At 31.9% G+C, this 57,671-nt stretch carries 39 protein-coding genes and 1 pseudogene (2 of these 40 cut by a window edge); 21 read left to right on the forward strand and 19 right to left on the reverse strand.

Annotation, left to right across the window (positions count from 1 at the left end):
• The 9 genes from RG22_RS02360 to RG22_RS02400 all read right to left on the reverse strand — a co-directional run.
• Window positions 1–505: the 5' portion of a putative glycoside hydrolase gene (locus tag RG22_RS02360; RefSeq protein ID WP_034040539.1), read on the reverse strand. The gene continues 620 nt to the left of window position 1, outside the view; the window shows 505 of its 1,125 coding nt (coding positions 1–505); the start codon lies at window positions 503–505; its stop codon lies off the left edge, out of view.
• A gap of 9 nt (window positions 506–514) precedes the next feature.
• Window positions 515–1,588: a carbohydrate-binding family 9-like protein gene (locus RG22_RS02365; RefSeq protein WP_034040542.1), complete on the reverse strand. Its 1,074-nt coding sequence runs from the start codon at window positions 1,586–1,588 to the stop codon at window positions 515–517.
• A gap of 67 nt (window positions 1,589–1,655) precedes the next feature.
• Window positions 1,656–2,627, reverse strand: a complete 972-nt coding sequence (locus tag RG22_RS02370; protein ID WP_034040544.1) for a glycoside hydrolase family 130 protein — start codon at window positions 2,625–2,627, stop codon at window positions 1,656–1,658.
• A 2-nt stretch (window positions 2,628–2,629) separates the two neighbouring features.
• A complete protein-coding gene (locus RG22_RS02375) occupies window positions 2,630–4,507 on the reverse strand; it encodes a sodium:solute symporter family protein (RefSeq protein ID WP_034040546.1) in 1,878 nt (625 codons plus the stop codon).
• 29 nt (window positions 4,508–4,536) lie between these two features.
• Window positions 4,537–6,786 (reverse strand): GH92 family glycosyl hydrolase, encoded by a 2,250-nt coding sequence (locus RG22_RS02380; RefSeq protein ID WP_034040548.1) that lies wholly within the window; start codon window positions 6,784–6,786, stop codon window positions 4,537–4,539.
• A gap of 435 nt (window positions 6,787–7,221) precedes the next feature.
• Complete coding sequence (locus tag RG22_RS02385; protein ID WP_081997648.1) at window positions 7,222–8,019, reverse strand: endonuclease/exonuclease/phosphatase family protein; 798 nt, start codon at window positions 8,017–8,019, stop codon at window positions 7,222–7,224.
• 89 nt (window positions 8,020–8,108) lie between these two features.
• Complete coding sequence (locus RG22_RS02390) at window positions 8,109–9,875, reverse strand: DUF4091 domain-containing protein (protein ID WP_034040550.1); 1,767 nt, start codon at window positions 9,873–9,875, stop codon at window positions 8,109–8,111.
• Between the two features lie 10 nt (window positions 9,876–9,885).
• Window positions 9,886–11,451, reverse strand: a complete 1,566-nt coding sequence (locus RG22_RS02395) for a sulfatase (RefSeq protein ID WP_034045631.1) — start codon at window positions 11,449–11,451, stop codon at window positions 9,886–9,888.
• A gap of 101 nt (window positions 11,452–11,552) precedes the next feature.
• On the reverse strand, window positions 11,553–13,178 hold the full coding sequence (locus RG22_RS02400) for a beta-N-acetylhexosaminidase (RefSeq protein ID WP_034040553.1): 1,626 nt from the start codon (window positions 13,176–13,178) through the stop codon (window positions 11,553–11,555).
• Between the two features lie 589 nt (window positions 13,179–13,767).
• On the opposite strand from RG22_RS02400, the gene RG22_RS02405 reads away from it, so the two are divergent.
• From RG22_RS02405 to RG22_RS02415, 3 genes are all read left to right on the forward strand, one after another.
• Window positions 13,768–17,892, forward strand: a complete 4,125-nt coding sequence (locus RG22_RS02405; RefSeq protein ID WP_034040555.1) for a M14 family zinc carboxypeptidase — start codon at window positions 13,768–13,770, stop codon at window positions 17,890–17,892.
• Window positions 17,893–18,129: 237 nt separating this feature from the next.
• Complete coding sequence (locus RG22_RS02410; RefSeq protein WP_052143595.1) at window positions 18,130–23,553, forward strand: DUF8202 domain-containing protein; 5,424 nt, start codon at window positions 18,130–18,132, stop codon at window positions 23,551–23,553.
• Window positions 23,554–23,756: 203 nt separating this feature from the next.
• A complete protein-coding gene (locus RG22_RS02415; RefSeq protein ID WP_052143596.1) occupies window positions 23,757–27,632 on the forward strand; it encodes a LamG-like jellyroll fold domain-containing protein in 3,876 nt (1,291 codons plus the stop codon).
• Window positions 27,633–27,736: 104 nt separating this feature from the next.
• Here the strand turns inward: RG22_RS02415 and hisS are convergent, their stop codons facing one another.
• From hisS to rpsF, 5 genes are all read right to left on the reverse strand, one after another.
• Entirely contained in the window at window positions 27,737–29,449 is a 1,713-nt protein-coding gene (hisS, locus tag RG22_RS02420; RefSeq protein WP_034040557.1) for a histidine--tRNA ligase, read from the reverse strand.
• A 275-nt stretch (window positions 29,450–29,724) separates the two neighbouring features.
• Window positions 29,725–30,192 carry a DUF6495 family protein gene (locus RG22_RS02425; protein ID WP_034040559.1) on the reverse strand — a complete coding sequence of 156 codons (468 nt, stop codon included), beginning with the start codon at window positions 30,190–30,192 and terminating at the stop codon, window positions 29,725–29,727.
• Window positions 30,193–30,292: 100 nt separating this feature from the next.
• Complete coding sequence (rplI, locus tag RG22_RS02430; protein WP_034040561.1) at window positions 30,293–30,736, reverse strand: 50S ribosomal protein L9; 444 nt, start codon at window positions 30,734–30,736, stop codon at window positions 30,293–30,295.
• Between the two features lie 13 nt (window positions 30,737–30,749).
• Window positions 30,750–31,049 (reverse strand): 30S ribosomal protein S18, encoded by a 300-nt coding sequence (rpsR, locus tag RG22_RS02435; RefSeq protein ID WP_204244201.1) that lies wholly within the window; start codon window positions 31,047–31,049, stop codon window positions 30,750–30,752.
• The gene (rpsF, locus tag RG22_RS02440) at window positions 31,049–31,387 is read right to left on the reverse strand and encodes a 30S ribosomal protein S6 (RefSeq protein WP_034040564.1); all 339 of its coding nucleotides are present in this window, start codon (window positions 31,385–31,387) and stop codon (window positions 31,049–31,051) included. The genes rpsR and rpsF overlap by 1 nt, the downstream gene beginning before the upstream one ends.
• A gap of 210 nt (window positions 31,388–31,597) precedes the next feature.
• On the opposite strand from rpsF, the gene RG22_RS02445 reads away from it, so the two are divergent.
• Window positions 31,598–32,293, forward strand: coding sequence for a LytR/AlgR family response regulator transcription factor (locus RG22_RS02445; RefSeq protein WP_034040566.1), 696 nt, complete (start codon window positions 31,598–31,600; stop codon window positions 32,291–32,293).
• Window positions 32,294–32,296: 3 nt separating this feature from the next.
• On the opposite strand, the gene priA is transcribed toward RG22_RS02445, so the two are convergent.
• The 3 genes from priA to nadC all read right to left on the reverse strand — a co-directional run bounded on the left by priA (window position 32,297) and on the right by nadC (window position 36,623).
• A complete protein-coding gene (gene priA, locus RG22_RS02450) occupies window positions 32,297–34,747 on the reverse strand; it encodes a replication restart helicase PriA (protein WP_034040568.1) in 2,451 nt (816 codons plus the stop codon).
• 3 nt (window positions 34,748–34,750) lie between these two features.
• Window positions 34,751–35,692, reverse strand: a complete 942-nt coding sequence (locus RG22_RS02455) for a YihY/virulence factor BrkB family protein (RefSeq protein ID WP_034040570.1) — start codon at window positions 35,690–35,692, stop codon at window positions 34,751–34,753.
• 70 nt (window positions 35,693–35,762) lie between these two features.
• Window positions 35,763–36,623, reverse strand: a complete 861-nt coding sequence (gene nadC / locus RG22_RS02460; protein WP_034040572.1) for a carboxylating nicotinate-nucleotide diphosphorylase — start codon at window positions 36,621–36,623, stop codon at window positions 35,763–35,765.
• Between the two features lie 125 nt (window positions 36,624–36,748).
• Here nadC and rlmH point away from each other — a divergent pair, with 125 nt between their 5' ends.
• Window positions 36,749–37,222, forward strand: coding sequence for a 23S rRNA (pseudouridine(1915)-N(3))-methyltransferase RlmH (gene rlmH / locus RG22_RS02465; RefSeq protein ID WP_034040574.1), 474 nt, complete (start codon window positions 36,749–36,751; stop codon window positions 37,220–37,222).
• A gap of 119 nt (window positions 37,223–37,341) precedes the next feature.
• Here rlmH and hpf read toward each other — a convergent pair whose 3' ends face one another.
• Together hpf and RG22_RS02475 are read right to left on the reverse strand one after the other, a co-directional pair.
• The gene (hpf, locus tag RG22_RS02470) at window positions 37,342–37,641 is read right to left on the reverse strand and encodes a ribosome hibernation-promoting factor, HPF/YfiA family (RefSeq protein WP_034040577.1); all 300 of its coding nucleotides are present in this window, start codon (window positions 37,639–37,641) and stop codon (window positions 37,342–37,344) included.
• 93 nt (window positions 37,642–37,734) lie between these two features.
• Window positions 37,735–39,378, reverse strand: a complete 1,644-nt coding sequence (locus RG22_RS02475) for an AMP-binding protein (protein WP_034040578.1) — start codon at window positions 39,376–39,378, stop codon at window positions 37,735–37,737.
• An 87-nt stretch (window positions 39,379–39,465) separates the two neighbouring features.
• Between RG22_RS02475 and RG22_RS02480 the strand changes: the two genes are divergently transcribed.
• From RG22_RS02480 to RG22_RS02560, 16 genes and pseudogenes are all read left to right on the forward strand, one after another.
• Window positions 39,466–40,038 (forward strand): non-canonical purine NTP diphosphatase, encoded by a 573-nt coding sequence (locus RG22_RS02480; RefSeq protein WP_034040581.1) that lies wholly within the window; start codon window positions 39,466–39,468, stop codon window positions 40,036–40,038.
• Window positions 40,039–40,101: 63 nt separating this feature from the next.
• Window positions 40,102–42,315, forward strand: coding sequence for a RelA/SpoT family protein (locus tag RG22_RS02485; RefSeq protein WP_034040582.1), 2,214 nt, complete (start codon window positions 40,102–40,104; stop codon window positions 42,313–42,315).
• 189 nt (window positions 42,316–42,504) lie between these two features.
• Window positions 42,505–42,957, forward strand: coding sequence for a Fur family transcriptional regulator (locus RG22_RS02490; protein WP_034040583.1), 453 nt, complete (start codon window positions 42,505–42,507; stop codon window positions 42,955–42,957).
• 12 nt (window positions 42,958–42,969) lie between these two features.
• The gene (locus tag RG22_RS02495; RefSeq protein ID WP_034040584.1) at window positions 42,970–44,256 is read left to right on the forward strand and encodes an adenylosuccinate synthase; all 1,287 of its coding nucleotides are present in this window, start codon (window positions 42,970–42,972) and stop codon (window positions 44,254–44,256) included.
• Between the two features lie 800 nt (window positions 44,257–45,056).
• Entirely contained in the window at window positions 45,057–45,449 is a 393-nt protein-coding gene (locus RG22_RS17920; protein ID WP_162183629.1) for a helix-turn-helix domain-containing protein, read from the forward strand.
• Window positions 45,450–45,612: 163 nt separating this feature from the next.
• Window positions 45,613–46,507, forward strand: a pseudogene (locus RG22_RS02505) (IS982 family transposase).
• Between the two features lie 33 nt (window positions 46,508–46,540).
• Window positions 46,541–47,728, forward strand: a complete 1,188-nt coding sequence (locus RG22_RS02510) for a hypothetical protein (RefSeq protein WP_034040588.1) — start codon at window positions 46,541–46,543, stop codon at window positions 47,726–47,728.
• A gap of 153 nt (window positions 47,729–47,881) precedes the next feature.
• The gene (locus tag RG22_RS02515; RefSeq protein ID WP_034040589.1) at window positions 47,882–48,478 is read left to right on the forward strand and encodes a hypothetical protein; all 597 of its coding nucleotides are present in this window, start codon (window positions 47,882–47,884) and stop codon (window positions 48,476–48,478) included.
• Between the two features lie 607 nt (window positions 48,479–49,085).
• A complete protein-coding gene (locus tag RG22_RS02525) occupies window positions 49,086–50,021 on the forward strand; it encodes a M28 family peptidase (protein ID WP_034040591.1) in 936 nt (311 codons plus the stop codon).
• Window positions 50,022–50,103: 82 nt separating this feature from the next.
• A complete protein-coding gene (locus tag RG22_RS02530) occupies window positions 50,104–51,891 on the forward strand; it encodes an OstA-like protein (RefSeq protein ID WP_034040593.1) in 1,788 nt (595 codons plus the stop codon).
• Between the two features lie 4 nt (window positions 51,892–51,895).
• Window positions 51,896–53,083, forward strand: a complete 1,188-nt coding sequence (locus RG22_RS02535) for an aspartate aminotransferase family protein (RefSeq protein WP_034040595.1) — start codon at window positions 51,896–51,898, stop codon at window positions 53,081–53,083.
• A gap of 152 nt (window positions 53,084–53,235) precedes the next feature.
• Window positions 53,236–54,624 carry a tetratricopeptide repeat protein gene (locus RG22_RS02540; RefSeq protein WP_034040597.1) on the forward strand — a complete coding sequence of 463 codons (1,389 nt, stop codon included), beginning with the start codon at window positions 53,236–53,238 and terminating at the stop codon, window positions 54,622–54,624.
• A 53-nt stretch (window positions 54,625–54,677) separates the two neighbouring features.
• On the forward strand, window positions 54,678–55,598 hold the full coding sequence (locus tag RG22_RS02545) for a polyprenyl-phosphate transporter (protein ID WP_034040599.1): 921 nt from the start codon (window positions 54,678–54,680) through the stop codon (window positions 55,596–55,598).
• Entirely contained in the window at window positions 55,598–56,614 is a 1,017-nt protein-coding gene (locus tag RG22_RS02550) for a DUF368 domain-containing protein (RefSeq protein ID WP_034040601.1), read from the forward strand. Before RG22_RS02545 ends, RG22_RS02550 begins: the two co-directional genes overlap by 1 nt.
• Window positions 56,611–57,348, forward strand: a complete 738-nt coding sequence (locus tag RG22_RS02555) for a shikimate dehydrogenase family protein (RefSeq protein ID WP_034040602.1) — start codon at window positions 56,611–56,613, stop codon at window positions 57,346–57,348. Before RG22_RS02550 ends, RG22_RS02555 begins: the two co-directional genes overlap by 4 nt.
• Window positions 57,349–57,456: 108 nt before the next feature.
• Window positions 57,457–57,671: the start of a DUF349 domain-containing protein gene (locus RG22_RS02560; RefSeq protein ID WP_034040604.1), read on the forward strand. Its footprint extends 1,807 nt past the window's final position; the window shows 215 of its 2,022 coding nt (coding positions 1–215); the start codon lies at window positions 57,457–57,459; its stop codon lies beyond the right edge, outside the window.

The following is a 57,671-nucleotide window of genomic DNA, read 5'->3' on the forward strand; positions in this document are numbered from 1 at the left end:
CACTTTCTACACCTTCAACTTTTGCCAAACCTTCAACCAAACCTAAAACGTGATTACGAGATTCCTTTCTGGTTGGGCATAACCATTGATAATAATCTACATAAGGACGTGTATCGAAACATGATTTTCCATCTCTACTCACAACATACCATTCTGGGTGTTTAAGTGCCACAGTGTCTCCGGGTCTGTTCATAGCCATTATCCAAGCATGCACATTTAAACCAGCTGCTTTTGCAATTGGTGTTAATCGTGCTAATTCTTTTGGGTCTGTGCCTGTGTTTATGAGTACCTCATCGATACCTCCAGCTTTATATTTTTTAAATTCGGCTTCGTAAAACGCGTTAGGTTTTTCTTTATTTGAAGTTATCCACGTTCCAAATTTAAAGGCTTCTTTAGTAATTTCAGTTGGAGCAGTTTCTGTGCTTTCCTGTTTTCTTTCTTTTTGATTACAAGCAACAAAAATTAGTAATGCTAATAGAATTGATAGTTTTTTTAGTGTTTTCATCTTATTTTTTTATTTAGAAATGAATTTTCCGTCTTCTTTTAAAATTAATGTTTTTTGAGTAAATGGACTTATAATGATTAAATTCCAACCTGTATCGTGAAATTTTAATTCTGGAATTATTGCTTTTTCATCAACTGTAAATAGCTTTAAAAGTGTTTTATCTGCCAATTGCCATGAGTTTGTTTTTTTAAAGTGTCCCTTTTGTTTTCTATATATCTCGTACATTTTCCACTTTATTTTATCGTCTTGCGGAATAGTGAAGGTTTCATCACCACCAACTTCTTTAGAAGAAAAATAAACGTATCCCCAGTTTTCTGGCAAGTGCATATTTATAACACCAGTTGGAGACCATACCCAATTATACTCGTGTAAAAACTTACCGTCTTTACCTTTTTTACGTGAATATTTCCCATGTATAATATCGTGTTCCCAATTTACTCTTGAAAAATTAACACGATAAAATTGATTTCTTGGCACGTTATCTTGATTATAAGCTGTTCTTAAATTTTTAAAAGGAATGGCTATTTCAAGCGTCCAACTTTTGTCAACATCATTTGGATTATTTAATGTACCATCAACCGTTATTGCCGATTTTAAACCTGTATAATTCCAGTCATTTAATACCACATTACCAAGTTCCCTGTAAGGTTTATTTATAAACAAATCCCAAACCGTATTAAGGGCATTAATTTCTAATTCGTAATAATTATGAGTATCACCATCAGGATCTATAAACACTTCAAAGTCGTTATTATAAAACACAACAGCATCACGTTCTTTTATATCACCCCAAACATGCGGTTCTTTCATTTCAGCCAAAATATAATAGTAATTTTCATCCCAAAGCATTTTTACGTTGGTTTCATATTTTGGGGTTTTGACACCTTCAATATCAATAAAATTATTCGTCCATTTTGCTTTTTCCCAAACCGCTTCATTGGCTTTACCATCAATAGTTATGGCTTCCGAAATTTTATGAGCGACATAAGTTTGTGGAATAATTTCCTTTTTTGATTGTGCGCAACTTATTATAGAAACACAAAAAAAATATAGTGAAAAATATTTGTTTAAACTTTGATTCATTTTTATTCAAATGTTAAGACATCTTGACTACATTTCGACTTCACTCGATGTGACAATCAAAATTATTCTATAAACTATTATCTTTTGTAAATTGGATCACTTCACTTAATTTTCCATAAGCTAAACCAACAACAGTATCTGCTGCACCGTAATAAATGGCTAATTTATCTGATTCAGTATCATGTAATGCAGCACACGGAAATACTACATTAGGCACATCGCCTACCATTTCGTATGTAGCAGCTGGACCTAATAAATAAGATTGTGTTCTATATTTCACTTTATCGGGTTCCTTTTCGTCTAAAAGCGCTGATCCCATAGCATATCGAAACCCATTACAGGTATTTATAACACCGTGATAAATCATTAACCAACCTTCGTCTGTTAAAATAGGAATAGGACCTGCTCCAATTTTTGTACATTGCCATGCGCTATCCTCAAAATTTGTTGCTTTCATTACGCAACGGTGCTCTCCCCAATATTTCATATCGGGACTGTAACTAATATAAATATCGCCAAATGGTGTGTGTCCATTATCGCTTGGTCTGCTTAACATAGCATATTTTCCGTTTATTTTCTGCGGAAACAAAACACCATTTCTATTAAATGGTAAAAAAGCATTTTCGCACTGAAAAAACTCCTTAAAATCGAATGTGTATCCAATACCAATTGTTGGTCCATGATAGCCATTACACCAGGTTATCCAATAGCGATCTTCAATGAATACTACACGTGGGTCGTATTTATAATCCGATTCTATCATATTGGTATTTCCTGCTTGCATTTTAATGGGTTCGTGATTGATTTCCCAATCAATTCCATTTTTGCTAAAACCAGCAAAAATATTCATCTGTACTGCTTTATTATCGCATCTAAAAACACCTGCATAGCCCTCTTTAAAAGCTACAACGGCACTATTAAATATACTATTAGAAGTTGGTATAGCATATCTATCTATTATCGGATTATTGCTATGACGCCATAAAACATCTTGACAATTTTCAGGCTTATCCTGCCAAGGAAAAATTTTGTTTTGCATTCTTAATTTTTATATTTTTTTACTTTATCTAACCATGTGAATTTTAATATTAATGATGTTATAGCAAAAACTAATAATGTCCACAACGTATTTTGATAGTCTCTTACCATAAAATAAATAGGTAGTAAAATCATACTAGATTGCCAAATTACACCAATAACACAATTAATCATGTCACTCACAAAATCGTTGTTTTTTGTGAACGATTCATCTTCTTTTTTTAGCGCTTTGTATACTGGATTCCACCATCCCCAAGGCCGTACATTAGTGTAAAAGTTTTTAAGAGTTTCCATATTAGTTGCTGGTGTTAACCAAGTGCCTAAAAAGGATCCTAAAAGGGATACAAAAAATATAATTGGAAACACATAGATGGCTGGAATTTGGGCTAAATCATATAACCACGTGCCTACTTCAAAATTAGCTTTATTTTGATCTAATAAAAACTGAAGCGTAGCAATAATTAAACCCGCTAGCATACCCCAAAAATAACCCCAGCCATTAAAGCGCCACCAGATCCATTTTAAAAAGTTTGAAGCTACATAACCTCCGTATAATGCACTTGTAATCCAGAGTGTTAAAGAGTTTATAGAATCTGCAAAAAAACCCATAACAACACCAACAATTACCACAGCAAACGATGCGATATGACTTGCTTTTATATAATGCTTAGATGATGCTTCTGGTTTAAAATATTTTTTATAAATATCGTTTACAATGTATGCTGGGCCAGAATTTACAAATGCTGAAAAGGTTGACATAAAAGCTGCTAAAAGTCCTGCTAACAGTAAACCTTTAATACCTACAGGAACATGAAAATTAATAACCTTTGGTAGTATAATTTCTAAATCGTTAGACCCAATACTTTTTAATGCACTCATTTCTGGAGTTAAGAAAACCAAACCTATAACTACTATACCTCCAATTAATAAATAACGTGGAATAAAAAGTACCAAATTAGTAAATCCACTCATGTAAGCTGCTTCTTTAACAGAACGTGTTGACAAAATGCGTTGCATATCGTAACTTGGTGTTGGTCCTGCAATACTTGCAAAAATACCTTTAAATAAAGACATCCCTATAAAAGCACCAAACATTTTATAGCCTTGAGAATCTATTAAATCGTTAAATGATTTGAGTTTTCCATCCCAGAATCCTTCAAGCTCCATTCCAAATAAAATGGAGTTCCATTCTTTAGGAATAACAGCTGCTATTTGTGCATCTGTAATCGTTACAAATGCATAAATGGTAATCAAAATACCTGCCAAAACCATGATTCCGTATTGCAACACTTCGGTAGCTACAACAGAAAACATTCCTCCTTTTATGGTATAAATCGTGGTTAGAAAAATAATGATGAGCGCATAACTTTGCTCAGAAGCTAATAAAGTAGTATCTCCCATTGTGAGTGTTAAATCCCAAGGTAAAATAATGGTCATAAATTTACCAACGCCTTCAAAGAAATATGCTATAAACCCAACTGATGCTATAATAGCAAAAATGGCGACAATAAGATGTGATGCTCTACCAGGTTTGTCATCACCAAAACGCGTTAAAATCCATTCAGAACCTGTCATGATATTAGAACGACGTATCCAGGCAGCGAGAAAAATCATAATGAAAATTTGATTCCAAATAGGCCAAATCCACATAAACATAAAACTTTTAGCACCGTATAAAAACAGAATACCAACCATCCACGCTGTTCCAGAAACATCAAACATTCCAGAACCATTACTCAAACCTAAATAATACCATTTAATACTATTTCCTCCTAAAAAATATGAATCTAATCCCTTTGAGGCTTTTTTAGAAATCCAAATACCTACTCCTAAAGTTAATACGATGTAGATTACAATTATTGATACATCAATGATATCCATTTACTATTTGGTTGTTAGTTAATTAGTGTTTAGTTATTGGTTGTTCCCCAATTTTTATTGGGTTGACTTCCCATAACAAAATGTAATGTACCACCTTCTATAATTTGCTTGTGTGAAATAGAAGTCTGATTAAAATCTACTCCATTTAAAGTTGCCGATTGTATATATATGTTTTTATTTGAAACGTTTTCTGCTTCAATGATAAATGATTTTTCTTCAGAAATTTTTATGGTAGCTTTTTCAAAAATCGGACTTCCTATTTCATATTCCGCAGAAGCGGGATTCATAGGATACAAGCCAATAGAACTCAATGCATACCACGCACTCATTTGTCCGCAATCCTCATTTCCACTTAACCCATTTGGTGTAGTATTGTATTGTGTATCCATAATATGATGCGCCCAATATTGCGTGCGCCAAGGTTGGTCTGCATGATTAAACATGTAAGCAATATGATGACTTGGTTCATTACCATGTGCGTATTGCCCAATAAGTCCCGTAATGTCTGCTGAAACATTATCACCTGTAATTTCAGAGCTTTCGGTAAATAATTGCTCTAAACGGTTTGTAAAGGTTTCGTTGCCACCGTGTAAAGTGATTAAATTATCTACCGCGTGTGGTACAAACCAACTGTGTTGCCACGCGTTACCTTCGGTATAATCAGTTTGTTCTCTGTGATTGGAGTGTTTCGGATCGAAAGGTTCGTTCCAAGATTTTCCATCTTCAGATTTTCCACGCATAAAACCTGTTTCATTATCAAATAAATGCTGATAGGCTTTTGAGCGATTCAAGAAAAACTCATAATCATCGTTTTTACCTAATGCTTTCGCCATTTGCGCCACACACCAATCATCATAGGCATACTCTAAAGTAATAGTAACCGATTCGTCTATTAAATTATACGGAATATAACTGTGTTTTTTATAATGATTCAATCCGCGTTCATCTTGCATCATCGTAGTTTTCATGGCTTCAAAAGCTTTTTCTGCATCAAAATCACGAATCCCTTTTTGGTAGGCTTCAACAATTACAGGGATGGAATGATAGCCTGTCATCGTATTGGTTTCATTGGCATAAAGCGTCCAAACTGGTAGAATTTTTTTAGTTTCGTAATATGCCAACATGGTGTTTATAATATCTGAAACCTTGTCCGGTGCAGTCAAAGTTAAAAGCGGATGTTCGGCTCTAAACGTATCCCAAAGCGACAATGTTGAATATGCGGTATAATTTTCAGCAGTTATAATTTCATCGTTTTCTTTTCTGAATTGTCCATTTTTATCGCTAAAAGTTACTGGTGCCACTTGCGCGTGATACATGGCTGTGTAAAACATGGTTTTTAATGAATCAACTGAAGTTTCAACTTCGATTTTTGTTAAGGCTTCATTCCATGTATTTTCAGCTTTATTTTTAACGACATCAAAATTAAAATCGCCTGTTTCTAAATTGTCTTTAGCATTTTCAACACTTACAGAAGACAAGGCTACTTTTGTGAATAATTCAGATGAATTATTAGCATCAAAAAATAATTGCACCGATGTTTTTTCACCTTCTGAAGATTTATTTTCTATACGATTCCCATCAGTAAAAATATGATGCTTTGTTATTGGCTTTGAAAACTTAGCGACAAAAAACACTTTTTGATTGGCTGCCCAACCTTTACTAAAACGGTAACCACTAATAGTATAATCATCTTCAATATTAATTGAGCTTTTAAGAACTCTATCCCAATTTATGGCAAATCCTAAATCGATAACTACTGCTTGTTTATCTTCTTTTGCAAATGTGTATTTATGGTAAGCTGTACGTAATGCTGTGGTTAACTCAACATTCACATTATGGTCTTCTAAAAACACTTGATAATACCCTGGTGACGCTTTTTCGTTTTTATGATTGTATTTCGATTTATAAGCTAATGAATCGCGTGACAATGGTGTTGAAGATAAATCAACTTCTTTATTTATGGGCATAAAAAGCACATCTGCTAAATCGCCAATACCTGTACCACTTAACGCTAAATGACTAAAACCAACTGCTATAGAATCAGAATAGTGATAGCCTGAACACCAATCCCAACTACTAATGCCATTTACTGGAGTTACTTGCAACATACCAAAAGGAACCGTTGCTCCTGGGTAGGTGTGACCATGGCCGCCTGTACCTATAAATGGGTCGACATGAATAGTGTTTTTTGATGTGTTTTGGGCTATTTTTCTATCTTCTTTCTTACAAGAAATGAGGACTGCAAAAACAAGAATTATAAGCGCATATTTGTATAACATTTGATAAAGTGCTTTTATATTTTAAAAACTAAATAAATATCTTTATTTTTAATGGAGTGGTTAAGTATTTTAGACTAATAACAGTGTTGCATAGCTAAACAACAAAAATAGCCATTCGGTTTTAATGCTAAAAATTCTTATTTGGTTTTCATTACTAAAAATTATTTTATATAAAAAGAAAAGGCCTTCGTCTAATTTTTTTACAATATAACTAAAACGTATAACTTTTTAAATCCTTTAAATAATTGAATCTTTTGATGCAAAGAAAGTATTGGTTGTTGTTTGATTATTAGTAGATTTCAATTAAATATATTCTTAATTTTGATGTGTAGTTTATGATTATATTTTGAGTTAGTCACAATAATTTAATCAAAATTAATTATGAGTTTTTCATTTAGTTTTTAAAGGGTAAATAATGTATTTGCCCTTTATTTTTCACTCTTTTAGTAATTCCAACACACTTAAAACAGGTCTGTGATCTGAAGCAATTTCTTCATCAATAACTTTTGTTTCAATTACACGCCATCTATTTACCGGTCTAAAAAGAATATAATCTATTTTATATTCAGGATTTACTGCTGGAAAGGTCGATATGTTTTCAGAAAAAGATTGCTTCCATTCTTTAAAAAAAACTTGCATCGTTTCGCTTTCTGGTTTTGCATTTAAATCACCTGCTAAAATAGTAGGTACTTCATCTTGAGAAAAAATAGTGTTAATTTGATTTGCTTGACTTATTCTATCGGTTTCATCTTCTGTATGATCTAAATGTGTACCAACAAATCTAATAGAATCACCACTTTTAATCTGTATATTTATCTCTAGTGCTGCACGAGGTTCTTTGTTTTCTCTTGCTACTAAAGCATGGTTTTTAGTGCTTAAAAAAGAGTGTTTTGATAATATACCTTCACCGTATTCGCCACCATCAAAAGGCATTGCTTTTCCAAATACACCAACCATTTTTACACGTAAACTTAACTCGGTTACCAAATCCATTTTTAAAACTCTTTTGGTTTTAAAATCTACTTCTTGCAAAGCCACTAAATCTGGTTTTGTATCGCTAATTGTTTTAGCCAATAAATCTAAATCAAATGGTTTCTCGGCATTTACCGTTTCGCCATGATAAATATTATACGTTAGCACACGAATAATTCGTGATGAATCTATTTTAGTTTGTGCATTAATCAACGAAAACAGCATGACAAATAATAACCCGAAAATGTACTTTTTATTCATAATTAATGAAAATGTATTTATATTAATATCACAATTAAATATTCCAATATAAAGTATGTTAAATCTAAAAACTTTAAATAAACTAAAAGCTAATCAACTATTCTTTTTGTTAAAATATTTAATGAATTTTTAGAATCTTTTAATAAATCCTCTAAATTATCTGGTTTAGTTGTTATGTTAAATTGAGCCACCAGTTCGTTTAAATACTCTAACTCATCTAACAAACCTTTTGTTTTAAATGATTCTTTAAGAATTCTGATTTTTTCGGCATCTTGAATGCCTTCTCTTAATGTTTCAAAACGGATTGAACTACGATTATCGGGATACACGATGTAAGTATCTCCAGCTGGCCAAGCTCTAAAACGTGAATCTTGCAATGGTTTTTCTACCCAACTATTGTATGCCCAACGTAAAAAACCATCAAAATCGGCAGCCACAGTATACCAACCTATAAATACACCCTCTGCTGGTGGCGAAAAAGTAAAAGTATTTGGAAACCCGTCTGAACAGCATACGTAATGCGTACTTATATAATTTTTAGCTCTACGTTTTATCAAATCTTCTTCATCAACAGGATGACCAAACGCTACCGACATATCTTTTAGCTCATTAGGATACAACTTATAACTTTTATGGTTATCGGCAAACGACACTCCAAATTCTGGAGCATATTTATTAAGTAACTTTAACATGGCTTTCATTTCTTCTGGCCCACGTTCATCCATAGCAATTCTTGTTATAGAGCTCCATCCTTTTTTTGTTAAGTGTGTTTTAAATTCCTTTAAAAACGGAATCCAAAGTGCTTCATAAGCTTTTGTTCCAGGAGATGCTTTTATTTTAATTTCTTTGTTTTCAGCTTCATCAAAATAATAAAACTCATTACCCCATGGCACCATAGAATAACAACTAATTTGGTTTTTCACTCCCAAATCCATCATAAATTGCACCCAATTATCAAAAACTGTAAAATCATATTCCCAAGTGCCATCGGTTTTCTTTTTCCAATCAATCATCGCTTCAAATTGATCAAAGGTTTGTCCACCCCAAGGCCGCTTGTTTAAAGACACGGTAATTACTTTTTGACCAGCATCTGCGAGCCTTTTCATTATTGGTTTTAATAACTCCCAATGCGCTTGAGACCAAACTTCAACACTATGAAAACGTGCCACTGCATAAGGATTCTGCCATAAATCCAAATGGAATTTCCAATCCGTTGCTGGTGGTAATACTTTATCAATTACATTTAAAGTGAATTGGAACTTTTTAGAATTCTGCCCATCAATATGTACTGTAAAAATACTTTTATATGTTCCGCTTTTTGCATCGGCTGGCACATCAATAGTAATCCAAATAGGCCTAGTTTCTTGCGCTTTAATAGTATAGGAATTTATAGGTTCTAAGGCATCGGCAGCTAAAAACGAAGCAAAATTTTCAGGTTTTCTGTAACCACATCCACCAGCAAACTCATCTGTAATAACGTATTTTACAAAATTGATTTTTACTATTTTGGATGATAAAACATGACCTGAATCTGATTTAAAATCAGAAATTTCAGTAGTCACATTATTAATTGAATCGTTGCTCCAAAGTACTAATTGCGCCGATATACGCTCACCTTTCCAGGCAGTTCCTGTCCAAGTATTTTTTTGTTGAATTTTAGGGGTTACACTTTTCACAAAACGCATGTTTGTTGAAGTTACTGATGCTTGCAGTCCCTTTGAAACAGCTGACCAGTTTTCAGTTTTACTAGGCGATGGATCCTGAGGTTCTTGATACGTTTGAGCAATTAAAACCTCTTTTTTTTGACAGCTAAAGATGATTAAACAAATACTTAATAATAGTAAAATACGATTCATTATAATAATTTTAAAAATATGCTTTTAAGACATCTTCGTTATCAGGCCAAGGCACAGTTTGATTGGTGTTGGTATTTGTTGGCATTTGAGCGTTTACACTTCTTAAATAAGTACTTAACTCGGTGGCTAACACTTTAAGTTTACCACTTTCTTTTGATGCTAAATTGGATGTTTCTCCAATATCTTCAGCAATATTAAATAACTCGAAATGACTGTCTAAATGATAATAAATTAATTTCCAATCGCCTTTTCTTACGGTGCTTGTTGCTCCAATACCTGGTCCAGTTGGCCCCCAATTGTTTGGATAGTGCCAAAATAAAGCTCTGTTATTATTATCTTGTTTTTCTCCTTTTAAAATTGAAGTAAAGCTTTTTCCGTCAACAGGTTGAACAGTTTTATAATTATCAATCCCTGCAAGCTCAATAATAGTTGGAAAAAAATCTTCGATGATAACAAAATCATTAGTTGTTGAGTTTATTTTTGTAACTCCTGGCCATTTTACAAGCATTGGTTCTCTAATACCGCCTTCGTGCGCAGACCCTTTTCCACTTGATAAAGGTTTATTATGAGTATGCCTTTCACCACCACGAGCTACAGCACTTAAACCTCCATTATCAGACATAAATAAAATAATAGTATTATCAGCAATCCTTTTTTCATCGAGATAATTCATTAAATCACCTAAACTTTTATCCATACCTTCAACCATTGAAGCGTATTTGGCTTCAATAGAATTAAGCCCTTTCTCAATATATTTTTGTTCATATCTTGAATCTCCTTGAATTGGTGTATGCACCGCATAATGCGCTATATATAAATAAAATGGCTTTTTATTCTCAATGGCTTTATCCATTGCTAAAATAGATTCTTGAGTTAAAGCTTCTGATAAAAAAATATCTTTTTCGTGATACTTTTCTAAACCAGGAACATCCCAAATACTATTTTTATTAATATCTTTTTTAAAGTTTTTTGTTCCATAGTAACTTCCTGGTGCACCAGCTGCATGTCCTGCAATGTTAATATCGAATCCCAAGTTTATTGGGTTTTCCCCTGGAGTTCCTAAAGCACCAAAATGTGCTTTTCCAGTATGAATAGTTAAATAGCCATTATCTTTAAGAATTTGAGGTAACGTAGTAACATGTGTTGAACGCTCAATGGTATCTGTTGGTTGAATACCATTTAAATTCCATTCAGGCATTAATAAACCTTTAGGCGATTTACCCTCAGAAATTCCTCTTCTTAAAGTCCAATTTGTTACACGATGTCTTGCTGCATTCATTCCAGACATCAAGCTTACTCTTGTTGGTGAACACACAGCTGTAGCATAAGCTTGTGTAAATTTCATACCTTGATTTGCAAGACGTTCCATATTTGGTGTATCATAAATGTTATTCAGATCTGTTTTTTCTTTCCAAAAAGGTACTGATGTGTCTTGCCAACCCATATCATCTACCATAAACAAAATAATATTAGGTTTTTTTTCAATAGTATTCAGTTCTTTTTTATCTGATTTGCATGAAATAAAAGCAATAAAAAAGAAAAGAAATATCACTATTTTTTTTGATATTTTAATCATAAGCTTTAATGTGTTTATATTTATCATTCTTCAAAAGGTAGCATGAAGCTTCCATATAAGCGTTCTCTTGGGTATTAAGAATTAGCTATGGAAGTTTTATTTTATTCATCATCTTTAAAATAATTGATTCCCAAACTATCCCAATGCTTTTGTGTCTTTTTAAGAGCTCGTTTAAAACTCTGATAATCTTTATTTTCTAGTTGAGTCCAACCAACCTCTGCATAAGCTGCAATTCTTGGAAATGTTTGCCTCTCAACATCAGAATTAGTCGGTGTCCATTCGCTCCACATTTGGCAGCCTAAACCTAATATATTTTTATGATATTGCTTCTCTAAACCATCGGGGATAGGGTTAAAACCATAGGCTTTTTCTAAGCTAATAGACTTATAATTATAATCTAAATAGGTATTACTATGCAACGAGTTTACTATATCATAGCCCTTTTTAGCAGCATCTCTTGCTAAATCTATATCACCTTTCCAGAAATGCACTACCACATTTTTAGCCAATTCTGTTTCGGCTTCTTTATCATGCTTTTTTTCTTCAAAACCTTTATGAATGTTTTTTCCTAAAATCTCATTCCACCCCATCATTCTTCTTCCATTTTGTTCTATAAATTGAGATATTTTATTGGTAAAATCAATTTGTAAATCGGCAGGCGTTTTAATACCTTGTTCTTTCATGTATTTTTGAACAGATTTTGATTCTTCCCAAACTTTATAACCTACTTCATCACCGCCTATATGGATAACTTCTGAAGGAAACAATTCAAACATTTCATTTAATACATTTTTTATAAACTGAATTACCTCGGGTTTTGTAACATCATAATTATCATATAAACGTCCAAATTTAATAGGTACATCTATATCTATTCCTGCAGTACCTAACCAAGTGTAAGCTGCTATTGCTGCACTAGAATGTCCAGGCATTTCAAATTCTGGAACTATAGTAATATTTCTTTCTGCTGCATATGCTACTATATCTTTTATTTGTTCTTGAGTATAAAAACCTCCATGAGGTCTCCCTGAAGTTTTTCCGCTTTTCCAAGTTTCAATTTCGCTGTCTGTTCTAAATGCTCCAACTTCTGTTAACAAAGGATATTTTTTAATTTCTATGCGCCACCCAGCATCATCAATTAAATGCCAATGAAATACATTCATTTTTAACAATGCCATTTGGTCTAGCATTTGCTTTACAAACTTTTCCCCATGAAAATATCGTGACTCATCCAACATATAAGCCCGCCATTTAAAACGTGGTTTATCTTTAATATTAACTGTAGGTATTAAATATTTAGCTTCATTTAGTCCTTCTGGAATTTCTTTTGACAGTAGTTGTTTTATGGTTTGCACTCCATAGAAAAAACCTCCATATCCATTGGCACTAACTGTTATTTGTTTTGGAACAATATTTAAATTGTACTCATCATCATTTAGAGAGGTGTCTAATTTAAATAAAATATCTGCATTTTCTTTATCGGTTTTATGAAGATTTATTTTTATGAAATCTTTAATAGATGAGATAAAATAACCACTTCCCTTTTTAGCTTCTTTAGCATCACCATAAACAGTCATACCATCCTCTAATGAAAATGAAAATTCACCTAAAACTACAGAAGATGGTTGAGGAAGAATTGCTATTTCTGATTTTGAAAATGTTTTGTTTTTTTCATTACAACTATATAACAAAATGAATACAAGAGTTAAACGATAAATTGTTTGCATGTTTTAAGATTAAAATTTAATAATATTTTGGTGTGTTCGAACACAAATTTAATGTTATTTTTTAAATCTTGTAGTATTATTTTGTATATATAAATAGTCAAAGATAAAGGAGGTATACATCGCTTACCACAAACTTAAACGAAAGTTATATTATAAAGCATACACAATATGTTTTCTAGACCCATATTTTCTGCCATTAAATAACATATGGATTAATCTATCACATAATCTCAATAGTTTTTTCTCTTCTGTTGGGAATATCGTTTGCAATATATAATATATTCAACATCATTACCTTGAAGATAAAAAGTTGAGTTCCCTTATAGTTTGTAATAAAAATAATTAGTAACAATAAGAAAAGTAATCATATAATAATATAGCTTATTATTAAAACCATTTAAAAGTGAATATTTTTTATTTATTAATATTTAAGCGAAAAAGTTAGTCACTAACCTAAATCATTAGGATTCATGTTGAATCTTTAATTTTGACTCATTACATTTCATCGATTTTTTTTGCACTTCATGGAGTTTTTTTAATTATTATTATATATTAGCCGCATAAAAATTCATTAAAACTCTCAAATCTGATGAAAAAAATTACTCTTGTATGCGCCATCTTTTTATTAATAGCGCAAATTACTTTCTCTCAAAATGATAGCAAAGCTAAAGCTGAAAAGTATATATCCTCTAAAGGGGAGGTAACTTTTACTTTTAAAGTAGATAACAGTAGTGACATTGAAAAACACACAAAAGATTTTTCAATTGTTTATTATAATCCTAAAACCAAAATTGTTAAAGCATGGGCAAATGAAAAACAATTTAGAGTATTTGAATCTAAAAACATTCCTTTTGAAGTTCCAAAAAGTGAAAATGAAGTAGATGAAGCATTTATATATGATAATTCTTCAAAAACTAAAAAAGAGAGTTTAGCAGCTAAAGGTCTAGCAAATACACTTACTTTTCCTGTTTCTAGCTATCCAACTTATGCAGATTATGCACAACAAATGCAAGACTTTGAGGATGACAATCCAACTTTAGTCGAAAAAATAAGTATTGGTACAACAACTCAAGGCGATAAAGAATTATTGTTTGTAAAAATATCAGATAATGTTGGAACAGATGAGCAAGAGCCAAAACTAATGCTAACTTCATCAATGCATGGTGATGAGATTGCTGGCTACCCAATGATGCTTAGTTTAATAAATTATATACTTACTGTTTACGCAGATACAGGACATTCAGACCACGCAAGAGTAAAAAACTTAGTAGAAAATGCTGAAATTTGGATTAACCCAAGTGCTAATCCAGATGGAACATACCATAACAGTCCTAGCAATACTTCAGTAGCTAATGCTAGAAGAGGTAATGCAAACAATATAGATTTAAATAGAAACTACCCAGATAATGTTCAAGGTGCTCATACTGATGGCGAAGTTTATCAAGTTGAAACCTTAGCATTTATGGCTTTAGCAGATGCTAATCATTTTGTAATAGCTGCAAACTTTCATGGTGGCACAGAATTGGTAAACTATCCTTTTGATAATGCTTATGTAAGCCAATATACCCATCCAGATGGGGAATGGTTTGAATATACGGGTATTCAATATGCAACACATGCACAGAATGACAGTGATGCAGCTCCTTATAACGATACAACTTATATGACTGCTGATGATGACAGTAATGTCTACCCAAGTCCTGGTGTAACACATGGTGCAGAATGGTATCGTGTTTATGGTGGTCGTCAAGATTATATGAATTTTTATCATCAATGTAAAGAAATTACAATAGAATTATCTGATACTAAAATTTTGCCTGCAAGCCAATTAGATGATTATTGGTATTATAACAGAGATGCTTTATTAGACTTTTTAACACAAGGGACTTATGGATTTACAGGAGTTGTTAAAGATGCCAATACAAATAACCCCATTGATGCCACAGTAACTATTGTTGGTCATGATGCTTACGGATCGCACACAGTTACTGACATATCACATGGTGATTATTATCGACCGATTAAAGGTGGAGGTGATACAGATCCAAATACAACTGGTGATAATAATGCAACGGCGACTTATGACATTCTTTTTGAAGCCCCTTGCTATGAATCATTTACCTTGACAAATCAAAGTATTGCAAATGACCAAAAAATCGTTTTACCAGATGTTTTATTAGTTCCTGCATCTGCAAGTGGACCTTCTAATCTTGTTACTTCAGATATTTCAGATACATCGGTAACAATTAGTTGGGGAGGAATTTATAATGCAACCTTTGACTATAGATATCGAGTAGTCGGTGCACCAACATGGACAACTACTAATACAAGTAACTCTTCGGAGGGACTTACTGGCTTAACACCTTCCACACAATATGAATTTCAAGTAAGAAGCACTTGTAATAGTAGCACTTCATCTTTCAGTAACTCCATACTTTTTACAACTACAGCATTACCTACTTGTACAGGATCATCTATTTCTTCTTTTCCTTACTCTGAAGGTTTTGAAAGCGATTTAGGTTCTTGGTCTCAAGCTGTAAATGGAAGTGTTGATGATATTGACTGGACTCGTAAACAAGAAGAAGGAGATGGTGACTCAACTCCTTCAAGCAATACAGGCCCTTCATTAGCTTCAGAAAATTCTTGGTTTTTATTCACAGAAGCATCAACAAATGTTTCTCCAGTTGGAAGTCCAAATAAATCAGCTCATTTAATCAGCCCTTGTTTTGAATTAAGTGGTTATGAAAATGCCCAATTCACATTTGACACTCATATGTATGGTGCGAATATTGATGGTACAGCTTCAATATCTTTAGATATTAGTATAGATAACGGTTCAAATTATACAAATCTATTTACAAATAATATACAACAACAAACTGCCAATGCAGATCCATGGACAACTCAAACTATAAATCTTTCCGCATATGACGGACAAACTATAAAACTTAGAATTAATGCGGTTACTGGTGGTGGATTTGCTAGTGATATTGCAATTGACAATATTAATTTAACAGCAGATGTTATAACATCAACAACGTGGTATCAAGATGCCGATAGTGATACATTTGGGAATCCATCTGTAAGTCAAGTAGCTGTTTCTCAACCAGCTGGTTACGTAGCAAACAATACCGATTGTGATGATACTGATGATACACTCCACCCAAATACCGTATGGTACTTAGGCGTGGATGCTGATGGAGATTCGTTCTTTGGAAGTCAATTAACAGCAACACAATGTACAAACCCTGGTGGATACTCTTTAGTTGCACCAACGCTTGATGATTGTGATGATACTGATGATACACTCCACCCAAATACCGTATGGTACTTAGGCGTGGATGCTGATGGAGATTCGTTCTTTGGAAGTCAATTAACAGCAACACAATGTACAAACCCTGGTGGATACTCTTTAGTTGCACCAACGCTTGATGATTGTGATGATACTGATGATACACTCCACCCAAATACCGTATGGTACTTAGGCGTGGATGCTGATGGAGATTCGTTCTTTGGAAGTCAATTAACAGCAACACAATGTACAAACCCTGGTGGATACTCTTTAGTTGCACCAACGCTTGATGATTGTGATGATACTGATGATACACTCCACCCAAATACCGTATGGTACTTAGGCGTGGATGCTGATGGAGATTCGTTCTTTGGAAGTCAATTAACAGCAACACAATGTACAAACCCTGGTGGATACTCTTTAGTTGCACCAACGCTTGATGATTGTGATGATACTGATGATACACTCCACCCAAATACCGTATGGTACTTAGGCGTGGATGCTGATGGAGATTCGTTCTTTGGAAGTCAATTAACAGCAACACAATGTACAAACCCTGGTGGATACTCTTTAGTTGCACCAACGCTTGATGATTGTGATGATACTGATGATACACTCCACCCAAATACCGTATGGTACTTAGGCGTGGATGCTGATGGAGATTCGTTCTTTGGAAGTCAATTAACAGCAACACAATGTACAAACCCTGGTGGATACTCTTTAGTTGCACCAACGCTTGATGATTGTGATGATACTGATGATACACTCCACCCAAATACCGTATGGTACTTAGGCGTGGATGCTGATGGAGATTCGTTCTTTGGAAGTCAATTAACAGCAACACAATGTACAAACCCTGGTGGATACTCTTTAGTTGCACCAACGCTTGATGATTGTGATGATACTGATGATACACTCCACCCAAATACCGTATGGTACTTAGGTGTGGATGCTGATGGAGATTCGTTCTTTGGAAGTCAATTAACAGCAACACAATGTACAAACCCTGGTGGATACTCTTTAGTTGCACCAACGCTTGATGATTGTGATGATACTGATCCGTCTGTAAACCCTGGGGCTACCGAAATTCCTAGTAACGGTATTGATGATGACTGTAACGCTGCAACACCAGATGGTGCTTTAGATATTGATGATGATTTTAATCTTAACAATGTACTAATATCACCTAACCCCTTTAATAATAATCTTAGCATTAAATTACCGCTTAGTTATAATAACAGCGAATTTAAAATCAAAATATTTGATTTGAATGGAAGACTGGTATTTAACAAACGGTATTCTAGTATTAACGGAACAATAAATGTTTCTAACTTAAATAAGTTAGATCAAGCTCCATACTTATTAAAAATTATTAGTAATGAAACAGGACTGAATATTATTAGAAGATTAATTAAATATTAATCTAACCAAACCAATTTAGAAAAGGGTTGAATATTAATATTCAACCCTTTTCTTGTTATACACTATCTTAATTATCTAAACTTAAAAAATCATAATAAATATAAAAATATTAATACACTTATAATCAATTGATTAGAAACAAATAATGCATTTCAACGATTTTTTTTGCATTTCATAGAGTTTTAATGTATGTTTGACCATTAAAATAATTAGTCCCAAGCTAAAATTTAACCTCTTATGAAAAAAATTACTTTTTTAATAAGGTCTAGTATACTTATTTTAAGTGTATTACTCTCAACAAGTACGATTTCACAAACATGTGTAACAGCACCAATAACTACATATCCATATAATGAAGGCTTTGAGTCTGGAATAGGAGTTTGGACACAAGATGCTGGTGATGTCTTTGATTGGACAAATTTAAGTGGTCCAACTGGTTCTGGAGGTACTGGACCAACAACTGCTAATGGAGGGATATATTATATGTATACTGAAGCTTCTAGCCCAAGAAGCTCTGGAGATACAGCAAATCTGGAAAGCCCTTGTTTTGATTTAACAAGTGCGTCTTCTGCTCAATTTTCTTTCTGGTATCACATGCTTGGTCCAAGTATGGGAACATTACATGTTGAGTTAAGTACAGATAATGGCTCTACTTATCCAACATCATTATGGTCTTTATCTGGAGATCAAGGTAATTCATGGACACAAATAAACCTTAATTTAACTCCTTATGTTGGTAGCACAATAAAAATTAGATTCAGAGGAGTAAGAGGGAGTAGCTACCAAAGTGACATGGCTATTGATGATATTGCTTTAACTGCTGTTTTAGGCCCAACTCCAGAAATAAATATTCAAGGTGCTGGAAACAATATAGTAAACGACCCTACATTGTCTAACACCCCTTCTATAACAAACGATACCGATTTTGGAAATGTTGATATCTCTATTGGTACAAATGCAAATACTTTTACAATACAAAATACAGGTACAGGTACACTTAACTTAACTGGTGGTCCTTTAGTAGTTATTGGTGGTGCAGATGCTACAGATTTTACAGTTACAGCAAATCCATCTGCATCAGTAGCAGCTAGTGGTAGTACAACATTTACTATTACATTTAATCCAAGTGCCTCGGGCTCACGAACTGCTACAGTGAGCATAGCAAACGATGATTCGGACGAAAATCCATATACTTTTAACATACAAGGTACTGGTACAACCACATTACAAGAAATAGATATCACTGGAAATGGTAATAGCATACCCCATGATTTACTGTTAACTAATATCCCCTCAGCTACAAATGATACTGATTTTGGAAATGTTAATATAACTGGTAGTACAAATGCAAATACTTTTACTATTAATAATTTAGGAACTATATCTGACTTAATTTTAACAGGTGCACCACTAGTACAAATTGGAGGTGCAAATGCTGCAGATTTTACAGTAACTACAGTACCCTCAACTCCAATTGCTGCAAGTAGTAGTACTACTTTTATAATAACTTTTAATCCTACTACTTTAGGAGTAAAAAACGCTACAGTTTCTATTGCGAATAATGATCCAACTGATGCAGAAAATCCATACACTTTTAATATTCAAGGTACTGGTACAAATATATTAGCGCCTGGAGGTGTGGATACAAGTTTAGGTTTATGGTTAAAAGGTAATGATGGATTGAGTTATACTGATGGTCAGAGTGTGGGTCTTTGGTCTGATCAAGGTAATGGTGCAGATGCTACTGTTAATACTGCTGGTCAAGAACCTACGTACTATGATAATGCAACCCAAAATATAAACTTTAACCCCGTTGTTAATTTTGATAACTTATCTACTGTATCAGATAGTAGTTATGACTATACGCAATTACCTCAAGAATATCTAGAAGGTACTTCAGGCTTTTACAGCAACGAGGTTTTCATGGTTGTAATTCCTAATGTTACCGTAGATTCAAGTTTTGGTAGCATGGATATTTTTTGTTCAGATTCGAACCCTTCCGCAACTCAAAATGACGGTACTGGAATTGGTTTTGGTGCATATTCACAACGATTTAGTGGTGAGGTTTTTTGTTATGCACGTGCTTTATCTAGTGGAGTTAACTCTGGATTTGGTGTTGCAGAAACTGGTTCTGCTACTTATACAAATGCAGGTATAATCAATACAAGACATAATGTTGCTAATAATGGTCAAGAATTATACTACAACGCCATAGATAAAGTAGACACAACATCTGATGCTGCAGCTTGGGCTACAATTACTGATGGCAAATTTTGGATTGGACGTAGTGAAGGTTGGAGAGCTAGTCTTGACGGTAGAGTAGCCGAAATAATCACCTACTCATCTCGTAAAAGTGATGCAGACTTAACTCAAGAACGAAATAGAATACAATCTTATTTAGCTATAAAATATGGTATAACTTTAGGTGTTAATGGGACTTCTCAAGATTATGTAAATAGTGATGGAACTGTTATATGGGATCAGTCTACCAACTCTGGTTATAATTATGACATAGCTGGTATTGGTCGTGATGATAAATCTAAATTAAACCAAAAACAATCTAGTAGTATTAATAATGCTACAGACGGAACTGGACTAATTGAGGGTATACTAACCATAGGTATATCAGATCTTTATAACACAAATAATTTAAACACAAATACATTTACAAACGATAAAGAATTTTTAACTTGGGGTAATAATGGAGCTGATTTAAACTTAGCGGCATCTATAATAAGTGTAGACATGAGTGCTGGAATTGGAGGGTTAACTACTCCTGTTTCATTTACAGGTATGCAACGCATCTGGAAAGTTGTTGAAAATGGTGGTGATATTCCTTCTTGCAAAGTTAGAATTCCACAAAATGCAATAAGGAATATTACGCCTCCAGGAAGCTATTTAATGTTTATTTCTGATACACCAGTTTTTGACCCTACTGCAGATTATAGAGTATTAACTCCAGACGGAAGTGGAAACTTAGAAACAGATTACGATTTTAATGCTACAAAATACATTACTTTTGGATATGCTCCTCAAGTAATAGTTGAGCGTTCTGTTTATTTTGATGGCTTAGTTGATTATATTGATGTTGAAGACAACTTAGATTTAAACACTAATACATTTACAATTTCTGCATGGATTAAAAGAGATACTGGAGCTATAAATGCTTCGATTGTTTCAAAAAGAGATGCAGCCAACACTGAAGGCTACGATTTTAGAATTAATGGCTCTGGAGAATTGGAATTCAATCTAAATGGTGGTGCATCAGAACTAACATCATCTGTTGCTATACCAGAAAACGAGTGGCATCAAGTAGCAGTAATTTATAATAGTGGTACTGCAACTTTATACATAGATGGTGTCGCAGATACCTCTGCATCATCCTTAGCAGCCCCAGTTGCAACGTCTCGAAAATTTCTAATTGCAGCTGCAGATGGTTACGACCCAAATACAACAGATTATTTTGCAGGAAATATAGATGAAGTACGCGTGTGGGATATTGCCCTTTCAGTAGATCAGCTACGTTATATTATGAATCAAGAAATCATAGATGCTAGTGTAGTGCCAACACCAACGCTAATACAAGGAGATATAATCCCTACAACCATTACAAATAATGAAATAGCATCTATTCCTTGGTCTAGTTTAGCTGGATATTACCCAATGTCTGTGTACACTTACACAAACACAAACGATATGTCTGGTAATAATCATCAAGGAGCCTTAAGAAATTTAGATACTGTAGATTACCAAACTGCACCATTCCCTTACGAATCGCAAGCAGCTGGTTCATGGGATGCAGATGCTACTTGGTTAAATAATACGGTACAAACATTGCCAAATACATTTTCTATTATTGATGGCACAACACCAATTGATTGGAATATTGTTGAGATTAATAATGATATATATTTAGGCGCATCACCAACTGGTGTGAGATCAAGAGATTGTTCTGTACAAGGCTTAATTATAAATAGTGGCGACTTACAAGTTAATGGAGATACAGCATCAAACGATGGTATAGGTTTAACTGTTACCCATTATTTAAAACTTGATGGCACTATAGATTTAGAAGGCGAATCTCAACTTATACAAACAGATGGTAGCGATTTAAATCTTACTAGTTCTGGAACTTTAGAAAGAGATCAACAAGGAAATTCTAATACTTATTTATATAACTATTGGTGTTCACCTGTTGGTGTAAGTAATGCTACAACAAATAATAATAGTTATACACTAAATGATATATTTACCAATGTTACCTTTTTAACCTCTGGATATAATGGTAATACTTCGCCGGCAATTGCAGACTACTGGATTTGGAAATACACCAACTTAACTGCTGATGAATACGCTTTATGGCAACATGTTAGAAGCACTGGAACATTAAATACAGGAGAAGGCTTTACCATGAAAGGCCCAGGTACTGCTACACCAGACCAAAACTATATATTACGAGGCAAACCAAATAATGGAGATTTTACATTGCCACTAGGTTTAGGAAACGAATATTTAATGGGCAACCCATACCCATCAGCAATGGATGCCGACGAGTTTATTAGAGACAACATTAGTGCTGCCGATGGCGGTAAAGCAGGTAATACAGACAACGTTATTAATGGGGCATTGTATTTCTGGGATCATTTTGCCAACAACACGCATGTTTTAAAAAACTATGAGGGTGGATATGCTACATATACATTAATGGGTAGTACTATGGCTATTTCTAATGACGCCAGAATTAATGCTTCTGGAGCGTCATCCGGAAGACTCCCTAGAAGATATATTCCCGTTGGACAAGGCTTTTTTGTGTCATCAATTGCTGATGCTGGTTTAACCGGCTTAACCCAACCAATAGCTGGTGGTAGTGTTCAATTTAAAAATAGCCAACGTGCTTTTATGAAAGAAAGTGTTGCACAATCACTGTTTGTTAAAAACGGATCTAAAACTAAGTCTTCTGCCAAAAATCAAGACACAGATACACGGCAAAAAATTAGATTAATGTATGACTCACCAGACGGATATCATCGTCAATTACTAGTTGGAGTAGATGCTAATGCCTCAAATAATTTCGATTTAGGTTACGATGCCCTACTTGCTGAAACTAATGATGAGGATATGTATTGGCAGTTTAGTAGTGCTAATTTTATAATACAAGCGGTTAATAATTTTAATGAAGACCAAACACTTCCTATAGGTGTAAAAACTAACAAACAAGGTTTAGCAACTATAAAAATTGACGCCTTAGAAAATATTGAAAATACAACTGATATTTATTTACATGATAAAGAATTAGATACCTATCATGATTTAAAACAAAGTAATTACGAAGTTTATTTAGAAGCAGGCGAGTATTCAGGTCGTTTCGAAATTACTTTTACCAATGCATCAAAAGCTTTAGGAGCTGATGATTTTGAAAACACGACCCTAGAAGTCTATTTTTCTAACGAAAAAGAAAGCTTTATTGTGCACAACCCAGATTTAAAATATATAGAGTCTGTAAGTGTTTACAATATTTTAGGGCAATCTATTTATGAATTTAATAGTAAATCTTCTAAAAACTACATAGAACACAAAACAAAAAGTATAATGACAGGCGTTTATATTGTAAAAATGAAAACAGATAATAGTATACTTTCTAAAAAAATATTAATAAAATAGTTGAAGTGTAGACCCCAAATCTATTTTTTACTTAACTATGCTTTGTTAGAGCCCTGAATTAATTTAGGGCTCTTTTATTTCATAAAAAATCATTTAAACGATTTTTTATGCTTTTTATCGATGTTTTTAAAAATAATTACTTACATTTGTTTTTACAAGCTATTGACAGTTAAATATTTAGCCCCAACTAAATTAACCTGCTTATGAGAAATTTTATACTTTTTAAAGTACTGATTGTATTTGTTTTATTTTCTTATACAACACACGCCCAAGACTCTGATGGAGATGGCGTACCTGATTCAGTTGATATAGATGATGATAACGATGGTATTATTGATACTTATGAGTGCTCTGCTACTATTCAATTTAATAACGCTTCATTACTTACAGCTACTGATTTAGATGATGTAAAAGCTGGTGAAAAAGTAATTTATTCCAATGCGCTTTTATATCAAAACCAATATTATGATATCGTTTTAACTATTATAACTATTAATGGATCATTTACTGTAGATTGTAATAATGAATTACGTGTAGATGGTTTTGATTCTAGTACTGATGAGTATATAACATATTCTTTTGATTTAGTAGAAGCAGGAACAGCAACTCCAAGTAACCCAATTGGTATACCTGCAATTTTATATGGAATGGTTTTAGAATCAAGAGATATTGATACAAGAAGCGGTGACGATTTTACCGAAATAGCTGGATTCAATCCATCAACTTCAACATCATCAGTAACAGGATATTTAAATGCTACAACCAACTTAGAGCAAGCAGGGTTTATTAATGGAGGAGGTCCAACAGGTTATACTACATATAGGTTAGACCCTACAATTGCCGGATCAACTACAGATTGGGAAGACGAACCTCATGATGGAGGAACACAAGGTAATGACCCTGACTTTTATTTATATATGGAATTTGATATATTTTCTCATGTCGATTTATTGTACGGAGCAACTGGGACAGTTACTACTAGTACTCGATTAACCAATTTTGGAGTAAGTTCTAAATGTGATTTTGATAACGATAATATTTTAGATACTGTAGATATAGATAGTGACAATGATGGAATACCAGATAATGTAGAAGCACAACCAACTATAGGATACATACCTCCAAGTAATGTTAGTAGCAGTATAACTGATGCAAATGGCAATGGTCTTGATGACGTTTATGAATCTGCCATGGGAGGCACAGACTTAAACAACTTAGAAGATACAGATGGTGACAAATTAAAAGATTATTTAGATAGCGATACGGATAATGATGGAACACCTGATATTCAAGAAAATGGTCAAGCAAATATTTTGAGTGGATTAGATGTTGATAATGATGGTTTAGACGATGTTTTTGATGTAGTTTTTGCCTATTTAGATATAAACGATGAAGTAAGTGTAGGCGATATTGCAGATTTAACAAATTCATTTGAAGATGTTGATAGCGATGCTACTATTGGAGGAGATTTAGATTACAGAGATTTATTTGATATTAACCCCCCAGTTATTGCATCTATTGATTTTGATGGAATAGACGATTATTTATCTAGAGCATCTTTTATTAATGGCTTAAATGACGTAACCTTAATGGCTTGGATAAAATCTGATGCTGGCAATTCAACCAATATGGTTATTGCAGGAGAAGATACAGGATGTAAATTATGGTTAGAAAATGGAAATACGCCTAAGTTTACAATAAAATCAGCTGGAAACTCAGAGACAACTGTAAGTTGTAGTTCTATTAGCTTTGATGAATGGCATCATATTACAGGAACTTATAAAAGTTCAACAGGATTAATAAGCTTGTATTTAGATGGTGCTCTATTAAGCTCTACTAATGTTACTAATACAGGAGCAGTAATAGAAAACACTGAAGATTCTAATGAGGATTTTGAAGTAGGTAGATTATCAACAGATGTAAGTAATAAAGAATACTTTAAAGGAAACATAGATGAAGTTAGAGTATTTAACACAGCACTTATTCCTGATCAAATTCAACAAATGGTATACCAGGAAATTGAAAATAACTCTGGAAACATAAGAGGAAGTATTATTCCCAAAAATATTGGAGATATATCGGGATGCAGTACCATCCTTTGGAATAATTTAATAGCCTATTACCCAATGACAAATATAAAAAAGGGCACAACTTCTGATTATTCAGGATATGATAAAGAATTGTATTTAAACTATATAACCACAATTCAAGAGCAAACAGCACCAATGCCTTATAAAGCTTCTAACAATGGAGCTTGGTCTACCGAAGGAACTTGGCAGTATGGTAATGTATGGGATATTGAAAATATATCAAGCAATAAAGATTGGTGTATTGTAGCTATAAAAAACGATGTAAACACATCTAATAGTCATAGCACATTAGGTTTATTGATTGATTCTGGATCAACATTAACTATTAATAATGATAAAGAGCTAAACAATAGCTGGTATTTAAAATTAGATGGTAAAATCGATTTACAAGGCGAGTCTCAACTAATACAAGGCGCAGATAGCTCATTAGATGTTACAAGTGCTGGTACACTAGAACGCGATCAACAAGGCACTAAAGATTTGTATACTTATAATTATTGGTCCTCACCTGTTGGTTTAAGTAATACAACAAGCAATAATAATAGCTATACATTAAACGATATACTTAATGATGGATCAGTAGCTACTAATCCACTTCCAATTAATTTTGTAACGGGTTATAATGGAGCTCCTGGAACTCCTGGAACGACACCTGTTGGCATTGCAAGCTATTGGGTTTGGAAGTACGCCAATAGATTAACCGATGATTATGCATCATGGCAACACGTAAAAAATACGGGGACTGTATTAGCTGGCGAAGGTTACACTATGAAAGGTGTTGATAATAGTCCAACATCGTTTACCGAAGAGCAAAACTATGTATTCAACGGGAAACCTAACAATGGTGATATAAAATTAACCCTATCTGCCGGAAACGACTATTTAGTTGGTAACCCGTACGCATCAGCTATAGATGCCAACGAGTTTATACTAGACAACATTAGTGCTGGAGCAGGTAGAGCAGCAACCAATATTATTGATGGCACACTATACTTCTGGGATCATTTTGCTGGCAACACACACATTTTACGTGAGTATCAAGGTGGTTACGCAACGTACACTTTAATGGGTGGTATTAAAGCCGTATCAACAGATACTAGAATTAATGCTTCTGGTCAAATTGGAACTAAAGTTCCGCAACAATATATTCCTGTTAGTCAAGGATTCTTTGTAACTGCTGATGCAGGAGGTATTGTTACTTTTAAAAATAGCCAGCGTACTTTTAAAACTGAAGCTTCAGATCCTTCTTTATTCTTAAAAGGTTCAAGTACAAAAGGTAAATCGAGTACTGCCAAAACCAATTCGGACGATAGACAAAAAATAAGATTGATGTTTGACTCCCCTAAGGGTTACCATCGTCAATTATTAGTTGGTGAAGATACGTATGCAACTAGTGATATAGATAAAGGTTATGATGCGCCTTTAATTGAAAATAACGTTGAAGATTTATTTTGGATATTTAACAACAAAAACTTTGTTATTCAAGCCGTAAATAATTTTGATGATACCCAAATATTACCCTTAGGTATTAAAATTGATAAAGAAGGCTTAGCAACAATAAAAATTGATGAGCTTGAAAATATAGATAGTAATAAGGCTATTTATTTGCACGATAAAGAACTGAACATATATCACGATTTAAAAGAGAGTAAGTATAATGTCCATTTAGCTACTGGCGAATATCTAAACCGTTTTGAGTTAACATTCTCAAAAGCATCACAATCATTAAGTACAGATGAGACAAATAAAAACCCTATCGAGGTTTATTTTTCTAATGAAGACATGAATGTGGTGGTACATAATCCGAATTCTCAACTCATTGAATCGGTTGAAATGATTAATATTTTAGGGCAATCGCTATTCAAATTCGAAATAAATTCAAACGACGATTATTTAAGATATAAAGCATCGCAAATGAAAACTGGAACGTACATTTTAAAAATAGAAACAGAATACGGAAAGCTTTCTAAAAAAGTATTAATAAATTGAGTTAGTTTTAGTTAGTTGATAAGTATAATCTGAGTTTAAAACCCAAATCAACCATTTACTAGATTATGCTTTATTAAAGCGTCCTAAAAAATTAGGACGCTTTTTTATTTTATATGAGTAATTAATTCTTGTAATGAAAATTTAAATTGTTTACCAGAAACCATATCTTTTAAAGTATATGTATGCGAGTTAATTTCCTCTTCGCCTACTAAAACTACAAAAGGAATCGCACGTTTATTAGCATGATTCATTTGCTTTTTCATTTTAGCAGCATCAGGATATAATTCAGCATTAATATCCTTTAAACGTAATTCTTTAATGGCTTTTAAACTGAATAGAGCTTCTTTTTCGCCAAAATTAATGAATAGTACCTCAACATTTTTAGTAACCGTTTCTGGAAATAAACCCAATTCTTCAAGCACTAAATAAATACGGTCTAAACCAAAGCTAATACCAACGCCACTAACATCTTTCATCCCGAAAATTCCTGTTAAGTCGTCGTAACGACCACCACCGCCAATAGAACCCATTTGTACGTTTTTGGGAGCAGAAACTTCAAAAATAGCACCTGTATAATAATTCAATCCGCGTGCTAAAGTAACATCGAGTTGCAGTGTAGCAGTTGATAATCCTAATTCAGAAATAGCAGTATTGATGAATGCTAATTCTTCAATTCCTTTTTTTCCTTCTTCGGAAGTATTTAAAATGCTTTTTAAGCTTTCAATTTGAGATTCAAAAGACCCTGAAAGGTTAAATAATGGTTGTAATTTTTCAATTCCTGCTTCTGAAATGCCTTTACTTAGCATTTCCTCCTTCACCTTCTCCTCGCCTATTTTATCAAGTTTATCTAAAGCTACTGTAAAGTCAATTAACTTATCACTAGCTCCAATAACTTCGGCAATTCCAGAAAGTATTTTACGGTTATTGATTTTAATAGTAACACCTTCTAATTTTAAAGCTGAAAAAACAATGTCGTAAAGTTGAATAAACTCAACTTCTTGCCACAAACTTTTACTACCAACTACATCGGCATCACATTGATAAAACTCTCTAAAACGCCCTTTTTGTGGTCTATCTGCTCTCCAAACGGGTTGTATTTGGTAGCGTTTAAACGGGAATTCTATTTCGTTTTGGTGTTGTACCACATAGCGTGCAAATGGGACAGTTAGATCGTAGCGTAAGGCTTTTTCTGAAATAATGTTTGCTAAAGAACTTTGATTCATTACAATCCATTGGTAAAAAAAACTACACGTATGAGTATAGAAAAAATTAAAATCAGTACTATCCTCATTGTCATATATTCTTATTTTGGAAGTTTCTTTCTTTTTTGATAAAAAATTAAATATTTCATCTTTATTAGTTGTAAAATAAACATAAAATGAAGTGATGAATTTATCATCAAAATATTCACTTCCTTTTCCTTTTAATTCAGAATTTTTATCATAAAGTTTTTTGAAATTTTCAACTAACAAAACTGATTCTGCCATCTCAGCATCATAAAATGAGATAATATCCTTCTCTCCAATTATATATTCATTTATAAAGGATTCAAAAAGAAAATTGCTTCTAAGAGTAAAAAGTTGAATAAATTTCTCCAAATAATCCCCAGAATTCAAAATCTTAAAAATCAACCGATCCCCTTCGTCACCATATTTTCCCATTAAGGTACTTGAGTTTTCAAAACTTGGGGTTTCAATAGGTTGAAATCCAAAGGTTTCAAAAGCACCACGAATGGTATTAAAAATATAGTTTCGCTTGGCGACTTGCTCTGGATTAAAATCTCTGGTTCCTTTTGGAATACTTGGTTTTTGAGCCATATTAACTACCTGCGAAGGCAGGTATCTCTTTAAAATTATTAAATACTTTTTATGTGGATTCCGCATCAAGTGCGGAATGACAAAACAACGATTAAAACATTGCTTAAACAAAAATATATAATGAAAACGTCATTATTAGCTTTTTTATCAGAAAAATAGCCTGTACTGAGCGTAGGCTAAATATGGTAATCTCTTAAATTGAAAATGAATTACTATAATTTACTATTCGATAAACAGATTGCCACGTCGTACCCCCTCGCAATGACGGTTCAATTTTAATTAATCAATTTATCAAAATAATTATACAATTCACCTTTGGTAATAACTGCGCCTTGTTCAATCATTTTAAACTTGTCTAGGTTTTTATCATCGGTATAGTCTTTATCTGCTTGTAAAAACTCTACATTTTCGTCCATTAAATTGTCTCGCAACCAATTATAACCTTCTTTGGTCGTTATATCAATATCGTTTTTTAAATTAATAACAATAGCATGCATTTTATCTTCATCTAAATGAAATAAATACATATGTTGTGGCGAAATATGCTCTAAATATTTGGCTTTGTTTAAAGCACCTTCCCAAATTAAATCGCTAAAAACATCTAGTTCTGTTTCTGCTAGTTCTGGCTTGTTCACTTTTAGATTTTCCCACTCGTCTGCCGTAACAGATTGTGTTGCTAAAAAATTGATGAATTCTTGATGTAATTCTTCAAATTGTTCTTTTGTAAGTCTTGAATACTTCATAATAAGATCTATTTTTCATTTCCGTGAAAACGGAAATCTTATAAATTTCACAAAAAAAGCCCCAACTAGGTTGAGGCTTAATATATTATAATTTTAAAGTTTATGCTTGTGCAACAACTTCAAATTCTAAATCAACAGATACTTCTCTGTGTAAACGTACTACAGCAGTATATTTACCAAGTCTCTTTACAGTTGTAACTGTAATGAATTTTTTATCGATTGATTGTCCTTCTTTTTCTAAAGCAGCAGCAACATCAATGTTATTTACAGATCCAAATAATTTATCGCCTGTACCTACTTTAGCTGGTATTTTAATTTCTAATGCTTTTATTGCTTCTGCAATTACATTTGCATCATCAACTATTTTCTTTTCTTTATAAGCGCGTTGCTTTAAGTTTTCTGCCAATACTTTTTTAGCAGAAACTGTAGCTAAAATAGCTTGCTTTTGAGGGATTAAAAAATTTCTACCATAACCGTTCTTAACTGTTACAATATCGTCTTTAAATCCTAAATTCTCAACGTCTTGTTTTAATATAAGTTCCATTGTTATGATAATTTTATTTTAATAAATCTGCTACGTAAGGCATCAATGCTAAGTGGCGTGCTCTTTTTACAGCTACAGCTACTTTTCTTTGATACTTTAATGACGTTCCTGTTAAACGACGTGGTAAAATTTTACCTTGCTCGTTTATAAATCGCATTAAAAAATCTGGATCTTTGTAATCAACATACTTAATCCCAGACTTTTGAAACATACAATATTTCTTTGCCTTGTTTGTATCGATGTTAAGCGGAGTTAAATATCTAATTTCTCCGTCTTTTTTTCCTTTAGATTGTTGTTCTATTGATGACATAATTAAGCTTTTTGTTTAAGTTTATCTCGTCTTCTCTCTGCCCAAGAAATAGCATGTTTATCTAACGCTACCGTTAAATAACGCATAAAACGCTCGTCACGTCTAAATTCTACTTCTAATGGAGTAATTACTTCACCAGGTACAGTGTACTCAAACAAGTGGTAAAATCCACTTTTCTTGTTTTGAATTGGGTAAGCTAATTTTTTTAGTCCCCAATCTTCTTTAGCTATCATCTTAGCGCCGTTAGAAACAAGAAAATCTTCGTATTTCTTTACTGTTTCCTTTATCTGATCTTCAGATAAAACGGGATTTAAGATGAAAACAGTTTCATAATGATTCATAAAAATCGTTTTTATTGTTAAAAATTGGCTGCAAAAATAAATAATTTCCTTATATTACACAACTATAAGTCTTCCTATTTTTTTAGCAAAAAGCATTATTTTTAAAATGTTAAAATTATGTTAAAAACAACACTTTACCGATGATTTTTGGTTTTTAGCCGAATTTTTTGTACTATTGTCGATATCTTAACCGAAATAATATAAAATGTTATGACTTTAAACTGTGTAGTAGTAGACGATTCAGCAATACAACGTCTCTCTATAGTTAAGTTAGTAGAGAATCACCCCTCTCTAAACTTAATTGCAGAGTATAGTAGTGCTTTAGAAACTAAAAATGGTTTAAATACGCATCAAGTAGACTTAATTTTCCTTGACATTGAAATGCCAGTGTTAAATGGATTTGAACTTTTAGACGTATTAAACAACAAACCTCAAATTATTTTTGTAACCGGTAAAACCGAATATGCTTTTAAAGCATTTAATTACGATGCTACCGATTATTTACACAAACCAATTACCAGAGAACGCTTTAACACCTCTGTTGATAAAGCCCTAGAGCAACACAAATTGACTTTAGACTTTAACGAAGAAGAAGGTGAACACATTTTTGTAAAGAGTAACCTTAAAAAACGTAAAGTTTATATTAAGGATATAAAATGGATTGAAGCCCTTGGTGATTACGTAAAACTAGTTACAGAAGAAACAAGCTTAGTAGTGTTATCTACTATGAAATCTTTTGAAAAAGAATTACCGGAAAATAAATTTTTAAGAATTCACAAATCTTATATTGTTAATCTTGATAAAATAGATAGATTTAACAGTAAAAATGTTGAAGTTGGTGCTTATGAAATCCCTTTAAGTAGGAATAAAAAGACACAACTTGTAGACGCTTTAAATAATATTTAAAATTTAAAAGTTATCGACATTTAAAATTACTTTAACCGACCGAAAATCTTTTATACTCAAGAAGCTGTTATTTATTTTAATAATAGCTTTTTTTGTTTTTCCTAAACTTTGATGTTTGGGAATTTTTACTAAAATATTTTTATGAAATTGATTTCTAATTCTAGCAATTGGTGGAGATTCTGGCCCTAAAATATGTTCTGTAAATACTTGTCTTAAAGATTTAGCTAACCAAATGGAAGCAGCGTCTACCCTATTATAATCTTTATGCTTTAAAGTAATTTTGATTTGCTTATAAATTGGCGGGTATTTAAAATTATACCTATCGTTCATTTGCTCATTAAACATCTCAATATAATTATTTGTAGAGACTTGCTGCAATATATTATGATGTGGATTATAGGTTTGAATTAAAACCTTACCACGTTCGTCTGTTCTACCAGCTCTACCAGATACTTGTAGCATCAATTGAAAACTACGTTCGTGCGCTCTAAAATCTGGAAAATTTAACATATTATCGGCATTCATTATACCAACTAACTTAACATTTCTAAAATCTAAGCCCTTAGTAAGCATTTGTGTACCTACTAAAATATCTATTTCCTGTTGCTCTAAGGCTGTAATTATTTTTTCGTAACCATATTTACCTCGTGTAGTATCTAAATCCATTCTGGCCACCTTATAATCTGGAAATATAAGCTTTACCTCTCCTTCAATTTGCTCAGTTCCAAAACCTTTATTATCTAAATCTTGACTACCACACGCCATACAATCTTGCATCATTGCCGAATTATACCCACAATAATGGCAACGCAACTGATTGCGGTATTGGTGATATGTTAAACTCACATCGCAGTTTGGACATTGTGGCGAATGCCCACAGGTTTTACACTCTATTATTGGCGAAAATCCGCGACGGTTTTGAAACAATATAATTTGATGCCCTGCTTTTAATGTTTCGGTCATTTCTTCAATCAATCGATCACTAAAATGCCCTTTCATGCGTTTCTTTTTTAGTTTATCTTTAATATCGACCAATTCTATATCTGGCATCAACACATCATTAAATCGATGCATTAATTCAACAAAACCATACTTATTTTGTTTTGCATTAAAATAACTTTCTAAACTTGGGGTTGCCGAACCTAAAAGCACTTTTGCATGATGCATATTTCCTAAAACAACAGCCGTATCGCGCGCATGATAACGGGGTGCAGGATCAAATTGTTTAAAGGATTGTTCGTGTTCTTCGTCTACAACTATTAATCCTAAATTATCAAAGGGTAAAAAAATGGATGAGCGCGCCCCTAAAACGATTTTCGCTTTCGCGGAATTTTGCAAAACATGATTCCAAACCTCAACACGCTCGTGTGATGAATATTTAGAATGAAAAATAGCTACTTGCTCGCCAAAATAATTTTGTAAACGTGTTACCAATTGTGTGGTTAAAGCAATTTCTGGCAATAAATACAGCACCTGTTTCCCGTTTTTAATTACCTCTTCTATTAACTTTACATACACTTCTGTTTTACCAGACGAGGTTACACCATGCAATAATGTTACATTGTGTTTTTTAAAAGTATCTTTTATTTCTTTTAAGGCTGTTTGTTGGTAATCATTAAGATTTTTAGTCGCTTCATTATCGTCACCCGAATACTGAACTCTATCTGTTTGAATATGATATTCTTCAAAAACTCTTTTATCAATTAACGCTTTTATTATCGCTACAGAAGCATCACTTTCGTCTGATAAATCTGAAACTTTTACAGGTTTTTTAGCTTTTGCTGAAACAGAAAACAATGTCATTACAACATCCCGCTGTTTTGGCGCTCGATTTAAATCTTCTAATAATTTTTGTAATGCTTTTTCAGATGAAAAGTTTGAATGCAACTTTACATAACGCACCAATTTGGGTTTATACTTTTCGTAAACTTCTTCTTCAACAGTAATTGCTTCTTTTTCAATCAACCTTTTAATTACTGGCAATACATTCTTTTTATCAAGAATATTAGAAATATCATGAATTTTTAACGACGATTGATGGTGTAAAGCTTCGTAAACCAAAAACTCATCATCTTTTAAAATAGATTCATCAATAGCTTTTTTGTGCTTAGTAACTACCGTTTCGCTTTCTAAAATAAAAGCACTTGGTAATGCCGCTCGCATCACATCGCCTAAAGTACACATGTAGTACTTAGAAATCCATTGCCATAATTGTAATTGCTTTTCGTTTACTATGGGCGCATCGTCTAAAATTTGATGAATGTCTTTGGCCTCATAAGCTGCTGGTGCTTCATTATGAATTCTAAAAACAATTCCTGTATATATTTTTGATTTTCCAAAGGGTACAGAAACGCGCATTCCAACACTTAAAAAATTAGATTCAGAAGGTGTTATGCTATAGGTGAATAGCTTTGGAAGCGGAATGGGAATTATTACATCAATGAAGTGCTGCATAAACTAACATCGTTTTCGTAGTTTATTCAAAGATGCATTTAATTCGTAACCTAACAATAAAATATTTGAGTTTAACCACAAATAAAATAACAGAATTAATAATGCACCGATAGAACCGTAAAGTTTATTGTATTGGCTAAAGTTTTCAATGTAAAGACCAAACAAATAAGACGAAATAATAATAAGTATGGTTGTAAATAGTGCCCCTACCGAAAAAAACTTAGAATACCTTCCTTCTTTTGTTCCAAAATAATACAAAGTCGCTGTGGCTATATAAACCATAATTACAAAAAACACATATTTTGCAATATCTAACCAAAATACGGTTTGAGATTCCACCTCATAACCTCTATTTTCTAGAGCATGCAGCAATTCTTGCACAACATAAATTTGAAAATATCCCAAAACCACAATGGTTACAATTAGCAAAAAAGCCAATATTAATGCTATGCTTAAAGCATACATGTATTGCTTAAACACATTGCGTGTTAACTGTTCATGGTATGAGTTTTCAAAACCAGAAAACACTGCATTTACACCATTTGCCATTAAAGCAATGGACAGCACAAAAACTGAAGATAGTAAACCTCCGCGTTGGGTTTTATCAATGTTTTCAAAGATATTTTGAAAGAAAAAATCGGAGGTATTTGGTGGTAAAAATGAGTTTAAGAAATTCCAGAATTCTATTTTAAAATCATCAATAGGCACATACGGAATAATAATTAAAACAAACAATAAAAAAGGAAACAGTGCCATAAAAAAACTAAAAGCAATAGCACTAGCACGTGTTGTTAAAGCCCCTTTTACAATGCCAATTATATACATTTCCAAAAGATCATAAATAGAAAGCCCTTCAAATCCTGGTAATTTAATTTGCTTAAAAAAGCGAACCAATATATTAATTACAGGAATTTTATCTAATTTATCTTCAATGGATTCGCTCACGTAATTATTATTATTTAATCTTTTATTGTAAAGCCGTTACCAATTAAAGTATAAGTCTTTATAATGCTTACTATTTTATAGCTTTTAAACTTAAATCCATATTATGCACAGAGTGTGTTAAAGCACCACATGAAATATAATTTACACCACATTCGGCATAATGCCTTACTGTAGCTTCATTTATATTTCCAGATGACTCTGTTAAGCATTTATTGCCAATTATTTTTACAGCTTTTCTGGTGTCTTCGTAATCAAAATTATCAAGTAGTATTCTATAAATACCATCGTTTTTTAAAATTTCTTCAACTTCGGTTAAGTTTCTAGCTTCAACCATAATATCTAAATTTTTACCCGTTTCGGTAAGGTATTCTTTAGTCATTTCTATAGCTTTTGTTATGCCTCCAGCAAAATCTATATGGTTATCTTTTAGCATAATCATATCATATAAAGCAAATCTATGATTTTCGCCACCTCCTAATTTTACTGCCCATTTTTCTAGAACTCTAATTCCTGGAGTTGTTTTACGTGTATCTAAAATTTTAGTGTTTGTTCCTTCTAATAAATCAACAAATGTTTTTGTTTTTGTTGCAATAGCACTCATACGTTGCATAGCGTTTAAAACGGTACGCTCTGCTTTTAAAATGGATTGCGAAGCCCCTTCTACAAACATTACAATATCTCCATAAGTTACTTCTGATCCGTCTTCAATACGTACATCTAACTTTAAATTCTTGTCGACGTAAGCAAATACTTTCTTCGCAAAATTAACACCGCCAATTATGCCTTTATCTTTTACTAAAAGTTTAGCCTTTCCTCTTGCATTATCGGGAATACATGCTAACGAGCTATGATCTCCATCACCTACATCTTCTCTTATGGCATTAGAAATTATATATTTTAATTCAGTATCAAATTGTTCTTGTGTAATCATGTTTTAGAATAGTTTGTGCTAAAATAAGAAATTGATTTGCTAAATTAAATTTTACATTTACCAAATTTTTAAATTTTTCATGTTTAAATACATAATTCGTTAATAGTAAATATTAATTTTGCTACATGACTATAAAACTAATAGCAATAGGCAAAACAGATAACAAAGAGCTTCAATCGTTAATTAATGGTTATACAAAACGCTTAAGTTTTTACATTAATTTTTCTTTAGACATAATTCCTGACATTAAAAACCCAAAAAATCTTAGCGAAACCCAACAAAAACAAAAAGAAGGCGCCCTTATTTTAGGAAAATTAAAAACTACTGATGTTTTAGTTTTGTTAGATGAAAATGGTAAACAATATAATTCTGTTAGCTTTTCAAATTATTTACAGAAACATATGAATTCTGGTATAAAACAACTTGTTTTTGTTATTGGTGGACCTTACGGATTTTCTGAAGATGTGTATAAAAAAGCTAATGGGAAAGTATCATTATCTAAAATGACATTTTCCCATCAAATGGTTCGCTTATTTGTTATTGAGCAACTTTATAGAAGCTTTACTATCTTGAGGAATGAACCTTATCATCATAAATAAAAGAGTATTCAATAACAGTTTTACTCAATCGTAAAAAAAAAAGTCGTAGTTGCTATTTCCAGTGCTTATTCAATTGCAATAAATCTGCTTTTTTCTTCACCTTCTTCTGTCAAAATTAATTAATGTGTTTTATAAACTTCTTTACGTTTTTTAAGTTGACGTTCTAAATCGCTTATGGTTTCTCTAACTGACACTTCAAAATTATGCTCGTTTGAGGTTGCAAAAATTCTTGGTCCTGGCAAACTTAATTCAATGTTACAGATTTTGCCTAAATCATGTTGCTTTTCATCTTGCTTAAAATAAACCATCGCGCTTATTAAAAAATCGTATCTGTTAAATAGTTTTTGTAATTTTTCTTCTGTAAAAGCCGATAGTGTTTCGCTTACATCTACACCTACATACTGTATGTTAACTGTCATAAATAATTTATTTTTATTTGTACACTCAAATTTAAAAAAGTTTCATCTTTTCAAAGATGATTTTTATCATAATAAAATCATAAATATATAGTTTTATTCAAAAATTACTTTGTCATTCGTTTCAAACCACGATGTATAAAACTGCTGATGTATTTTTTCAATACTATTACGTTTTACTTTCAATGAAGGTGTAATCAAGCTGTTATCAACCGTCCAGTCTTCTTTCATTATTACAATTTTCTCAACTTTTTCGTGTTTTTCTAGACTTGGATTTATAGATTTTACCGTTTCAATTAGTGAATTAGATAAGGCTTCTTTAGATTTTGCTCTACCAAGTTCAGATAAAGTGATTAAAGCAATAGGTTGAGGAATTCCGGTTCCAACCACACATATTTGCTCAATGTCTGTGTTTTTAGACAGTAGCATCTCAATTTTAGAAGGCGAAATATATTTGCCTTTATCGGTTTTAAATTCATCTTTAGCACGACCTGTAATGGTTAAATAGCCATCGTGATCGTACTCCCCTTTATCACCTGTTTTAAAAAATCCAGTATCATCAAAAACACTTGCTGTGATTTCTGGTGCTTTGTAATAGCCTTTCATTAAACAGTTGTTTTTTATTAAAATCTCGCCCTCTGATGAAAACTTAACCTGTACAGTATCTAAAGCTTTTCCAACGGTACCTATCTTATTTTCATTTGGTCTTGTGGCGTGCGATATAATACAGTCTTCAGTCATTCCATAAACTTGAAAAATAGTAACATCAATTTTTTTAAACCATTTTATTAGACTAATAGATAAAGGTGCAGCACCAGAAACAATAAAAGAAGCATCTTTTAAACCTAGTTTTTCTTTCAGTTTAGATTTCACTAAACTATTTAGCAAAGGTATTTTCAATAAAAAACTTAATCTTTTTTGTGGAATGCTTTCTAATATTTTTTCTTGAAACTTAGCCCAAATTCTTGGTACTGCCATAAACAAGTGTGGTTGGCATTTTTCAAGATCTGATGCAAACGTTTCTAAAGATTCTGCAAACGAAAATTCTGCACCAATAACAATGCCGTGAGTTCCAATACCAATGCGTTCGGCAACATGTGCTAAAGGTAAATAAGAAAACAATCGTGGTAATGGAGGCAACTTAATTACAGACTTAATGACACGCATACTTTCCATAATATTACCAACACTGTGCATTACGCCTTTTGGTGTTCCGGTAGTTCCAGATGTATAAATAATGGTGTGCAATTGATTGACATCAATATTAGATAATGTTTCTAATGGTTTTTGATGTTGAATAATATCTTCCCATAAGTCGCCTTCGTTTTCTCCAAAGACTCCAACACTAATTTTATGAATATTGGGAATTCCAGATTTTTGAGATTCAAAATCGTCTAACTTTCCAATAATGATAGCCTTAGATTTACTATGTTCTATAATCTGATGAATCGATGAGGCATTTAAAGTGGGATAAATAGGAATTGACACATAACCAGCCATCATAATAGCCAAATCTGAAAGCAACCAATGGGCACAATTTTTAGACAATAAAGCAATATGGCTATGCTCTGGTAAATTGTACGATTTTAGTTTTGAAGCTATTTTACAAACTTCATCTTTTGCTTCCTTAAACGTATAAGTAATTACCTTTCCGTTAATAGGTTGCTTTAAAAAAGTACGGTTTGGTGTTTTATTTTCCCAATGCATAAAGGCTTCGAGAGGAGAGTTGAATGCAGTCATATTGGTTTCGGTTAGATTTTAAAGATATGAAAAAGCTTTAAACCTAAATTAGTTTACTTTTGATTATTCATTTTTATATCAACATTTATGCAACTCGTTTTCGCTACCAACAACTCAAATAAATTAAAAGAAGTACAAGCTTTAATACCAGCACACATTAAACTTTTAAGCTTAAAAGATATTGATTGTTTTGAAGATATTCCTGAAACCCAAAACACGATTGAAGGTAACGCCATCCAAAAAGCAGAATATGTAAAACAACATTATGGCTACGATTGTTTTGCTGACGATACAGGCTTAGAAGTTGACATATTAAATGGTGAACCTGGAGTGTTTTCGGCACGTTATGCTGGAGAACAACGAAATGCTGACGACAATATGAATAAGTTGCTTACTAAATTAAACCATAAAAATAATCGAAACGCACAATTTAAAACAGTAATTGCTTTACAATTAAACAACAAACAGTATACATTTACAGGTATTTGTAAAGGAGAAATAACAACTACTAAACATGGTGAAAAGGGCTTTGGTTACGACCCTATTTTTAAACCTAAAGACTACGATGTTACGTTTTCAGAAATGGATTTAAGTCTAAAAAACAGTATCGGACATCGTGGAAAAGCCATTTTTAAATTAATACAGTTTTTAAATTCTTAAAAATAGTTACAAAAAACCATATTTCGTGTTGGCTGTTAATTTTCTTTATGCTACTTTTAATTTATGACAGAGGAAGCCTTAGAAAAAGAAAATATTGCCATTACCAAAGCCTACAAAGAACTACTAAAAGTAAGCTACCGAACACTTAGTAAAGAAGACAAAAAGCTTATCCGTAGTGCTTTTGATGTTGCTATTGATGCACATAGCGACCAACGCAGAAAATCTGGTGAAGCTTATATTTTTCATCCAATTGCTGTAGCAAAAATAGTTGCTCAAGAAATTGGTTTAGATGCAACCTCAATTGCTGCTGCATTACTACACGATGTGGTTGAAGATAGCGAAGATTATTCTATATCAGATATTGAAGGTTTATTTGGAGAAACTGTTGCTAAAATTGTAAATGGACTCACAAAAATATCATCACTTAAAAAAGATATGGATGTGTCGTTGCAAGCAGAGAATTTTCGTAAAATGCTGCTTACATTAAATGATGATGTGCGTGTAATCATTATAAAAATTGCCGATAGACTTCATAATATGCAAACGATGGATTCTATGCGTACAGACAAGCAAGTAAAAATAGCATCCGAAACCTTATATATTTACGCACCTTTAGCCCACCGAATTGGGTTGTATAATATTAAAACTGAGCTTGAAGATTTGGGTTTAAAATATACCGAACCTGAAGTTTACAACGATATTTTAAATAAAATAAAAGAAAGTAAAGAAGAGCAAGACAAATACATTGCAGCATTTAGTGAGGTTATAAAAAATTCTTTAGATAAAGAATTAATGGATTACACTATAAAAGGGCGACCTAAATCCATCTTCTCTATACGTAGAAAGATGCTAAATCAGGGGGTTTCGTTCGATGAAGTCTACGATAAGTTTGCCGTTAGAATTATATACAAAAGTGATGAAGTCAATGAAAAATTTCTAGCTTGGAAAATATACTCTATTGTAACCGATAATTTTAGACCAAACCCTATTCGTCTTCGCGATTGGATTTCTTCGCCAAAAGGAACAGGTTACGAGGCGTTGCATATTACCGTAATGGGTCCAAAAGGACGTTGGGTAGAAGTGCAAATACGTAGTGAACGTATGAATGAAATTGCAGAAAAAGGTTATGCGGCGCATTATAAATACAAGCAAAATAGTGAAAAAGAAGATAGTTTAGAAACTTGGATTAACAAACTTCAAGAGGCTTTAGAAAATCCAGATACTAATGCTGTAGATTTTGTTGAACAATTCAAATTAAACTTATATTCAAAAGAAATATTTGTATTTACTCCAAATGGAGAGTTAAAATCTTTACCCAAAGGCGCAACCTCTTTAGATTTTGCTTTCAGCATACATACCGAAGTTGGTATGAAAACACGAGGTGCAAAAGTAAACGGAAAGTTAGTGCCTTTAAGTCACGAATTACAAAGTGGCGACCAAGTAGACATTTTAACATCAGAATCGGCTAAACCTAATGCAAACTGGCTAGATTACGCCACTACAGCAAGAGCTAGAAGCAAAATAAAATCTGCTTTAAAAGAAGATAAAAAACAAATTGGAGAAGAAGGCAAAGAAATTCTTAGACGAAAACTAAAACAGTTAAAAATAACGCTTAATGAAGCATCTGTAAACGAATTAGTAAATTATTTTAGGTTAAAAACAAGTCTCGATTTATTTTACAGAGTGGGTATTGGTACTATAGATAATTCGATGCTTAAAGATTATGCTTCCTCCAGAAGTAATGCTTTAATGAGTTTTATAAAAAATAAAATATCTAGAAAGCAAACCATAAAAAAAGAAGATTTAGAGAAAGATGAAGTCACCGCAAAATATGACTCATTAGTTTTTGGTAAGGAGGAAGAAAAACTAGATTATAAATTATCAAACTGCTGCAACCCAATTCCTGGCGATAATGTATTCGGATTTTTAACAGTGAATGAAGGTATTAAGGTGCACAAAAAAAACTGTCCAAATGCAGTAAGCTTACAATCTAACTATGCATACCGAATTATGCCTGCAAAATGGGTAGACTCTTCGCAACAGGAGTTTTTGGTTAAAATTGTGCTAACAGGAATAGACCACATAGGTTTAGTAAACGAAATTACCAGCATTGTATCAGAAAACATGCATGTAAATATGAAAAGTATTAGTTTTGAAAGTGATGACGGATTGTTTTCTGGCAAAATTAATGTGGTTGTAAAAAACAATACTATTATAAAAAAGTTATTAGAAAAACTTAAAAAAATTAATGGTATAGATAAGGTTACTAGAGTATAAGAGATTGTTTTAAAAACACATTAATTGTTTTTTATGTTTCTTTCACGCACTATTTCGTTAAAATTTTTAACCATATATTACGATATGCTTAAAAATTTTGCCTCATATTGCTTCAAAAATAATCTATGAAAATTCCAATCATATATTTCTAAACAGTCTCTAAAAAAAGTGTAAATTTGCGATGAAATTATGAATGCAAAAGCAGATACAAAAAATCAAGATATAGTTAAAAGCGTATTTACTGGCTTTTTAGAAAACAACGGACACCGAAAAACTCCAGAACGCTACGCTATACTGCAAGAAATTTATAATAGCACCGAACACTTCGATATAGAATCTTTATATCTTAACATGAAAAACAAAAAGTATCGTGTTTCTCGTGCTACATTATACAACACCATCGAATTACTTTTAGAATGTGGATTAGTTAGAAAACATCAGTTTGGGCAAAATCAAGCACATTACGAAAAATCGTATTTTGATAGGCAACACGATCATGTTATTTTAACAGACACTGGTGAAGTTATTGAGTTCTGTGACCCACGAATTCAATCCATAAAAAAAACCATCGAAGAAGTTTTCGATATCGAAATAAATAATCATTCACTTTATTTTTACGGAAATAGAAAATCAACCAAATAACTAATTTTTACAATGGCAGTAGATTTACTACTAGGATTACAATGGGGAGACGAAGGCAAAGGAAAAATTGTTGACGTACTAACATCCAACTACAACATTATTGCACGTTTTCAGGGCGGTCCAAATGCTGGACACACTTTAGTTTTTAACGGAAGAAAACACGTTTTACATACCATTCCCTCTGGAATTTTTCACGACGATGCTACAAATTTAGTAGGAAACGGCGTGGTAATAGATCCTGTTATCTTTAAAAAAGAACTAGATAAATTAGAAGAACAGGGTGTTGATTACAGAAAATCTTTACTGATTTCTCGTAAAGCCCATATTATTTTACCAACACATCGTTTGTTAGATGCTGCTAGCGAAGCCTCAAAAGGGAAAGCAAAAATAGGCTCTACCCTCAAAGGTATTGGCCCTACTTATATGGATAAAACTGGTCGTAACGGTATTCGCGTTGGCGATTTAGAATTGAGCGATTGGAAAACACGCTATAGAGCCTTAGCCAATAAGCATGAGTCCATGATTGCCTTTTATAATGTTGATGTTCAATATGATTTAGCCGAATTAGAAAAAGAATTTTTTGAAGCTGTAAAAGTTTTAAAATCATTAAAATTTATCGATTCTGAAGAATATATATATCAAGCACAAAAATCTGGACAAACTATTTTAGCCGAAGGTGCTCAAGGTTCGTTACTAGATATCGATTTCGGAACCTATCCGTTTGTAACATCTAGTAATACAACTGCGGCAGGTGCTTGTACAGGTTTAGGTGTATCACCAAATCAAATTGGTGATGTTTTCGGAATTTTTAAAGCCTATACAACCCGCGTGGGTTCTGGCCCATTCCCAACCGAATTATTTGATGAAGATGGAGAAACTATGGCTAAAGTTGGTAACGAATTTGGTGCAACAACAGGTCGCCCAAGACGTTGTGGTTGGTTAGATTTAATTGCATTGAAATACGCTTGTCAAGTAAATGGCGTAACCCAATTAATGATGATGAAAGGCGATGTGCTTTCTGGTTTTAAAACCTTAAAAGTATGCACCGCTTATAAATATAAAGGAGAGGTTATAAAACATTTCCCTTACAATATCGATCCAGAAAACGTTGAACCAATTTACACAGAATTTAGTGGTTGGACTGAAGATTTAACTGAAATGTCTGAAACTTCTCAATTACCAAAAGCTTTAAACGAGTACATTGAGTTTTTAGAAAAAGAACTGGAAATTCCTATTACCATCGTATCTGTTGGTCCAGATAGAAAACAAACTATTTTTAGAGGACAATTAGTTTCTTAAAAGCTTAAACAAATATTTAAAATAAGATTAAAAGACTACTTATAAGTAGTCTTTTTCTTTATATTTGATTTATGAATGATTTAAATTTTAATATTTACAACATCATCATAATCGCGGGTGTTATACATGGCTTTGTTTTTAGCCTAATTATACTTATAAATAAAAACCTAAAATCTTTCACCAATAACTTTCTAGCATTTACAATTCTATCTTTATCATTAAGCAATTTACAATATTGGCTAATTGACACCAATATAATACCTAGGTATCTATACGAAAATAATACTATATTATATTTTCCTTTTGAGTTTTTAATGCTTCCTTTTTTTTATTTTTTTGTAAAAAGCTTTATTCAACAAAAAGTTTTAAAAAAACATATTCTATATATTTTTACACCTTTTTTGTTTAGTATTATTTACTTAATGTTAAGAAACACTTTAAGCAGTGAAATTCTCATTGTAAAATTTTTAAACATAATTGTTGAATACATTTCAATAATTTTTTCAGTGGTTCTAATAATTCTAATTTTTATTATTTTAAAGAAATATGAAAAGAAAAACCAAGCATACAAATCCACTCAGGTTTTGATAAAAACCAAATGGTTAAAATACAGTTTAATCTTAGGTATTATCTTATGCTTTTTATGGGCTTTATCATTTAACTTATTCGAAAGCTATCTTAACAAAGGTTATTATAAATACTATCCTCTATGGATTGGTATATCCATTTTAATTTATTGGATTGGTTATTCAGCTATTTTACAAAGGCATTTATATAATGAGAGAGTAAAAATAAGAGGCATGATTTTAAATAAACAGGTTACTAACAAGCAACAAAAAAATAATAAAGTTTCATTATCTTTCTCAAAAATTAATTCTTCCATTTTAAAAAACAAGTCCTACTTAAATCCAAGTTTATCTATAAAAATTTTGTCTCAAGAATTTAATTTAAGTGAAGGCTATCTATCACAACTAATAAATAAAAATACTGACTCGAACTTTAATGACTATATAAATTCATTAAGAATTGAAGAATCAAAAGGGATGTTGAATAATTCCGATTATAATAATTATACTATAGTTGCTATTGGTTTAGAATCAGGTTTTAACTCTAAATCTAGTTTTTATACAGCGTTTAAAAAATTTACAGGAAAAACACCTATGGAGTATAAAAAAGGTGTCCGAAATCCTTAACTTTATATATAAACTGGACTTTATTTGATAATACAAACACTAATATTGTTTCATCTATTAACCTGAGTTCGATTAATATTTAGGCATTTTTTATTAGTGAAAAAGATAGATTTTCAGTAAATTAAAGTTCTGATTTTCAATTTATTAATCTAAAAATCTATCTATGATAATCCACTCTAAAATTACTGAAATTTTCTGTCTTGTTGATGAATTTTGTAAAGAATATGACCAAATAGTCGATAAACATCTTTTGGGAAATCCTCCAAAACGTCCATCTGTTATGTCAAATAGCGAGGTGATCACTATTACCATTTTGTTTCAGCTCAGTGGTTTTAGAACCTTTAAGCACTTCTACATTTATTACCTGCAAAAGCATATGCGAGATGATTTTCCAGCTACAGTTTCATACAATAGATTTACAGAACTCATGCAGCAAAATCTCATGCCAATGACTTTGTTTTTAAAGACGTGCTGTTTAGGCGATTCTACTGGTATTTCTTTTGTGGATTCTACGCCTTGTTAGAGTTTGTAAACCTAAACGAATCAAGAACAACAAAGTATTCAAAGGCATTGCAACTACCGGGAAATCCACTATGGGATGGTTCCATGGCTTTAAATTGCACATCGTTATAAATGATAAAGGCGAGATTCTAAACTTTACAATAACCCAAGCTAATGTTGATGATAGAACGCCACTAAAAAAGAAGTCTTTTTTAGATAAAATTTATGGTAAATTATACGCAGACAAAGGTTATGTCGGAAAAGATTTAATGCAATTGCTTTTTGCCGATGGATTGCATTTAATTACGCATATCAAAAACAATATGAAAAATTATTTAATGACAATGAGTGATAAAATTTTACTCAGAAAACGTTCTGTTATTGAAACGGTAAATGATGAACTCAAAAATATTTGTCAAATTGAACACTCTAGACATAGAAGCTTTACTAATTTCTTATCAAATATAGTTGCAGGCCTTATCGCATATAGCTTTTTGCCTAAGAAACCTTCTATAAAATATCAGACTGTAAAGTCTAATCAGTTGACTCTTTATTAATCGAACTCAGGTTATTAACAAAAATAAAATAACATGAAGCAAACATTTTTAAAAACAATTCTTTTACTATTCATTACCATAGTGTTTACAAACTGTGATAAAGAAGAGATAACTACAGAACAACAAAGCAATATTGAAACCGTAAGCATTACTGAAGCTCAAAATTTATTTAGTATTGACAATTTTTCAAAAAATTCAAAATCAAAAAAAGAACATTTTGCTATTCCAAATCTAGACTTTATTTCTCATGAAAAAATTATTGGCAGTGAAGAATTGCTTACTATAATTCCTGCGTATACAAAATACCAAAATGTTTATAGTCGAATTTTATTACTAAAAATAGATGGTTCTATCGAATCTGTAATTTTCAGCATGGTAAGAGATGAAAATTCAAGTACCAAACAATTCTCAGGAAAACTCTATATCACAGATTTAGATGGCAACTACATTAATGCCTTTAGAGTTGTTGATGATGTATTAGTATCAAGATTCCTAAAACCTACATCTACCGAATCAAAATCCTCAAAAAAATTATTTTCTAAAGACGGAGATGAAGAAGATTGTTGGGGTATTGCTTGTGGTATGGAAGGCGAAGAAGTAGTTATAACTGTAAATAAGAAGCCAACAACTATTAATTTCCCTCTTCAAATTATATATTACCAAGGCGGTGGTGGTATACCTACTGGTCTTTCTTGGTCAAGTGGAGGTGGTTCTGGTAGTACAGGTTGTTCTGAAGGCTATATTAAAGATGGTAATGGGAATTGTGTTTTAGATGATATACCTCCTAGTTGCAAAAGTTTTAAATTTGAGAAGGTTGGAGATAATTGGCAAGCATCTTTAGTACAAGGAATACAATTTGGTATAGCTACATATACAGTGAATCCTACGAATCTTACAATTTATAGGATTCGTGATTATATAAATTCTCCTGTTTTATTTGAAACTTGGATTAATGATAGGTTCGGTAATAAAGTGAGTTCAGGAACAGCTGCTGAAATTGCTGCAAATGCTTTAAATGAAGCAATAAAAACAACTGCTCATCATTTTAAAGATAAACATGGGTTTAGTGAAACTCAAATAAGATTATGGTTTGAAGATAAGCTAAAAAGTGAGTTTCAACAACAAACTGACGGTGGAAGAATAACTTTTAGAAATAATAGATATAACCAAACACCAACTGATTATAAAACGACCTTATTTGGATCTGATAATTGTAATTAAATCTATTTTCATTTTGAATAAAATTTGTTAATTCGAGTGAACTTTATAAATAAATGAAATTAATATCGTGAATTATTTTTTTAGCTTTTAAAATAGTTCTCGATACAATTACATCAAATAATTCAAAATGTACAACAAGTTAATTAAAAAACAATGAATATATCAGACGAAAATAAATTTTTAGATATTGTGTATAGATATTATCCTAGACAAATCGAATCAGGTTCACATCAATATCATTTCAGTCCTGAGTACATAAGATTAAAAAAGCTTATTGGGAATGCAACTAAAGAAAATCTAATCACTAAAAAATTAAAAAGATTTTTATTTGATTACATTAAAAAGAATAAAAATTTAAGTGTTCAAGATTATACATTATTTGTTAGTGAAGATAGATGTTATAACATTCAATTAATAAATGATAATTATGAAAAAAACATAATGCATTCAATATGCATAAATATAAGTTTATTGATACCATATTATACTATTCATGTTTTGGAAACAAAGCGCAGTGAAGATTATAAAAAAAGAATAAGTAACCCCAAAAGGAAAGTCGAATTAGAGGAAAAAAACTATAAAGAAATTATTCATAGCATTAAAGAATTCTTGAATACAAACCTTAATCTCACTCCGTTTCCACATAGGTTACTTTTTAAGATAATTCCAGATATAAGTTTTCAAAATTCAGGATTTAAAAAATTTAGCTTCTATAATGCTTTCTTTTTAGATGACTTTTATACTAGATAATTAAATTAAACATTATGAAAAAAACAATTGTAATATCATCAGTAATTTTTTTTTTAGGTGTAATATTAAAAGAAAAGGCATTAAACATTCATGTCTATGATACTTATTATATTATAAGTTATTTATATGTAAGTATTTTTATCATAATCTTTATTTTTCTTCTACACTTAATTTTTATGAGAACGAACAAAAAATGAAAGACAATATAATAGTTAAACTAACCTCAATCTCTATTCTCATCTTTATGTTAATAACAAAAAATGGAGAACATATATCTATTCCAATGTTTTTTGGGGCAATACTTTATCTAATCTACTTTTCTTTTAAAAACTTTGTACATACTATTATTCCGATACTTTCTTTTATTGGAGTTATAAGTTTACTAGCATTTGTTTTTACTAAGAGAGTTAAAAGCAATTATCTAGTTTATATAGGTTATTTTTTATCATATTTGATTATTATTTCATTATTAAATGATGAAAGAATTTATAAATATTACGAAAAGCAATGGTTCTTTTTTCTAACGACAGTAACCTATTTAATTTTATCTTTCATTGTGATGTATAAATTATATCGTTTAAAAAAATAAAGGTTTTATTCTAAATAAATGAAACACCTATTATTCATCGTATTGTTAATATTCTCAATCTGTGTTTATTCACAAAACAATCCTATAAATACCTTAGAACTTACAAACAAAAGCAGAATTAAAACCGATTTATTTAAAATAACCCAAACTCCAAAAAGTAGAAATTACCAAAATATAAAATCTCTCAATATTGTAGCAAATTACATAAAATCTGAACTAACCAAGGTTTGCGATTCCGTTATTTTCCAACCATACAAAGTAAACGGAGCCATTTATAAAAATGTTATTGGCTCCATTGGTATGGAGCACAAAAAGCGTATTATTATTGGGGCGCATTATGATGTATGTGGCAATCAACAAGGGGCAGATGATAATGCTAGTGGCGTTGTAGGATTACTTGAACTAGCACGCTTGCTTTCAAAAGAGCAATTAAAATACAGAATAGATTTTGTAGCCTACACCTTAGAAGAGCCTCCATTTTTTAGAACCAAACAAATGGGAAGCTATGTTCATGCCAACTATTTACACACAAACAACATTCCTGTAAAAGGTATGATTTGTATAGAAATGATTGGGTATTACAGTCAAAAAAAAGGATCTCAAAATTATCCAATACCAGAAATGACTATAGAATATGGTACTATTGCCGATTTTATTACTGTAGTGCAAAGTGAAAAAAGTGGTGCGTTTGGAAAACAAATTGAACTACTAATGAAAAAGCAACAAACTATTAAAACTAAATCTTTTCAAGGATCTAGTTTAGTAGCAGGTGTAGATTTCTCTGATCACTTAAACTATTGGAATTTTAATTACCCTGCTGTAATGATTACAAATACCGCTTTTTATAGAAATAAAAACTACCACACACAAAACGATACCATTGAGACTTTAGATATTGATAAAATGAGTGCCGTTATAGAGCAACTATTTCTAAGTATAAAAAAACTAAAATAATCATACTTTAAAATCATAAAAAAAACATAACAGATAATTAAACATTATTATTATCGTTATTTTTGCTACAAACAATTTTACTTTGAAACTAACACATTTTTTTTATATTCTGCTTTTTGTTTGCTTTGGTCAATCCCAGTTTTGTCAAGCTCAAAAAAAAATCAATATAGAATATACTGGGTTTTTAACTTTTGATGAAGAAAAATATCCTGGTGCTAAAGTTTTAACACGAGACGATTCACAGCAAGTACATATTATCCACGGCGGTATAAACATGTGGTGCGATCAAGCGATTCATTATGGTAATGAAGATTTTGTTGAAGCTTACGGAAACGTTATCGTAAAACAAGGCGACACGATTAATATGACATCTAAATATGTAGAATATAGCGGCAAAACACAATTAGCATTTGCTAGTGGTAATGTGATTTTAGAAAACCCCGATTCAAAAATCTCATCAGACACCTTATATTTTGACCGTATAAAACAACAAGCCTTTTATAGAAATGGTGGCAATGTAGCCATTGATTCATCTGGAACCATTACTAGTAAAATTGGGCTTTATTACATGGATGCTAAAAAATATCAGTTTGTGGAAGATGTAGTTTTAAAAAACGATAGTACTACAGTAAAATCAAACTATTTCGATTTTTATGACGAAACCAAACACGCTTATTTATTTGGACCTTCTACTATAACAACACCCGAAAGTGTAACCTATTGCGAAAAAGGCTTTTACGATACCGAAAATAAAATTGGATACGCCGTAAAAAAAGCCAAAATAGATTACGAAAATAGAACCGTAGAAGGCGATAGTTTATACTTTGATAACAACACCAGTTTCGCATCGGCAACTAACAATATTACCGTAACCGATACTTTAAATAAAAGCATTGTAAAAGGACATTATGCAGAAGTTTTTAAAGAAAAAGATTCGATGTTTATCACAAAACGGGCATTAGCGATTACGGTACAACAAAAAGATTCTATTTATATTCACGCCGATACGCTTATGGTTACAGGTAAACCAGAAAAAAGAATTACCAGAGCTTTTAGAAATGCACGCCTATTTAAAATAGATATGAGTGCTAAAGCAGATTCTATTCATACAAATCAAGAAAATGGTTTAACTCAACTTATAAACATCTCAAAATTTGATAGTAATGATGCTTTTTCTGTAAAACGAAAGCCTATTCTTTGGAATATTAATAACCAAATGACTGGTGATACTATTCATTTAAAATCGAACCCTGAAACCGAAAAATTAGATTCGCTTATTGTATTTAACAATGCTTTTTTAATTAGTAAAGACACAATAGGTACTGGTTACAATCAAATAAATGGCAAAACGTTAATTGGTTTATTTAATGAAAATAATGAGCTACATGTTGTAGATATTTTAAAAAACGCACAATCTATTTACTATTTTAGGAATGATGAAAATGAATTAGTAGGCATTGATAAGTCGAAATCTGGTAGTATTAAAATCTTTATAGAAGATAGAGATATTCAAGAGGTTAGAAAAATCAATCAAATAGATGGCGACATTTATCCAGAATCTAAATATCCAAAAAACGAAAAGCTTTTAAAAGGGTTTGATTGGAGAGAAGATGAGCGCCCTAAAAGTGTTGAAGATTTATTTAAAAACGACCCGCCATTAGTTTTACCAGTTATAAAAGGGCTTGAAGATTATATGCCTCAAGAAGATTTTTTTGATGAAGATTTAATGGCACGCATTAAAAAAGCAGACAGTGAAGCTAAACCAACCGAAGAAGGAAAACCTAAAGCTTCAAGGAATTTACCAAAAAACCTAAAGAAAAAAGACGAAAAGAAATTAATTTATCCTAAAAGTGTTATAAATCAACAATAAAAAAATGTTGGATGATTTCTTTAAATATCAAGCCCAAACTTCACCTCATCCATTAGCCATGGAAATTTCTCACGCTAACGGTTCATATATTTATGATACTAATAATAATGCATATCTCGATTTTGTTGCAGGTGTTTCGGCTTGTACACTTGGTCATAATCACCCAAGGGTAGTAAACGCTATAAAATCGCAATTAGATAAATATATGCATGTTATGGTTTATGGTGAGTACATTCAAAAACCAGCAGTTGAACTCACAAAATTATTAGCTGAACATCTACCTTTACCTTTAGAAAAAACCTATTTAACAAATTCTGGAACCGAAGCTATTGAGGGCGCTTTAAAATTAGCAAAACGAGCCACAGGACGAAGCGAAATAATTGCAGCAAATAAAGCGTATCATGGAAACACTATGGGTTCAATGAGTGTGATGGGTTTTGAAGAACGCAAGCAAGCATTCCGTCCATTATTACCAAACGTTCGTTTTATTGATTTTAATAAAGAGTCGTGTTTAAAGTACATAACTACTAAAACTGCTTGCGTGATTTTAGAAACTATCCAAGGTGGCGCGGGATTTATCGTTCCTTCAAATAATTACTTGCAAAAAGTACAAAAGCGATGTAATGAAGTTGGTGCTTTACTTATTTTAGATGAAATACAACCCGGAGTTGGCAGAACGGGTAAACTTTTTGGTTTTCAACATTACAACTGCATTCCAGATATTTTAGTTACGGGCAAAGGTTTAGGCGGAGGCATGCCTATTGGAGCGTTTACTGCTTCCAGTAAATTGATGGATTTATTAAGTGATAACCCAAAACTAGGACATATTACAACCTTTGGTGGTCACCCCATTATTGCAGCTTCAGCTTTGGCAACATTACAAGAAGTTACCAAAAGTCATTTAATGCAACAAACTTTAGAAAAAGAGCAACTTTTCAGAAAACTTTTAGTGCATCCATTAATTAAAGACATCCGTGGTAAGGGATTAATGCTTGCCATTATAACACCTTCTGATGCTATAACAAATGCACTAATTCTTAAGTGTCAAGATGCTGGTTTAATACTTTTTTGGTTGCTTTTTGAGTCTAAAGCTGTAAGAATTACACCCCCTCTTACCATTTCAAATGAAGAAATCACCAAGGGATGCAACATTATTATTGATATTTTGAATGTTTTACAACAAGAGATTTAACCTTCAAGCCTTTGAAAATCAAAACAAAGCAAAAATAAATTTACATTTACGGTACAACTGTTGATTACTTTGTTAAAAAGATTTAAGATATAAGTCTTTTAAATTAGAATAGAACCTTAATTTTATTAACGAAGTAACTTACAAATGTGCTTATGGAGTTTAGTCATAACGACAACAACAATTTGCCTCTTACAAAGTTTGAATCGATGTTAAAAACAAACCATGTTTTGTTTTTCGATTCAGAAGAATTTGAAAACATCATTCACCACTATCTTAATCAAGGCAAAATTGCTTTAGCAAAAAAAGCCATTAAATTAGGATTAGATCAGCACCCTACTTCTATTAATTTAAAGTTGTTTAAAGTAGAAATCTATGTTTTTGAAGATAAGCTACCCGATGCCGATGCCTTATTAAACGAACTTTATAATTTAGACCCGTTTAACGAAGAAATTTATATTCAGAAAGCCAATGTTTTATCAAAAAAAGATGAGCATTTAAAAGCTATTGAGGTTTTAAAAAAAGCATTAGAGCTTACCGACGATGTTGTAGATTTATATTCTTTAATAGGAATGGAATATCTCTTTTTAGATCAATTTGAAGACGCTAAGACCTTTTTTATGAAATGTTTAGAGCAAGATATAGATGACTACTCAGCACTTTACAACATTATTTACTGTTTTGAATTTCTTAATCAAAATGAAGATGCAATCTCATACTTAAACGTATTTTTAGATAAAAACCCTTACTGTGAAGTAGCATGGCATCAACTAGGGAAACAATATGTTATTTTAAAAAAATATAAAAAGGCATTAACAGCTTACGATTTTGCTATTATTTCTGATGATACTTTTGTTGGTGCATATTTAGAACGCGGAAAAGTTCTTGAAAAATTAAAGCGTTACGAAGATGCTATTGAAAATTATAATATTTCTCTTCAGCTAGACGAACCAACATCGTTTGCATTATTACGAATTGGCAATTGTTACGAAAAATTAAAAAATGATGATTTAGCGGTTCAATATTACTACAAAACTGTACACGAAGATCCGTTATTAGATAAAGGCTGGATAGCCATTACAAAGTTTTATAATAAAAAAAAGAATTACCAAAAGGCATTGTATTATATCAATAAAGCCATCAATATTGATACTGAAAACGTAGTTTATTGGAAATTGTATTCGCAAATTAATCAAAGATTAAATTTATATGAAGAAGCAGAACGTGGATACAAAAAAACTTTAGAATTAGGTAATTATGAATTGAACACTTGGTTATCTCGTGGCGATTTACTAATTAAATTAGGCGAAGTACAAGCTGCTGTTTATAATTTTGAACAAGCTATTGAGTTTTATCCGGAAAATGCTGAATTAGAATATAGATTAGCTGGACTCTACTTTTCGTTAAACGAAAATGATAAAGGTACATTTTATTTAAAAAATGGCTTAAAGCACAATGAAGAATATAATTTTATTCTTGAAGAACTTTTTCCTGAAGTTTCTAATAAAATCTTAGTAAAAAACTTACTAAAAACAAATCTTTAAACAAACGTTTAGCTAAAATGCATACCTTTGGTTTTCTCAAAAAATAACAAAGTATGCAAAGACGTTTTTCAGACTATTTAATCATTTCACTTAAAGGAGTTGCTATGGGTGCAGCAGATGCTGTTCCTGGAGTTTCAGGTGGCACCATTGCTTTTATTTCTGGTATTTATGAAGAGTTAATCTCTACTATTAGTAATGTTAATATTTCATTATTTAAAACCCTTTTTTCTAAAGGTATAAAAGCGTTTTGGCAACAAGCCAACGGTAACTTTTTAACAGCACTTTTACTGGGTATTATTGTAAGTTTCGTATCGTTTATGAGGCTTGCTAAATATTTATTAGAGCATCATCCTGTTTTAATATGGTCATTCTTTTTTGGTTTAATCGTAGCAAGCATCTATTTTGTTGGTAAACAAATAACTAAGTGGAACATTGCAGTAGTAATATGCTCTATTATTGGTGCAGGCATAGCTTTTTATATTACTACCCTACCCGCTCTGTCAAACAATGACAATCCGTGGTTTTTGTTTTTAGCAGGAGCAATTGCTATTTGTGCTATGATACTTCCAGGTATTTCGGGCTCTTTTATTTTAATAATTCTTGGTGCTTATAAAACATTAAGTGATGCACTACATGATTTTGATATAAAAAAAATAGTAATCTTTACAACTGGTGCTATAATAGGGTTATTAAGCTTTAGTCGTGTTTTAAAATGGCTATTTAAACATCATCACAATATAACATTAGCATTACTTACTGGGTTTATTTTTGGGTCTTTAAATAAAGTTTGGCCTTGGAAAAAAACTTTAACATGGCATACCAATTCAAAAGGAATCAAAACACCCTTATTAGAAGAAAGCATTTCTCCTTTTACTTTTGAAGGAGAAAGCCAAATCACAATGGCGATTATTTTAATGATTCTAGGTTTTTTAACTATTTTTATTCTTGAAAAACTAGGCTCGAAAAAACAATAATGCAAAGTACCAGAACTTTTACAGACAAACTATTTCTTATTCTTAAAGGATTAGGCATGGGAGCTGCAAACAAAGTTCCTGGAGTTTCTGGTGGTGTGGTAGCTTTTGTTGCTGGTTTTTACGAAGAATTTATTTACTCGCTACAAAAAGTAAATAGTAAAGCTTTTAAATTGCTTATTAATGGCAGGTTTAAAAGTTTTTATCAGTATATAAACGGTCGGTTTTTAGGGTTACTTTTCTTTGGAATGGTAGTTAGCTATTTTAGTGTTTCAAAAATTTTAGATTATTTAATAAAACATTACGAGCTATTTGTTTGGAGTGTTTTTTTTGGCATGATAATCGGATCTATTTATTACATCTATAAAGATTTTAAAGATTGGAATTACAAAACATATCTATCATTATTCATTGGCATTATAGTAGGTTTAAGCATTAGTTTTTTAAATCCTGCCAAAGAAAATGATAATCTTTGGTTTGTTTTTTTCTGCGGAATAATTAGTGTTTCCGGTATGACACTTCCTGGGTTTTCTGGTTCTTTTATTCTTATTCTTTTAGGAAATTATGTGTTGCTTTTAGTAGATTCTGTTAACGCTTTATACGATACAGTTTCAGATATTTTTAGTGGTAATTTTAATTTTATTGAAAACTCAGAGCGCATCAGGAAATTAAAAGTTTTGGTTGTTTTTACTTTAGGTTCTGTAACAGGCTTAGTTACGTTTTCACATCTATTAAGCTATATTTTAAAGCATTACAAAAGTATTACACTTTCTGCTATTATTGGTTTTATAGTTGGGTCCTTAGGTGTTGTTTGGCCCTGGAAAAAAACAATTTACCAAATAAATGATAATGGTAGTCTTATATTAGATTCTACTGGAGAAAAAATAATTGCTAATTACAAACGCTTTATGCCAGAGCTAAACTCAGAAACCTTTTATGCTGTTGCATTTATTGTTTTAGGTATCACTATAGTTTTAGCACTTGAAGTTTATGGCAAAAAAACTAGAAAAATCAAATGAACAAATTAGGCCTTTTAGGAAAAAACATATCGTATTCATTTTCAAAAGCATACTTTAAAAAAAAGTTTAAAGATGAAAATATTAACAATACAACCTATGAGAATTTTGATATTGATTCTATCGATTCTTTTCCTTCAATAATAAAAAACACAAAAGGCTTAAAAGGTTTAAATGTTACTATTCCGTATAAAGAACAAGTGCTACCTTTTTTGGATAAAATAAACAAAAAAGCCAAAGCTATTGGAGCAGTAAACACCATAAAAATCACAAAAAAAGGAAAACTTGTTGGTTATAACACAGATAGTTATGGTTTCAATAAATCATTAAAACCATTCTTAAAACCCCATCATAAAAAAGCTTTAATTTTGGGTACAGGCGGTGCAAGTAAAGCCATTGCCTATAGCTTAAAGGAGCTAAACATTGAGTATAGTTATGTATCAAGAACAGCTTCACAAGGTATTGATTATACATACCATTCGTTAACAGAAGATATTATAAAGCAGCATTTAATTATTATAAACTGTACGCCATTGGGCACATTTCCAAATGTAAACGATTGTCCAAATTTACCTTATAAAGCTATTAGCAATACTCATATTTTATTCGATTTAATATATAATCCTGAAGAAACCAAATTTCTTAATTACGGAAAAACTAATGGTGCTACCATAATTAATGGGTTAGATATGTTAAAATTTCAAGCTAAAAAAGCGTGGTCAATTTGGGATTTGTAATAAAAATTCTACTCAAAGTATTAAAAGCAGTACTTCCACTTTGTAAATACTAGAGTTGTTACTATCTTTAAACTTTAAAGTATTAAACGAACCTAAACATTTTTTAAAATGTCTGAGATAGATAACCTGCAAAAAGCAGACGGAATAGAAGAAAACAAACAACCCATTAATAATGATGATATTACTCAAAACACATCATCAGAACTTAATGAAGAACCTGCTTTAGAGGCGACAAAAAGAAATGACGATGGTGAAGCTTCATCTCAAATTGTTGATGCTGTAAAAGAAGACAATTCTAAAGATACAGAGGAAGAAAAGGGGTC

The sequence above is a fragment of the Wocania ichthyoenteri Th78 genome (assembly GCF_000789235.1).
GTDB lineage: Bacteria > Bacteroidota > Bacteroidia > Flavobacteriales > Flavobacteriaceae > Wocania_A > Wocania_A ichthyoenteri.

Bases quoted from the DNA above. Each gene is read 5' to 3' on its own strand.
- RG22_RS02365 (WP_034040542.1), bottom strand. From the start codon at position 1,588: ATGAATCAAAGTTTAAACAAATATTTTTCACTATATTTTTTTTGTGTT.
- RG22_RS02370 (WP_034040544.1), bottom strand. From the start codon at position 2,627: ATGCAAAACAAAATTTTTCCTTGGCAGGATAAGCCTGAAAATTGTCAA.
- RG22_RS02375 (WP_034040546.1), bottom strand. From the start codon at position 4,507: ATGGATATCATTGATGTATCAATAATTGTAATCTACATCGTATTAACT.
- RG22_RS02380 (WP_034040548.1), bottom strand. From the start codon at position 6,786: ATGTTATACAAATATGCGCTTATAATTCTTGTTTTTGCAGTCCTCATT.
- RG22_RS02385 (WP_081997648.1), bottom strand. From the start codon at position 8,019: ATGAATAAAAAGTACATTTTCGGGTTATTATTTGTCATGCTGTTTTCG.
- RG22_RS02390 (WP_034040550.1), bottom strand. From the start codon at position 9,875: ATGAATCGTATTTTACTATTATTAAGTATTTGTTTAATCATCTTTAGC.
- RG22_RS02395 (WP_034045631.1), bottom strand. From the start codon at position 11,451: ATGATTAAAATATCAAAAAAAATAGTGATATTTCTTTTCTTTTTTATT.
- RG22_RS02400 (WP_034040553.1), bottom strand. From the start codon at position 13,178: ATGCAAACAATTTATCGTTTAACTCTTGTATTCATTTTGTTATATAGT.
- RG22_RS02405 (WP_034040555.1), top strand. From the start codon at position 13,768: ATGAAAAAAATTACTCTTGTATGCGCCATCTTTTTATTAATAGCGCAA.
- RG22_RS02410 (WP_052143595.1), top strand. From the start codon at position 18,130: ATGAAAAAAATTACTTTTTTAATAAGGTCTAGTATACTTATTTTAAGT.
- RG22_RS02415 (WP_052143596.1), top strand. From the start codon at position 23,757: ATGAGAAATTTTATACTTTTTAAAGTACTGATTGTATTTGTTTTATTT.
- hisS (WP_034040557.1), bottom strand. From the start codon at position 29,449: ATGGCTCAAAAACCAAGTATTCCAAAAGGAACCAGAGATTTTAATCCA.
- RG22_RS02425 (WP_034040559.1), bottom strand. From the start codon at position 30,192: ATGAAGTATTCAAGACTTACAAAAGAACAATTTGAAGAATTACATCAA.
- rplI (WP_034040561.1), bottom strand. From the start codon at position 30,736: ATGGAACTTATATTAAAACAAGACGTTGAGAATTTAGGATTTAAAGAC.
- rpsF (WP_034040564.1), bottom strand. From the start codon at position 31,387: ATGAATCATTATGAAACTGTTTTCATCTTAAATCCCGTTTTATCTGAA.
- RG22_RS02445 (WP_034040566.1), top strand. From the start codon at position 31,598: ATGACTTTAAACTGTGTAGTAGTAGACGATTCAGCAATACAACGTCTC.
- priA (WP_034040568.1), bottom strand. From the start codon at position 34,747: ATGCAGCACTTCATTGATGTAATAATTCCCATTCCGCTTCCAAAGCTA.
- nadC (WP_034040572.1), bottom strand. From the start codon at position 36,623: ATGATTACACAAGAACAATTTGATACTGAATTAAAATATATAATTTCT.
- rlmH (WP_034040574.1), top strand. From the start codon at position 36,749: ATGACTATAAAACTAATAGCAATAGGCAAAACAGATAACAAAGAGCTT.
- hpf (WP_034040577.1), bottom strand. From the start codon at position 37,641: ATGACAGTTAACATACAGTATGTAGGTGTAGATGTAAGCGAAACACTA.
- RG22_RS02475 (WP_034040578.1), bottom strand. From the start codon at position 39,378: ATGACTGCATTCAACTCTCCTCTCGAAGCCTTTATGCATTGGGAAAAT.
- RG22_RS02480 (WP_034040581.1), top strand. From the start codon at position 39,466: ATGCAACTCGTTTTCGCTACCAACAACTCAAATAAATTAAAAGAAGTA.
- RG22_RS02485 (WP_034040582.1), top strand. From the start codon at position 40,102: ATGACAGAGGAAGCCTTAGAAAAAGAAAATATTGCCATTACCAAAGCC.
- RG22_RS02490 (WP_034040583.1), top strand. From the start codon at position 42,505: ATGAATGCAAAAGCAGATACAAAAAATCAAGATATAGTTAAAAGCGTA.
- RG22_RS02495 (WP_034040584.1), top strand. From the start codon at position 42,970: ATGGCAGTAGATTTACTACTAGGATTACAATGGGGAGACGAAGGCAAA.
- RG22_RS17920 (WP_162183629.1), top strand. From the start codon at position 45,057: ATGATTTTAAATAAACAGGTTACTAACAAGCAACAAAAAAATAATAAA.
- RG22_RS02510 (WP_034040588.1), top strand. From the start codon at position 46,541: ATGAAGCAAACATTTTTAAAAACAATTCTTTTACTATTCATTACCATA.
- RG22_RS02515 (WP_034040589.1), top strand. From the start codon at position 47,882: ATGAATATATCAGACGAAAATAAATTTTTAGATATTGTGTATAGATAT.
- RG22_RS02525 (WP_034040591.1), top strand. From the start codon at position 49,086: ATGAAACACCTATTATTCATCGTATTGTTAATATTCTCAATCTGTGTT.
- RG22_RS02535 (WP_034040595.1), top strand. From the start codon at position 51,896: ATGTTGGATGATTTCTTTAAATATCAAGCCCAAACTTCACCTCATCCA.
- RG22_RS02540 (WP_034040597.1), top strand. From the start codon at position 53,236: ATGGAGTTTAGTCATAACGACAACAACAATTTGCCTCTTACAAAGTTT.
- RG22_RS02545 (WP_034040599.1), top strand. From the start codon at position 54,678: ATGCAAAGACGTTTTTCAGACTATTTAATCATTTCACTTAAAGGAGTT.
- RG22_RS02550 (WP_034040601.1), top strand. From the start codon at position 55,598: ATGCAAAGTACCAGAACTTTTACAGACAAACTATTTCTTATTCTTAAA.
- RG22_RS02555 (WP_034040602.1), top strand. From the start codon at position 56,611: ATGAACAAATTAGGCCTTTTAGGAAAAAACATATCGTATTCATTTTCA.